Origin of the sequence: Variovorax sp. YR750 (genome assembly GCF_900109805.1) — a bacterium.
GTDB classification, from domain to species: domain Bacteria; phylum Pseudomonadota; class Gammaproteobacteria; order Burkholderiales; family Burkholderiaceae_C; genus Variovorax; species Variovorax gossypii.
Window position 1 is genome coordinate 1 of record NZ_FOBJ01000011.1, and the last position, 55902, is coordinate 55902.

A 55902-nucleotide genomic window follows, 5' to 3' on the forward strand; every position below is an offset into this window, starting at 1 on the left:
TCCAGCGCTTGAGGATCTGGGCGCGCTGCTTGGCGGGCACGGCGCGCCATGCGGGGAAGGCGGCGTGCGCCGCATCGGTGGCCGCGCGTGCGTCGCCGGCCGTGCCGTCCGGCACGCTCGCGAAGACGGCGTTGCTCGCGGGATCGCTGGCGTCGAGACGGCGCGCGTCGCTGGCTTCGCGCCATTCGGCGCCGATGAGTTGCAGGCCTGGCATCAGGTCCTTGCGTTCGAGTTCGAGAGTCATGGATTCAAGGTCTTTCTTCAGGATGCAGCCACCCGCTCGGCGATCGCGATGCCCACCTCGGTGGTGTTCGCCGAGCCGCCGAGGTCGCGCGTGCGCGGACCGTCGCGCAGCACCGCTTCTATCGCGCCCAGGATCGCGTCGTGCGCCGCACGGCCCGCGCCCTGGCCTTGCGTCAGGAAGTCCAGCATCAGCGCGCCGGACCAGATCATCGCGATGGGGTTGGCGATGTTCTGGCCGTAGATGTCGGGCGCCGAGCCGTGCACCGGCTCGAACAGCGACGGGAACCTGCGCTCCGGGTTGAGGTTGGCCGACGGCGCGAGACCGATGGTTCCGGTGGTCGCGGGCCCGAGGTCGGAGAGGATGTCGCCGAACAGGTTGCTCGCCACCACCACGTCGAAGCGCGTGGGCTGCAGCACGAAGCGCGCCGACAGGATGTCGATGTGCTGCTTGTCGACCGTCACCTCGGGGTAGTCGAGGCCGATCGCATCGGCGCGCCCGTCCCACCAGGGCATGCTGATCGCGATGCCGTTGCTCTTGGTCGCCACCGTCAGGTGCCTGCGCTCGCGCGCGCGGGCGGTCTCGTAGGCGAAGCGCAGCACGCGGTCGGTGCCGTGGCGCGAGAACACCGACTCCTGGATCACGATCTCGCGCTCGGTGCCCGCGTACATCACGCCGCCGAGCGAGGTGTATTCGCCCTCGGTGTTCTCGCGCACCACGAGGTAGTCGATGTCGCCGGGCTTGCGGCCGGCCAGCGGGCAGGGCACGCCCTCGAACAGGCGCACCGGGCGCAGGTTGATGTACTGGTCGAACTCGCGGCGGAACTTCAGCAGCGATCCCCACAGCGACACATGGTCGGGCACGGTCGCGGGCCAGCCGACGGCGCCGAAGTACAGCGCGTCGACGCCCTTGAGCTGCTCCTTCCAGTCGTCCGGCATCATCTGGCCGTGCGCCGCGTAGTAGTCGGCGCTGGCCCAGTCGAAGACGCGGCAGTCGAGCTCGAAGCCGAAGCGCGCCGCGGCGGCCTGCACCACGCGCAGGCCCTCGGGCATCACTTCCTTGCCGATGCCGTCGCCGGGAATCACGGCGATGCGGAAGGTCGGTGTCATTTCGGTCTTTCTCATGATGCGAGCGCCTTGGCGTGGTCCACGCGGTCCATCTCGTCGAGCCAGCCCTGGCGCAATTCGGGCACCGAGCGTGCAAGCAGCTCGTAGTAAGGGTGATGAGGGCCGCGGTCGTAGTCGGCGCGCGCCACCTGCGCGAGCTTGCGACCGTGCTGCATCACGACGATCTCGTCGCACACGGCGCGCACCGTGTGAAGGTCGTGGCTGATGAAGAGGTACGACACGCCCAGCTCGCGCCGCAGCTCCGCCATCAGGTCGAGCACCGCGGCGCCCACCACGGTGTCGAGCGCGGAGGTCACTTCGTCGCACAGGATCAGGTCGGGCTCGGCCGCGAGTGCGCGCGCGAGGTTCACGCGCTGCTTCTGTCCGCCCGAGAGTCCGCCCGGCAGGCGCCCTGCCACGGTCTGCGGCAGCTTCACCAGGTCGAGCAGCTCGCGGATGCGCCGCTGCAGCGGCTCGCCGCGCAGGCCCTTGTAGAACTCCAGCGGCCGCGCCAGGATGCGCTCGATGGTCTGCGAGGGGTTCAGCGCCGTGTCGGCCATCTGGAACACGATCTGGATGCGCCGCAGCTCCTCGCGATCGCGCTGCTGTAGCGTGGGCTTGAGCTCGCGGCCGTGGAACAGCACGCTGCCGCTGCTGGGCTTCAGCAGGCCCGCCACCGCGCGCGCCAGCGTGGTCTTGCCCGAGCCCGATTCGCCGATCACGCCGATGGCCTGGCCGCGATGCAGCTTCAGGTCGATGTCCTGCAGGATCGGCTTGGCAGGTCGTCCCTGCGCATCCACCGGGCCGTAGCCGGCCGAGAGCTGGCGCACCTCGAGCAGCAGCTCGCGGCCATCGTCCGTTGCTGCTGCCGATGCGCGCGGCGCCGGCCGCGCGGCGGCCAGCAGGCTCTTCGTGTAGTCGTCGGCCGGCGCGGCGAGGATTTGGCCGGTCGAGTTCAGCTCGCGCATGCCGCCGTTGCGCAGCACCAGGATGTGGTCGGCCATCTGCGCCACCACCGCTAGGTCGTGGCTCACGTACACCGCGGTGGCGCGGCGCTCGCGCACCACGCGGCGGAAGGCGCGCAGCACTTCGATCTGCGTGGTCACGTCGAGCGCGGTGGTCGGCTCGTCGAGGATCACCAGGTCGGGGTCGGCGATCAGCGCCATCGCCGCCATCAGCCGCTGCAGCTGGCCACCGGAGACCTGGTGCGGATAGCGCGAGCCGATGCCTTCCGGGTCGGGCAGCGCGAGCTCTCGGAAGAGCTGCACCGCCTTCGCCTCGGCCTCGGCGCGCTTGCACAGGCCGTGGATCACGGTCGGCTCCACCACCTGGTCCATGATCGTGCGCGAGGGGTTGAAGGAGGCCGCCGCGCTCTGCGCGATGTAGGCGACGGTGCGCCCGCGCAGCGCGCGCTGAGCGCGGGCATCGAGCGCCAGCACGTCGGTGTCGCCGATGCGCACCCGGCCGGCCGAGATGCTGCAGCCGTGGCGCGCATGGCCCATCAGCGCGAGCGCGGTGGTGGTCTTGCCCGAGCCCGATTCACCGATCAGCGCCAGCACCTCGCCGGGCTGCACCGAGAAGCTCAGGTTGTCGACCAGCGTGGTGGCGCCGGCGCAGATGCTCAGGCCTTCGACGGTAAGTGGTGCGCCCATCAGCGTGTCCCCCGTTCGCGCGCGGCACGGCCGGGCAGGTTGTCGATGACGAGGTTGACCGCGATGGTCAGGCTCGCGATGGCGAGCGCCGGCACGATCACCGAGGCGCCGCCCATGGCCAGCGCGCCGATGTTCTCGCGCACCAGCGATCCCCAGTCGGCGGCCGGCGGCTGGATGCCCAGGCCCAGGAAGCTCAGGCTCGCCAGCAGCAGCACGATGTAGACGAAGCGCAGCCCCAGGTCGGCCAGCATCGGGCCGAGGATGTTGGGCAGGATCTCGCGCAGCATGATGTAGAGCGTGCCCTCGCCGCGCGTGCGCGCCACTGTCACGTAGTCGAGCGCGTTGATGTTCACGGCCAGCGAGCGCGCGATGCGGAAGGCGCCCGGCACGTAGATGATGGCCGCCGTGACCACCAGCATCGGCACCGACGAGCCGAAGCCCGCCACCATGATGAGCGCGAACATCTTGCTCGGGATGGCCGTCAGCGTGTCGAGGCAGCGGCTGAGCGTGGCGTCGGTCCAGCGGCCGCTGGCGGCGGCCAGCAGCGCCAGCGTGGTGCCGGTGCCGCTGGCCAGCAGCGTCGCCAGCAGCGCCACGCCGACCGTGTAGCGAGCGCCCGTGATCACGAGCGCCAGCATGTCGCGGCCCAGGTAGTCGGTGCCGAGCCAGTGCGCCGCGCTGATCGGCGCGAAGACGTTCGAGGTGCCGGTGGCGGCCGTGCTGAACGAAAGCAGCCAGGGGCCGAACGCCGCCGCGAGCACCCAGAAGAGCAGCACCACGAGCCCGAGCAGTCCCGAGGGGCCGAAGCCGGCGAGCCAGCGAAGCGGGTTGCGCCGGGGCGCGGGTACCGGCGGCAGCGTCGGGGCGGCCGCGTTCAGGACAGGGGAAGAAGTGGACGATTCCATGATGGCTCCCCCTCGTCAGCGGTGCCGCAGCCGCGGGTTGGCGACGATGCCGCAGACGTCGGCCGCGGTCACCAGGATCAGGTAGGCGCCGCAGAAGATCATGGCGCAGGTCTGCACCAGTGGCATGTCGCGCTGCGAGACGCCGTCGACCATCAGCTTGGCGATGCCCGGGTAGTTGAAGATGGTCTCCACGATGATCACGCCGCCCAGCAGGTACGACAGGCTCAGCGCCACGGCGTTGGCGATCGGCCCCACCGCGTTGGGCAGCGCGTGCGCCAGCACCGTGCGCATCGGCGAAGCGCCCTTGAGCCGCACCATCTCGATGTAGGGGGCTTCCAGCTGGTCGATCACGGCGGCGCGCGTCATGCGCATCATCTGCGCGACGATCACGCAGCACAGCACCAGCACGGGCATGGCGAAGGCCTGCAGCATCTGGCCGAGCGAATCGATGTCGCTCACGAACGAAAGCGCCGGCAGCCATCGCAGCTTCACCGCGAACACCAGCACCGCCAGCGTCGCCACCAGGAACTCCGGCACCGACACCACCGCCACCGCCGAGGTCGAGGCCGCGCGGTCGAACCACGAGCCGCGCCACACCGCCGACGCGATGCCCAGCGCCAGCGCGATCGGCACCGAGAACAGGGCAGTGACGGCAGCCAGCAGCAGCGAGTTGGGCAGCCGGCTCGCGACCAGCTCCGACACCGGCATCTGCGTCGTGGCAGAGCGGCCCAGGTCGCCCTTCGTCATGCCCAGCAGCCACTGCGCATAGCGCTTGGGCGCGGGCACATCCAGCCCCATCTGCGCGCGCAGCGCGGCCAGCGCCTGCGGCGTGGCGTCCTGTCCGAGCTGTTCCTCGGCCGCGTCGCCGGGCAGCACCGCGGTGATCGAGAACACGATCACCGACACCGCCAGCAGAGACAGCAGCGCGAGCGCGATGCGCTGTGCAAGGAGCTTGAGGATCAGTCGATTCATCTCAGCAATCCCATTTCACCGAAGGCAGTGCACCGACGCGGCCGGCGGAGCCAGGCCCCTTCGGGAAACACCGCGGAACCGGCTTTGCCGGGCCGCAGGTGTTGCCCCCGGAAGGGGGTTGGCGAAGCGACACGAAGTGCGCGAAGCCTGGGGGAGAGTCATGATTCCAGCCACACGTTCTCAGCGAAGTTGTAGCCCATCAGGCCGCCCAGCGGAATCGGCGACAGCCCCTTGAGCTTCGAGCTGTGGCCGTCGATGCTCGCGAGGAACAGCGGAATGCCGATGCCCGCGTCCTGATGGATCATGGTCTGCATGTCGGCGTACATCTGCTTGCGCTTGGCCAGGTCGGTCTCGGCGCGCGAGGCCAGCAGCAGCTGGTCGAACTTCTCGCTCTTCCAGCGCGACTCGTTCCAGGCGGCGCCCGACTGGAAGAACTGCGTGAGCAGCACGTCGGCGCTCGGGCGCGGGTTGACGTTGCCGAAGCCCACCTGGCTGTTGAGCCAGTGGTTCGACCAGTAGCCGTCGGCCGGCATGCGCTTGATGTCGAGCTCCAGCCCGACGCGCTGCGCGGTCTGCTGCAGCATCAGCGCGATCTCCACCGAGTAGAGCGCCGCGGGCGAGGCCACCACCGGCACCTTGCCGGTGACGCCGGCCTTCTGCAGGTGGAACTTCGCCTTCTCCGGATCGAAGGGGCGCTGCGGCAGGCCGGCGAAGTGGAAGCGGTTGGTCGGGTCGATCGGCTGGTCGTTGGCGACCACCGCGTAGTCGAGCGCGATGGTCTTCTTCATCTGCTCGCGGTCGAACAGGTGCTTCATGCCGAGCACGAAGTCGGGATTGGCGCCGGGGCCCACGTCCTTGCGCATCACGAGGTCGGAATACTGGCCCGACTGCGTGACGAAGATGCCGAAGCCGGGCGTGCCCTTCACGCGCTCCACCGAGCGCGGATTGACCGAGCCCACCAGGTCCATGCCCCCCGACAGCAGCGCGTTGACGCGCGCGCTCTCGTCGCCGATGCCGACGAACTCGATCTCGTCGAGGTACGGCTTGCCGGGCTTCCAGTAGGCCTCGTTGCGCACCACCAGCGAGCGGATGCCGGGCTTGAACTCCTTGAGCTTGTAGGGGCCGGTGCCGATGCCGGCGTTGAAGTCGGTGGTGCCTTCCTTGACGATGTGGAAGTGGTAGGTGCCCAGGATCACCGGCAGGTCGGCGTTCGGCGCGCTCAGCACCATCGTCACCTCGTTGGGGCCGGTGGCCTTCACGCTCTCGATCTGGTCGGCGAGCACCTTGGCCTTGGAGGCGGTGGCCGGGTCCTTGTGGCGCATCACCGAGAACACCACGTCGGCCGGCGACAGCGCCTTGCCGTCGTGGAACACCACGCCCTTGCGCAGCGTGAACACCCAGGTCTTCGCGTCTTTCGTGGTGAACGACTCGGCCAGCGCGGGCTGCGGCGTGAGGCTGCCGTCCAGCGAGGTCAGGCTGTTGTAGATCATGTTGCCGCGGGAGTAGTCGGTCTGGTTCGACTGCTTGGCGGGGTCGAGCGTGTCGGTGGCGGCGGCGGTGGCACCGGCAACCCGGATGCGCCCGCCGCGCCGCGGCGCCTGCGCGTGGGCCGAGACGGCCACGCCCGCGAGGCTGCCGGCCAGCGTGGCCTGCATGCCGCCGGCCACCAGCATCGACAAAATGTCGCGCCGGGTGGCACCGCGTCGCAGCGATGCCATCACGCGAAGGCTTTCGTCGGGGCCGACGAGGTTCTGGAAGCTCTTGTAGTCGCTGCTGCTGTCGCTCATGGTGAGTGCTCCTGGGGGACCGTGGGGTGAAAGAAATCAGTCGGAAGAACGAACGCCGGACAGCCCGCCCTCAGGCCAGCCTGTCCTTGAGCCGGTAATAGAAGCCCACCGCCGGCAGGAACCACGGCGGGCCGAAGTGGCCGGGAATGGCGGGCCAGTCGCGGCCCTGCCAGGGGTTGGCGCCCGCGTCGCCGCCCATCACGGCGGCCATGCGCTGGCCCATGTGCACCGACATCTGCGTGCCGTGGCCGCTGTAGCCCATGGCGTAGTAGAGGCCGTCGCGTTCGCCCGCGTGGGGCAGGCGGTCCTGCGTCATGTCGACGAGTCCGCCCCAGCAATAGTCGAGCCGCACCTTGCCGAGCTGCGGGAACGTTTCGGCCAGCCCCGCGCGCAGGATCTCGCCGCTGGCTGCGTCCGACTGCGGGCTCGATATGGCGAAGCGCGCGCGCCCGCCGAACACCAGCCGGTGGTCGGCCGTGAGCCTGAAGTAGTGGTGGATGTTCGCGATGGTCGTGTAGGTGCGCCGGCCCGCGAGCAGCGCCAGCGCCCGCTGCTCGCCCAGCGGCTCGGTCACGACGATGAAGCTGCCGATGGGCACGATGCGCCTGCGCAGCCAGCCGAAGCTGCCGTAGCCGCCGTGGCGTGTCGCGCCGGTGGCCAGTAGCACCTGCTGCGCCGCGACCGTGCCGCGCGCGGTGTGCAGCCGGTGTGCATGGCCCTGCCCCACGCGCTCGATGCGGTTCACTTCGGTGCCGGTATGGACCTGCGCGCCGTTGCGCTGCGCCGCCGTTGCCAGCCCGTGCGCGAAGCGGCCCATGTGCATCTGGCCGCTGCGCTTGTAGAGCAGGCCGCCGTGGAAGCGATCGCTCTGCACCTCCGCGCGCACGCGTGCCGCGTCGAGGATCTCCACGTCGCAGTCCACGCCGTCGTCGACCAGGCGCCGCGCGCTGTTCTCGAGCGCGGCCATCTGGTTCGCCCGCGTGGCGAGCTTGAGCTTGCCGTGGCGCATGAAGTCGCAGTCGATGCCTTCCTCGCGCACCAGCCGGTCCACCGTGTCGACTGCCGCGTCGTACGCGTGATACCAGCCGCGCGCGCGCTCCACGCCGACCTTGGCCGCCACATCGGCATAGTCGACGGCCAGCCCGTTGTTGACGTGCCCGCCGTTGCGTCCCGAGGCCTCGGCAGCCACGCGCGAGCCGGCTTCCAGCACCGCGACGGTGGCACCGCGCCGGGCCAGCGCCAGCGCCGCCGACAGGCCGGTGAAGCCGCCGCCGACGATCGCGACGTCGACCTGCGCCGGAAGCTCGCACGCTTCGGGCACGAAGGCCGGGGCCGAATCGGTCCAGTAGGAGTCGAGCTTCATGGCTTGAGGCTGTTTCCGGAAAGATGAAAGATCAGAGTCCCACGACGCCCGGCAGGCCGCCGATGTCCTTGATTTCCGTGTAGCGGTAGGCCGGGTTGCCGGGGCCGTGGCCGCGGTTGACGAACACCTTGTTGACGATGCCCAGGTCGTCCGCCGACATCAGGTCGTAGCGCAGGCTGGACGATACGTGCAGCACGTCTTCCGGGTTGCAGCCCAGCGAGTCGAGCATGTACTCGAAGGCCGTCAGGCGCGGCTTGTAGGCCTGTGCCTGCTGCGCGGTGTAGACGCGATGGAAGGGCGCGCCCAGCATCGCGACGTTCTTCTGGATCTGGTCGTCCGACGCGTTCGACAAAATCACCAGCGGAATTTCCTTGGCCACCCTGGCCAGGCCCGCGGGCACGTCCTCGTGCGGGCCCCAGGTGGGCACGGCGTCGTAGATGCGCTGCGCGTCGATGTCGAAGTACTGGATCTTCCATTTGCGGCACAGGCGCCGCACGGCGTTCTTCAGCACCACTTCGTAGGGCTGCCAGGCACCGAGTACCTCGTCGAAGCGGTAGGCCGCGAAGTCGGCGATGAACTGCTCCATGCGGTCGGCCGGGATGCGGTCGGCGAAGAACTCGCGCGTCATCTCCTTCATGCGGAAGCGGGTCAGCGTTCCGTAGCAGTCGAAGGTCACGTACTTGGGCTTGAAGGTCATGGTCTCGGGTCCTGTGTTTCGTTGGTTCGCTCGTTGTCCAAACCGGCCGCCGGCCACTTCTTCAGATGGCAATTGCGACAAGCAAATTACGGATTGATTGCAGCACGCAGTCGCGCGGCAGTTGTAGGGAAATGCGTTGCCTGCCGCGACGAAGCTGCGGTTTGGAGGGCCGGCGACGGCATGCCATGCGGTCTGCCCTCCATGGGTGCGGCGCGCACCTCAGTGCGCCGCGGCAAAGTCGATCAGCACGCTTTTGAAGCGCAGGTTGGCCTCGACCGCCTGGCGTCCCAGGTCCTTGCCGATACCCGATTGGTGGTAACCCCCGGTAGGGATCACGAAGTCGGCGCTGCGCCCGTAGCGGTTGATCCAGACCGTGCCCGCGGAGATGCCGCGCATCGCCCGCAGCGCGCGGCCGATGTCGGCCGTGTGCACGCCGCTGGCCAGGCCGTAGTGCTCGTGCGCGGCGAGCGCCAGGCCTTCCTCCTCGTCGGCGAAGGTCTGCACCGTGAGCACCGGGCCGAAGATCTCCTCGCGAACCGCCGGGTTGGAAGAGTCCACGCCCTCGACCAGCGTAGGCTGGAAGAAGGCGCCACCCGGGCCGCCGTCGTACAGGCCGCCGCCGCAGCGCACGGTGGCGCCGGCGTCGCGCGCGCGATCGACGATCTCCAGGATGCGGCCTGCCTGCTGCGTCGAGATGATGGGCGGCAGCGTGGCGGAGTCGTCCCAGGTCGCACCGGGGCGCATGGCCGCGAAGCGCGTCGCGATGCGCTCCACCAGCTCGCCCGCGATGCCGCGCTGCACGATCAGCCGCGAGCCGGCCACGCACACCTGCCCGGCGTTTCCGGTGATGGCGCCGGCGATCATGCCGGCCAGGCGGTCGACGTCGGGAGCGTCGTCGAACACCAGCTGCGGGCTCTTGCCGCCGAGCTCCAGCGTCACCGGCTTGGGGCCGGTCATGGCGCAGGCGGCCATGATGGCGGCGCCGGTGCGGGTGGAGCCGGTGAAGGTCATCTTCGATATGAGCGGGTGGCGCGAGAGCGCATCGCCCGTGGTGCGGCCGTCGCCCTGCACCACGTTGAAGAGACCGGGCGGCACGCCGGCCTCGACGGCCAGCTCGGCCAGCCGCAGCGCCGACCACGGCGTGAGCTCCGAGGGTTTGAGCACCACCGCGTTGCCGGCCGCGAGCGCGGCACCGACCTTCCACGACACCATCACCAGCGGAAAATTCCACGGCGTGATCGCGCCGACGACGCCGTAGGGCTCGGCCACCACCATGCCGAGGTTGTCGTGGCGCGTGGCGGCGACCTCGCCGCCGAGCTTGTCGGCGTACTCGGCGAAGAAGCGCAGGCCCTCGGCGGTGAATGGAATGTCCCACGCGATCGCGTCGCGCACCGGCCGCGTGGAGCACACGGCTTCCAGCGGGCCGAGCCGTGCGGCGTCGGCCTCGACGAGCTCGGCCCAGCGGCGCAGCACGCGCGCGCGTTCGCGCGGTGCGCGGCGTGCCCAGTCGCTCGTGCGCCAGGCGCTCCATGCGTCGCGCACTGCGGCGTCCACCGTGTCGGCGTCGGCCAGCGGAAGCTCGGCATGCGCCTGGGCGTCGGAGGGGCGGTGCACGACGATGCGGCCGGCATCGGGCACGAGGCGCCCGCCGATGAAATGGCCCGAAGGCACGTGGATCTGTCGCGGGTCGAAGACTTGCATGGGCTTGGGATCGATGAGGCACCGCAAGAGCGGCGATCGATCCTAGGCAGGTTGGCACAGCATTTGTATGCGTACGCGGGCGCCTCACCGCAGCGAATTGCAAAACCCGGGCGCGCGGCAGCCGAAGCTTGCAAGTTGCGGCAAGGGCCCATTTCTGTCTGGCCTCGCGCGCCGATGTCGTCCAAGATGGAAGGGACTTTTCTTCGCCAAGAGACTCTCCGATGCCCGACCAGACCCCGAATGCACCCGCCGGCGACGGCGTGGTGCTCAGACCGATGACGTCCGCCGATCTGCCGTTCACCCACGCGCTGACGGACCTGCTGCGCTGGCCGCACCGGCGCGCGGACTGGGAGCAGGTGTTCGCGCATGCCGAGGGCATCGTGGCCGAGCGCGACGGCGAGATCGTCGGCTGCGCGCTGCGCTGGCTCTGGGGCGAGCACCACGCCACCGTCGGCCTCGTGATCGTGACGCCGGCCTGCCAGGGCCGCCGCATCGGCCATCGACTGATGAGCGCGGTGCTCGAAGGCCTGGAAGACCGCACGGTGCTGCTGCACGCCACCGCCGAGGGGCGCGGGCTCTACGAGCGGCTGGGCTTCGTGCGCACCGGCGAGCTGCGCCAGCACCAGGGCATCGCGCAGCCCGCGCCGCTGGTCGCACTGCAGCCGGGCTGGCGCCTCCGGCCCGCCGGCGTGCATGAGGCAGCGGCACTGCAGGCTCTCGACGCCGCCGCACGCGGCATGCCGCGCGACGCGCTCATCTCCGACCTGCTGGCCAGCGCCGATGCCTGCGTGGTGCTGGACCACGACAACGAACCGCGCGGCTTCGCGATGCTGCGGCGCTTCGGGCGTGGGCACTCGATCGGTCCTGTAGTGGCCCCGGACCTGGATGGGGCGAAGGCGCTGATTGCCCACCTTGCCAGCGTGAACGCAGGGCACTTCACGCGCATCGACATCGATTTCGACAGCGGACTTGCGGAGTGCCTGGAAAGCATCGGGCTGCTGCGCGTGGATGCGCCCACGACGATGGTGCGTGGTGCATCGCTTGCCTCTCCGGCGGGCGGGCCTTCGCTCTTTGCCATCGTCACTCAGGCTGTTGGGTGACCGTTTCTGTTCGGGGCGCGATCACGCCGACTGGGGCATTCGCGGAGGGGAGTACCCGGTGTCATTCGCGCGCACCCCGAATGTGTTCCGAGCCGAGTCCAGCCAAATCATGAAAACCACTTTCCTCTACAAATCCGACCCGGCAAGAGGCCGCCTGTGGGCCGAGGTGTTCCGCCGCCGCGCCCCCGACATCGACTTCCGTATCTGGCCCGACATCGGCGATCCCGCGCAGGTGCGCTTCCTCGCGGCGTGGGAGCCGCCGGACGACCTGGCGACGCGCTTTCCCAATCTGCAGGTGCTGTTCTCTTCCGGCGCGGGCGTCGACCAGTTCGACTTCGCGTCGCTGCCGCCCGCTCTGCCCGTGGTGCGCATGGTCGAGCCCGGCATCGTGCGCGGCATGGTCGAGTACGTGACGCATGCGGTGCTGGGCCTGCACCGCGACATGCCGCAATACCGGCGCCAGCAGCGGGAAGGCCTGTGGAAGCCGCTGCCCGTGCGAACGGCCCGCGAGCGGCGCGTGGGCGTGCTCGGACTGGGTTCCCTCGGGCAGGCGGTGCTGGAACAACTCGTCGCGCTGGGCTTCGACTGCGCGGGATGGAGCCGCTCGCGGCATGAAGTGGCAGGCGTTCAATGCCATGCCGGCGCCGACGAGCTGCCGGCCTTTCTCGCGCGCACGGGCATCCTCGTCTGCCTGCTGCCGCTGACCGATTCGACGCGCGGCTTTCTCGACGCGCGCCTGTTCTCGCAACTGCCCGAAGGCGCAGGCCTCGTGCACGTCGGGCGCGGACCGCAACTGGTCGACGCCGACCTGCTGGCCGCGCTCGAAAGCGGCCGCATCGGCGACGCCGTGCTCGACGTGACCGATCCCGAGCCGCTGCCGCCGGAGCATGCCTTCTGGCGCCATCCGCGCATCCAGCTCACGCCGCACATCGCGAGCATGACGCAGCCGCTGAGCGCGGCCGAAGTGGTGCTCGACAACCTCGAGTGCTTCGAGGCGGGCAAGCCGATGCTCGGGCTGGTCGACCGCGCGCGCGGCTACTGAGCGAAGGAGCGAAGGAGCGAAGCAAGAGCCACCGCACGATCTGCTGCGCGCCGCACGCACAACCGCAGCCTGCTTCGTGCGACACCCCCAAAGCAGCACCACCTCGTGCGGTGCGCCGCCTAAGCTGAAGGCATCGAAAGCTCCTTCCGCTCTCGCACCTTCACACCCCATGACGCACCCCACCGCATTGCCCCAGCAAGCCGCTCTCGACGCCATCGACCGCGCGCACCTCATCCACCCCGTCTCGCCCTGGCGCGTGCACGAGCAGCGCGGTCCCACCGTGCTGGCCTCGGGCAAGGGCGCATGGCTCACCGACGGCAACGGCCACCGGCTGCTCGATGCATTCGCCGGCCTGTGGTGCGTGAACGTGGGCTACGGGCAGGAAAGCGTGGTGCAGGCGGCCACCGAGCAGATGCGCCGGCTGCCGTACGCCACCGGCTACTTCCACTTCAGCAGCGAGCCGGCGATCCGCCTCGCCGAGAAGCTGGTGCAGATCACTCCGGCGTCGCTGACGCGCGTGTACCTCACGCTGGGCGGCTCCGAGGCGGTCGACGCGGCCGTGCGCTTCGTCGTGCAGTACTACAACGCCACCGGCCGTCCGTCGAAGAAGCAGTTCATCTCGCTGGAGCGCGGCTACCACGGCTCCTCGTCCACCGGCGCGGGGCTGACCGCGCTGCCGGCCTTCCATCGCGGCTTCGACCTGCCGCTGCCCACGCAGCACTACATCGCCTCGCCGTATGCCTATCGCCATGAGCACGGCGGCGATCCGCAGGCGCTGATCGCCTCCTCGGTCGCGGCGCTGCGCGCCAAGGTGGCCGAGCTGGGCGCCGACAACGTGGCGGCCTTCTTCTGCGAGCCGATCCAGGGTTCGGGCGGCGTCGTGGTGCCGCCCAAGGGCTGGCTCACGGCCATGCGCGACGCGGCACGCGAGCTCGACATCCTCTTCGTGGTCGATGAGGTCATCACCGGCTTCGGCCGCACCGGCCCCATGTTCGCCTGCGAGGCCGAAGGCGTGGAGCCCGACCTGATGACCATGGCCAAGGGCCTGACGGCGGGCTACGTGCCGATGGGCGCGACCATGATGTCCGAGAAGGTCTACGCCGGCATCGCTGACGGCGCGCCCGAGGGGGCCGCCATCGGCCACGGCGCGACCTATTCGGCGCACCCGGTCGGCGCAGCCGTCGCGCTCGAGGTGCTGCGGCTCTACGAGGAGGGCGGCATCCTCGCCAACGGCCAGCGCGGCGCGGCGCATTTCGCGGCCGGGCTCGATGGATTGCTCGACCATCCGCTGGTGGGCGACTCGCGCCACCGCGGCCTGCTGGGCGCGCTGGAGCTGGTGAGCGACAAGGCCAGCAAGCGACGCTTCGACGCGTCGCTCGGGCTGTCCGACCGCATCTTCGCGGCCGGCTACCGCAACGGACTGGTGTTCCGCTCCTTCGGCGACCACATCCTCGGCTTCGCGCCCGCGCTCACCTTCACCGAGGACGAGTTCGCGCAGCTGTTCGCGCGGCTGAGGAAGACGCTGGACGAGGTGCTCGAGGCGCCCGACGTTCGCGCCGCGCTGGCCGCCTGAAACCGCGTCGAACGACACCCGCAAGAGCCGGCCGCCGAAGCAGAATCGGGATCTCTCGTTTCGTTATCAGGCACCGCCATGTCAGAAGCTTTCAAGATCGACCGACTCGACCTGCGCATCCTGGCCCAGTTGCAGAAGAACGGGCGCATGACCAACGTCGACCTGGCGGATGCGGTGGGGCTTTCGCCCAGCCCCTGCCTGATCCGCGTGAAGCGCCTGGAGCAGGCCGGCTACATCGCGGGCTACGGCGCGCACCTGCGGCTCGAGAAGCTCGGCGACACGCTCACCGTGTTCACCGAGGTCACGCTGTCGGACCACCACCGCGAAGACTTCGTGCGCTTCGAGGCTGCGATCCGCGAGGTCGACGAGGTGCTCGAATGCCACCTCGTGAGCGGCGGCTACGACTACCTGCTGCGCTTTCTCACGCGCGGCGTGAACCACTACCAGGAAGTGATCGAGGGGCTGCTCGAACGCAACATCGGCATCTCGAAGTACTTCAGCTACATCGTCATCAAGTCGCCGTTCATCAAGACGCACTGTCCGATCGAGCGGCTCTTTCCCCACGAGCGCTGAGCGGCGCTCCCCGACTCTTCTCCATGCCCGAATCCACGCCTCGCTTCCACCCGCCGGCCCGCTTCGTGCGGCTCGCGGAAACCGACCGGCCCGCGCTGACCCTGCACATCGACGGCGAAGCCCGCACCGCGCTGGCCGGCGACACGCTGCTGGTGGCCCTGCTGAGCAACGGACGGCGCGTGCGAGACAGCGAGTTCGGCGACGGTTCGCGCGCCGGCTTCTGCCTGATGGGCGCCTGCCAGGACTGCTGGGTGTGGACGCCGGCCGGAGAGCGCCTGCGCGCCTGCTCCACGGCGGTGGAGGAGGGCATGTCCGTGCTGACCCGTCCGCCGGCGCAGCACTGGCCCGCCACGCCGGACCTGAGGCAGTCGCTCGCACGGCATGCCACGGAGGCAGGGGCATGAACGCCGAAGTCGTTCTCTCGCCGCGCATCGTCGTGGTCGGCACCGGCCCCGCCGGCGTGCGCGCCGCGCAGGCGCTGGTGCAGGCCGGCGTGCGGCCCGTCGTGGTCGACGAAGGCCGGCGCGACGGCGGCCAGATCTACCGGCGCCAGCCCGAAGGCTTCAAGCGCCCCTATGCCAAGCTCTACGGCACCGAGGCCGCGAAGGCGCAGGCGCTGCACGGCGACTTCGACGCGCTGCGCGAGCGCATCGACTACCGCGGCGACACGCTCGCCTGGAACGTGAGCGCGGGCGAGTTGCACGTGGTGCATGCCGGCGAGCCGCAGGCGCTGCCCTTCGACGCGCTGCTGGTGTGCAGCGGCGCCACCGACCGCCTGATGCCGGTGGCGGGCTGGCACCGCGCCGGCTGCTACAGCCTGGGTGCCTCGCAGATCGCGCTGAAGGCGCAGGCCTGCGCGATCGGCTCGCGCGTGGTCTTCATGGGCAGCGGACCGCTGCTGTACCTCGTGGCCTCGCAGTACGCGCAGGCCGGCGCCAAGGTGGCGGCGGTGCTCGACACCGCCCCGGCCTCCAAGCCCTGGGGAGCGGTGGCGGGATTGCTCGCGCGGCCGCGCCTCGCGCTGCGCGGGCTCGGGCTGATCCGCGGCCTGCGCCGCGCGGGCGTGCCGGTGCTGCAGGGGGTCGTGCCGCTGCGCATCGAGGGCGACGACAGCCTGGGCGTGCAGGCCGTGGCGGTGCGCGATGCCGACGGGGGCGAACGCCGCTTCGAGTGCGACGCCGTCGGGCTCGGCTGGCATCTGCGAGCGGAGACTCAGCTGGCCGACCTCGCGCGCTGCGAATTCGAATTCGAGCCGGCGAGCCGCCAGTGGCTGCCGCGCATCGATGCCGACGGCCGCAGCAGCACCCAAGGCGTGTACCTTGCCGGCGACGGCGTTCGCATCCTCGGTGCCGACGGCGCCGAGGCGGCAGGCCGGCTGGCCGCGCTCGCGGCGCTCTCGGACCTGGGCCATGCGCGGGGCCGCGCCCTCTACGACGCCGAATCAGCCGCGCTGCGCCGCACGCTGGCGCAGATGGACCGCTTCCGCCAGGGCCTGGCGCGCGCCTTTCCCTGGCCGCACGCGCAGGTCGCGTCGCTGCCCGACGACGCCATCGTGTGCCGCTGCGAGGCCGTGACGGCCGGTGAGCTGCGCCGCTGCGTCGACGAGATGGACAGCCGCGAAGTCAACCGCGCCAAGGCCTTCAGCCGCGTCGGCATGGGGCGCTGCCAGGGTCGCTTCTGCGGCCATGCGTCGGCCGAGATCGTGGCGCAGGCCAGCGGCGTGCCGGTCGAGCTCGTGGGGCGGTTGCGCTCGCAGGCTCCGGTCAAGCCGCTGATGATGGATACGCGCGAGGTGCAGGCATGAGCGACACGACGACAACCGACACCGACGTGCTGGTGCTGGGCGGCGGCCTCATGGGCACCACCGCCGCCTTCTTCCTGCGCCGCCAGCATGGCCTGTCGGTCACGCTGCTCGAGCGCGAGCTCGTGGGCCGCCAGGCCAGCGGCACCAACTTCGGCAACGTGCGCCGGCAGGGCCGCGCGCTGGCGCAGATGCCGCTGGCCAACCGCGCGCGCGCCGTCTGGGGACGCGTGAAGGAACTGCTGGGCGAAGACCTTGAGTTCGTGCCCTATGGCCACCTGCGCGTCTGCTACACCGAGAAGCAGGCGGCGGTGCTTGAACAGCACGCGAGGGACGTGAAGCCGCTGGGCCTCGATCTCGAACTGTTCGACGCGGCCGGCCTCGCCAGGCGCTGGGGCATCTTCGCGCCCGGCATCGTGGCGGGCTCGCTCTCGCCGAACGACGGCCATGCCAATCCGCGCCTGGCCGGGCCGGCCTTCGCGCGCGCGGCTCGGCGTGCCGGCGCGAACATCGTCGAGCACGCCGAGGTGATGCACGTGGAGCGCGACGGCGCGGGCTTCGTCGCCCACACGGCGGACGGCAGGCGCTATCGCGCGGCACAGCTTTTCGTGGCCTGCGGCGCATGGTCGAACCGCATGGCCGGGCAGTTCGGCGAAGGCGTACCGATGGAAGCGCGCGGGCCGCAGATGGGCGTGACCGAGCCGCTGCCCTATGCCATCGGGCCGTCCGTCGGCATCTCGTCGCCCATCGAGCACGAGGGGCTGTACTTCAGGCAGATCGCGCGCGGCAACATCGTCTTCGGCGGTGGGCTCAAGGGCCCGGCGCATGCGGAGCACATCCGCGCCTACGTGAAGCCCGACAACGTGCTGCGCCAGATGCGCGAGCTGCGCCGCTTCGTGCCGGCCTTCGCGCACGTGCAGCTGATCCGCGTGTGGAGCGGCATCGAGGGCTACACGGCGGACTGGCAGCCCGTGATGGGCCCGAGCGCGCGCGTGCCGGGCCTGCACTACGCCTTCGGCTTCAACGGCGAGGGCTTCGCGATCAGCCCCGGCGTGGGCGAGACGATGGCCGAGCTGATCGCCACCGGCCGGACCTCGACGCCGATCGAGAGCTTTTCCATCGGCCGGTTCGCGAGCGAACTGACGAAGCAGGCGGCCTGAGTTCGAGGGGCACCCTTCCAGGCATACCGTGGAACCGGCTTTGCCGGGCCGCCGGCATGGCCCCCTGCAAAAGGGCTGGCGGCTGCACGAAGCGAGCAGGCCTGGGCGTGAGCCCTATGCCATCACGACGAAGACCTTGCGCAGGGTTTCGTGCACATGCCACTCGCCGGTGGTGTGCGCAGGAAAGAACAGCGTGTCGCCCGCGCGGATCTGCAGCGCCTCGCCGCCGGTGGGCGTGAAGGTGCAGGCGCCCGCGATGATGTGCATGACCTCGGCGTTGGCGAGCTGGCGCTCGAAGCGGCCGGGCTCGCACTGCCAGATGCCGCTCTTGTTGTCGCCCGCGCCGGCGAGCTCGACGTCGATGCCGCTGAGCCTGCAGGGCGGCTGGCTCAGGGGGCGCGCGGGCGTGCCCTGGTCCTGCAGGCCGCCGATGGTGGCCGACTGGCGAAGGATGGTGATGCCCGTCATGCTCAGCGCTCCGCCTCTACCGCGTCGGCCAGTTCGGCCAGCGTGTGGAAGTGGTAGTCGGGTACGGTGTGCTTCGACTCGATGGTGCCGCCCGAGCCCTTCTGCGCATGCCGGCGCTCGATCCAGCAGGTGGTGATGCCCAGCTGCCTGGAGATGCCGATGTCGTGGTACTGGCTCTGCGCCACGTGCAGGTTGTCGGCCTGCTTGAAGCCCCAGGCGCCTTCGAAGCGGCCGCGTGCATAGGCGAAGTAGCGCGCGTCGGGCTTCTCGCACAGCGCGTCGTCGCAGCTCAGCAGCATGTCGAAGGGCGAGCCCAGGGTCTTGTCGAAGTGCGCGAGCGCCCAGGCCTGCGCGTTGGTCATCGTCACCAGCTTGAAGCGCTTGCCCAGGCGCTTGAGCGCTTCCACCGAATCGGGGAAGGCCGGCCATTGCGAGACCGAGTCGCGCAGCCCGCGAGCGACGGCGTCGGTGTCGGGCAGGCCCAGCGCGGGGGCCACGGCGTGCCAGCAGCGCTCGAGGTCGTCCGGATACCAGCCGGCATTGCCGTCGGCGCGTGCGCGCCGGTAGGCGGCGAGGAAGTCGTCGTCGCTCACCTTGGCATCGGGCGCCACGCTGCGCAGGTAGGCGAGCATGCCGCCCTCGAAGTCGATCAGCGTGCCGACGACGTCGAAGGTGAGGACCTTGAAATCTTGCAGGGACATGGAAACGCTCCAGGGATGAAGTGGAAATGGCTTCATCGAGCATAGGTGCGCTGTCCGGATGCGCGTCCCGAACTGGGGCCGCCTCGCGGCACAGGATGCGGTTGTCGGCCGCGGGCCGGCATCTTCTTGCGCGGCGCGCTCAGCTCCCGCCGGCGTGGCCCTCGTGCTGCGGCAGGTCGTCCGTGATCGTGAACCACGGCGCCTTCGAGCCCACGAAGATGTGCGCGCTCGGCCGGATGGAGGGGGCATCGACCAGGGTGCCCAGCGTGACATGCACGAACTGCCCGTCGCGCACCACGGAGCACAGCAGCGAGCCGCACTTCGCGCAGTGCAGGTCGCCCGCATCGGGCTTGCCGTAGATCGCGAGCCCGTCCTTTCCCTGCGTGATGGAGAACTTGCCGCGCTCGATGCCCGCGAAGGGCTTGAAGGCCGAGCCGGTCGCGCGCCGGCAGTCCTGGCAGTGGCAGTTCAGCGAGTAGACGAATTCATCCGCCACCTCGTAGTGAACGGCGCCGCACAGGCACCTGCCGGCGAGTGCGCGTGTGCCAGGTTCTTCGGCTGCTGCCACAGGTGCTTTCCTCTGCGCCGACGAACGGCTTACTTAAACCTCGCGCGCAGGAATGCACGACCGATGAAGCCGCCAATCCCGGCACCCACTGCCGCGGCGAGGTAGATCTCCCGATCATCGAGCGTCACGCCGGGCAGGATGAACTTCAGGAAGACCGCAACGAGGCAGAACCCGAAGAACGCGCCGACACCGCTGTACACGCGGGCATCCAGCTCCTGCGTCGTCTTCCTGTAGCCCTCGGAGTGACCCGCGGTTTCATGGATCAGTGTGGTGTTGCACTGAAAGCAGCGCACGTCGGTCGCCGCGTTGAGGTTGTTGCAGACAGGACATTGCACGACGGTACCTCAGCCCGCCAGTCCCACGAACACGTTCTGCACGTCGTCGTTCGCGTCGATGGCCGCGAGGAAGTTCTCGACTTCTTCCAGTGCCTCGGCGCTCAGGCTCGCCGGATCGACGGGGTTCTTCGGCTTGTAGCCCAGCTTGGCCGACAGCACGGTGAAGCCCTGGGCGGGCAGGGCGCGGCTCACGAGGTCGAGGTCGGTGGGGTCGGTGAGGAAGACGGCGGGGTGGTCTTCGCCGGCCGGCTCGAAGTCTTGCGCGCCGGCCTCGATGGCGGCCACTTCGGGGTCGGCGTCGGGCTTCGCGGGTTCGGCCTCGATCATGCCGACGTGGTCGAAGTCCCACGACACCGAGCCCGACGTGCCCAGTTGGCCCTTGCGGAACAGCACGCGCATTTCAGGCGCGGTGCGGTTCACGTTGTCGGTGAGGCATTCGACCATCACGGCCACGCGATGCGGCGCGAAGCCCTCGTAGATCACGTGCTCGTAGTGCACGGACTCGCCCGTGAGGCCGGCGCCCTTCTTGATGGCGCGGTCGAGCGTGTCCTTGGGCATCGAGACCTTGCGGGCCTGCTCCACCACCAGCCGCAGGCGCGCGTTGGAGGCCGGGTCGGCGCCGTTGCGCGCGGCCACCACGATTTCCTTGACGAGCTTGCCGAACAGCCGGCCCTTGGCGTTGGCCGCGATGTCCTTGTGTTTGGCTTTCCATTGGGCGCCCATGTGCGTTTCCTTGAATGAATATGTATTGCTTGCGGCCTTGTCTGGCTCTTTTGAAGAAAGAAGGGCTGGATGACCGGGAGGGGCGACTACTGTAGCCTTCTTCCCATGACCGCTCCACAAGACACTTCCTACGTCACGCCGTTCGAAGCCGGCAACGGCAACCAGACCGCTACCTGGGCCGAATGCATCGCCTTCTACGAGCGGCTGGCCAGAGACTTCCCCGGCGTGCTGCGCTGGGGCGAGATCGGTGTCTCGGACACCGGCGTTCCCCTTCATGCCGGCGTGGTCACCGCCGACGGCGTGTTCGACCGCGAAACGCTCGCGCGGCAGGGGCGTCCGGTGTTCTTCAACAACAACGGCATCCATCCCGGCGAGCCCGAGGGCATCGACACCTGCATGGCGCTGGTGCGCGACTTCTGCACGCAGCCCGAGAAGCTGGCCGCGCTGGGCCGCACGGTGTTCCTCTTCATCCCGGTCTACAACGTGGACGGCTGCATCGACCGGCAGAACACCTCGCGCGTGAACCAGCTCGGCCCCGAGTCCTTCGGCTTCCGCGGCAACGGGAGGCACCTGGACCTGAACCGCGACTTCATCAAGTGCGACAGCCTCGCGGCGCAGGTCTTCAACCGCTTCTTCACCGCGTGGGACCCGGACGTGATGGTCGACACCCACACCTCCAACGGCGCCGACTACAGCTACACCATGACGCTGATCCCGACCCAGCCCGACAAGCTGGGCGGCGGGCTCGGCGCCTTCCTGCGCGAGAGCATGCTGCCCGCGATCTACGGCGGCATGTCGCAACGCGGCTGGCCCACCTGCCCGTACATGAATCTGCTGGCCGAGACGCCCGACGACGGCATCGAGGACTTCCTCGACACGCCGCGCTTTTCCACCGGCTATGCCGCGCTGCACCACACCATCGGCTTCATGCCCGAGACCCACATGCTCAAGCCCTTCGCCGACCGCGTGGCTTCGATGCGGGCGCTGGTCGAGACGGTGCTCGACTTCAGCATCGCGAATGCGCAGCGCATCCAGCAGCTGCGCCGCGAGGCGAAGGCCGGGGCCGCACGGCAGGCCCGCTGGCCGCTGACCTGGCGCAACGACCGCAGCCGGCCCGCCGGCCTTCGCTTCAAGGGCTATCGCGCGGTCCGCAAGCCCAGCCTGCTGGGCAGCTACGAGCGCCTGGCCTATGACCGCAGCCAGCCGTGGGAGAAGGACATCGTGCATTTCGACCGCTGCATCGAGGGAGAGACGGCCGCGGCGCCAAGGGCCTACCTCGTGCCCCGGGCATGGAGAGAAGCGATCGAGCGGCTGGAGTGGAACGGAGTGGAGCTGAAGCGGCTCGACGAAGACAGGCTCTTCGAGGCGGCGCGCGTGTACCGCATCCGCAGCGTGACCTCCCGCGCGAACGCCTACGAAGGCCACATGTTCCACGACGAGGTGGCGCTTGCCGAAGGCACCGAGCCCTTCCAGGCGCGCGCGGGCGACGTGCTGGTTCCGCTGGACCAGCCCCGTGCCCGCTACGCGGTCGAGACGCTGGAGCCGCAGGCCCACGACAGCTTCTTCCGCTGGGGCTTCTTCAACAGCGTGCTCGAGAAGAAGGAGAACTTCTCGCCCTACGTCTTCGAGGACACGGCGCTGCGCATGCTGGAAGACGAACCCGAGCTGAAACGCCTGTTCGAGCAGTGGAAGGCGGAGAACCCGGAGAAGCTGGGCGACCAGAAGGCGGTGCTGGGCTTCATCTTCGCGCACGGCCGGCGCCACGCGGAGCCAGGGTGGCGGCGCTATCCGGTGGTCGCGCTGATGTAGTTGCGGCTCACGCCGCCGGCCTGAACCCCGGCAGCGCATGCATGCGCTGCCGCAGCGCCTCGACGAAGGCCGTGACCCGTGCCGGCCGGTACAGCCCCGGCGGCAGCGCGACGTGCACGCCGATGGGCTCCAGCCACCAGTTGGGAAGCACGCGCTTCAGGCGGCCGGCCTGCATGTCCTCGTGGCACATCCATGGCGCTGCGGCGCCGATGCCCGCGCCGTTGAGGATCGCGCGGTAGCTCGCGAGCAGGCTGTCGGTACGGATGGGCGTGTCCAGCGGCACGATGCGCGAGCGGCCCGCGCGGTTGATGAGCCGCACGTTGCCCGTCACGTACGGGATCAGGCCCACGCACGGCAGCTGCGGCAGCCGCGCCAGCGTGACGGGGCCGGTGCGCTTCAGCAGCTCGGGCGTGGCGATCAGCACGCGCTCCATGCGGCCCACCGTGCGGCAGACGAGGCCGGGGTCGCGCACCTCGCCCACGCACACCCAGCATTCGGCGCCGGAGGCCGCGAGATCGACCACGCGGTCGGTCAGCGTGAGCTCCACGCGCAGCTGCGGATGCGCAGCGCGCAGGTCGGTCACCGCGTCGGTGAGGAAGCCGGTGCCGTAGCCGGATGGGCCGATCACGCGCAGCGTGCCCTCGGGCCGGCTCTGCCCGCCCTGAAGCCGCTGCGACAGGCCCGACCAGCGGTCGGTGAGGTCGTGCGCCTCGGCCAGCAGCGAGCGGCCTTCGTCGGTGAGCGAGAAGTTCGCGGTGTTGCGGATCGCCAGCTTGCAGCCCAGCAGCCGTTCCAGTTCGAGCAGGCGGCGGCTCACGGTGGGCTGCGTGGTGTCGAGCAGGCGCGCCGCCTTGCTGAGCGATCCGCTCTCGCCGATGCGGATGAAGGTGTGCAGCAGGTCGAGCCGGTCGTGGGTGTTCTTCATGCGCCAGACGTATAGCACTTCATCGGCCCATACGTCTACCCGTGGCGGCGGGCTCTGCCTATCGTCGTGGCCGTTCAAGACCTGCGATGAATGGATATTTCCCGATGAGCGCCTCGATCGAAGACACCCCCCGCACCGTGGGAGACACGCCCAAGGGCGGCTCCGTGCTCGGCTTCTATGCCGCCAAGGGCACGCCACGGCCGCCGCGCATCGCGCACGGCGAGGGCATCTACCTCTGGGACACGGGCTGCCGCCGCTTCCTCGACGCGACCGCCGGCGCGGTGGTCGCCAACATCGGCCACGGCAATCCGCGCGTGTTGGCGGCCATGCAGGAGCAGGCGGCGCGCGTCACCTTCGCCTATCCGCGCTTCTTCGAGAGCGAGCAGAGCATCGGGCTGGCCGACCGCGTCTGCGCGCTGGCGGGCGAGGGCTTCGACCGTGCCTTCTTCGTCTCGGGCGGCTCGGAAGCCAACGAGTCGGCGATCAAGCTGGCGCGGCAATACGCGGTGGTCACGGGCCAGTCGCGGCGTGTGAAGGTGATCTCGCGCAACCCGAGCTACCACGGCTCCACGCTCGGCGCACTGGCGGTGACGGGCGATGCGCACACCCAGTCGATCTACGGGCCGATGGTGCGCGAGATGCCGAAGGTGAGCGCACCGCTGTCGTACCGCGTGCCCGCCGGCCACACCGCCGAGAGCCACGCGCTGGCCTGCGCCGACGAGCTGGAGACCACCATCGTGCGCGAGGGCGCCGACACGGTGCTGGCCTTCATCATGGAGCCGATCGGCGGGCTGTCGACCGGCGCGGCGGTGGCGCCCGCCGTGTATTTCGAGCGCGTGCGCCAGATCTGCGACCGCCACGGCGTGCTGCTGATCTACGACGAGATCATGAGCGGCGCGGGCCGCACCGGCGCCTTTCTCGCGGCGCACCACTGGGCCGGCGCGCGGCCCGACCTGGTCACGCTGGCCAAGGGGCTGGCGGCGGGCTACACGCCGCTGGGCGCGCTGCTGGCGCCCGACCGCATCGTCGACGCGGTCGCGGGCAGCGGCGGCTTCGTGCACGGCCACACCTACTTCACCAACCCGCTGTCGTGCGCGGTGGCGAACGCGGTGCTCGGCGAGGTGATCGCGCAAGACCTCGTGACCCGTGCGCGCGACATGGGCGAGCTGCTGATGGCGCGCCTGCGCGAAGTGGCGGCGCGCTCGCCCATCGTGGGCGACGTGCGCGGCAAGGGCCTCTTCACCGCCATCGAGATCGTGGCCGACAAGGCGACGAAGCGGCAGCTGCCGGCAAGCTTCAACGCGCCGGCGCGGCTCACCGAGCACGGGCTGAAGCACGGCATCGCGCTGTACAACCGGCGCGCCAACCTGGGCGCCTTCGGCGACTTCCAGATGATCACGCCGCCGCTGACCATCACGCCGGCCGAGATCGACGAACTGGCGGACCTGCTCGAACGCTCGCTGCACGACCTGGCCGACGAGATCGCGGCCAAGGGCCTGGCCACCGCGGCATGACGATGCAACAGCAGAAGATCCTTCCGCCCCACCGCAGCCTGCGCGTGCCCGGCGTGCACGGCTACACCGACCGCAAGAGCGTGGCCGCCGGCGAGGTGGTGCGCTTCCACCTCAGCAGCGACGTGCCCTACACGTTCTCCGTGTGCCGGCTCGGCCCCGACACCGAGGGCCGCGCGGCCGACACGGTGCTGCACGCCTTCGAGCCTTCGCCCGCGCGCGTGCATCCGATCCACCCGGGCTCCTATGTGCTGGTGGAGCGCGGCCTCGGTCATCCGTTGCGCGCGCTCACGCTGGAGTGCTGGGTGCAGGTATGGAGCGTGGGCGCGCGCCAGAGCGTGATCGGGCAGTTCGACCTGCCCGCCGCCTGCGGCTACGGCCTCTTCGTCGACGAGGCGGGCCGCGCGGTGTTCCATCTGGGCGACGGCGGCGCCTTCCGCCCGGAAGGCGAGCTCGCGGGCGGCTCGCTGGTGCCGAAGCGCTGGCATCACATCGTCGCCACCTGGGACGGGTGCGAGACGGTGCTGTGGATCGACGGCGAGGCAGTTGCGCGCGGCCGTTTCGACGGCGTGGTGCAGCCGGGCAGGGCGCCGCTGCGCCTGGGCGGCAGCGGCATCGACGGCCTGGCGGATGCATTCCTCGAGGGCGACATCGTCATGCCGGCGATCTACTCCCATGCGCTGGAGGCCGATGAGGTGAAGGCGCGCTTCTCCGACCGCGGCCTGCGTACGCCGCGCGGACGCACCGTGCTCGCCTGCTGGCCGCTGCGCGAGGAGCGCGGCGACGTGGTGGCCGATGCCAGCGGCCACCAGCGCACCGGCCGCATCGTCAACCACGGCACCTGGATGATCGTCGGCCCGGCCTTCGAACCGGCGCGCGTGAACGAGTTTTCCGACGACGGCTACGACCCGCTGGCCGACCCCACGCGCGGCCACGGCCTGCGCCTGGCGAGCGACGATCTCTACGACTGCCGCTGGCCCGAGAGCCACGCATGGCGCATTCCGGCGGACGCGAAATCCGGCGTGTACGTGGGGCGCGTGCGCTTCCTGCTCGACGGCAGGCCCGCCGAGTACGACATCGCGTTCATCGTGCGCCGCGCCGCGCAACGGGCTCCCGCGCCGGTGCTGGTGCTGTGTGCCACCAACAGCTGGCTGGCCTACGCCGCCACGCCCTTCGCGAAGAACACCGCGAGCGACCCGGTGTGGCCGCGCCGCTCGGCGGGCCTGGAGAACAGCCACCCCGAGGCGCCGGCCTTCTGCAGCTACACCTACCACCGCGGTGGCCAGCCCACCTACCAGGTGGGCCTGCGCATGCCCTGGCCCAACGCCAGCCCGAACGCGCTGTACGACCCCGCCGATGCAGGCTTCAGCCAGTGGACCCGGCTGGAGCGTCGCCTGCACGTGTGGCTGGAGCGCTGCGGTTACGACTACGACGTGGTGAGCGATCTCGACCTGCACCGCGACCCGGGCCTGTTGAAGGCCTACGAGACGGTGTTCATCAACGGCCACAGCGAATACTGGTCGCAGCCAGCCTGCGACGGGCTCGACGACTACCTGTCGGGCGGCGGCACCGCCATCGTGCTGTCGGGCAACACCATGTACCTGCGCGTGAGCTACGACGAGGAATGCACGGTGATGGAGCAGCGCAAGGTGCGCGGGCCGGGCGACGAGGACGGCGCGGAATCGGTGGAGCTGCGCCCGCCCGCCGGCCCCTACGGCGAGCAGTACCACTCGCAGGACTGGGCGCGCGGCGGCCAGTTCAGGCAGGCCGGGCGTTCCTGCGCGGAGCTCATCGGGCTGGAATCGGCGGGCTGGGCCTTCGCCGACGGCGACGACTTCGGCGTGTACCACGCGACGCAGCCGAAGCACTTCCTGTTCACGCAGCCGCACCCGCTGGGGCTCGAAGACGGCTCCACCTTCGGTCACGCGCCGGGCGGCGGCCTGCCGCGCGCCATCGGCCACGAGTGGGACCTGAGCGTCGCGACGCTGAACCGCATGACGCGCAGGCTGCCCGCCGGAGAGAGCCTGCCCGAGCCGCAGCGTGGCATCCAGGTCATCGCCGAGGGGCGCAGGCAGCGCCCCGGGCGGCTCGACGCGTACCTCGACTACTACTCGCAGCCGACCGATTCGCTGGGCGGGCTGTCGGCCGAGATGATCTATTGGGAGCGCCCGCAAGGCGGCCGCGTATTCAACGCAGGCGCCGTCGGCGCGAGCTGGGTGCTCGGCGCCGACCCCTGTTTCGAAGGGCTGCTGCGCAACGTGCTGCATCACTTCGGCGTCTGGCCCGCGACTGGCGCGGACCTTGCAGTTCAACCACCCCTGGAGCACGCAGCACCATGAGCACACTCGCCCCACGCACCGCCGACCTTTCAGAACCCGCCGAGCCGGCCTCCCGGCAGAGCACGCTGCGGGTCATCACGGCCATCTCTATCGGCAACGCGCTGGAGTGGTTCGAGATCGTGATCTACGGCTTTCTGGCCGTGACCATCTCCAAGCTGTTCTTCCCGGCCGAGAACGACACCGTGTCGCTGCTCATCACGCTGGGCACCTTCGGCGTGACCTTCGTGATGCGCCCGGTCGGCTCGCTGGTGCTGGGCGCGTATGCCGACGCGCGCGGGCGCAAGAACGCGCTGACGCTGTCGATGGCGCTGATGCTGTGCGGCACGCTGCTGATCGCGGTGGCTCCGACCTTCTCGCAGATCGGGCTGTGGGCGCCGGGGCTCGTGATCCTCGCGCGGCTGCTGCAGGGCTTCGCGGCGGGCGGCGAGTTCGGCAGTGCCACCGCGCTGCTGGCCGAGCAGGACCCGCGCCGGCGCGGCTTCTTCTCGAGCTGGCAGTTCGCGAGCCAGGGCATCACCACCTTCCTGGCGGCGGGCTTCGGCATGGGGCTCAACGCGCTGCTCACGCCCGAGCAGCTGCTGTCGTGGGGCTGGCGCATTCCGTTCTTCTTCGGCTTGTTGATCGGACCGGCAGGCCTGTACATCCGCCGCCACCTCGACGAAGGCGTGGAGTTCAAGCGCGCCGCGCAGGAAGCCACGCCGGTGCGCACCACGCTGGTGGACCAGCGCGGGCGCACGCTGGCGGCGATGGGGCTCATCATCCTCGCGACCATCGTGGCCTACACGGGGCTCTTCATGCCCACCTTCGCGGTGCGCCAGCTGGGCCTGCCGCCGTCGATGGCCTTCGCCGGCACCTTCTGGTTCGGCGTGCTGCAGTTCGCGCTGGTGCCGCTGTTCGGCAGCATGTCGGACCGCGTGGGGCGCATTCCCGTGATGCGTGCCGCGGCGCTGGTCATGCTGGTGATGATCGTGCCGCTGTTCTACCTGCTGGTGAACCATCCCTCGGTGCCGGCGCTGATGCTGGCGCTCACGGCGATGGGCGTGGTGGCTTCCGCCTACTGGGGTCCGATCTCGGCGGCGATGTCGGAGCTGTTCCCGGCGGCCACGCGCGGCACGGGGCTCTCGGTGAGCTACAGCTTCGGCGTGGCGATCTTCGGCGGCTTCGCGCCCTTCATCAGCGCCTGGCTCATTACGGCCACGGGCAGCAAGATCGCGCCGGCGTTCTACGTGGGCTTCGGCGTGGTGGTGAGCCTGATCGCGCTGCGGGCGGCGCGCGGCTACGGCGTGAAATGAAATAGCAGTTTTTTCCAAGCCGGGGCGGCGCGCCGCTCCTAAGCTGCGACCATTCCTCAACTCCCTTGGAACGGATGGCCATGCGATCCAGCGACGCGCAGCAGAAGACAGAAGATTTCCACCGGCTTCATGCCGGCCCCGGACCGCTGGTCCTGGTGAACGCATGGGACGCCGCCAGCGCCCGCATCGTCGAGCGCGCCGGCGCCACGGCCATCGGCACCACCAGCGCGGGCATGGCCTGGTCACTGGGCTACGCGGATGGCGAGCGAATGCCCGTCGCCGAGCTGGTCGCGGCCTGCGCGCGCATCTGCCGCGTGGCGAGCGTGCCGGTGAGCGTCGACATCGAGAGCGGCTTCGGCGAGAGCGCCGCAGCGGTGCGCGAGGTGGCGGGCGCGCTCGTCGACATGGGCGCGGCCGGCATCAACATCGAGGACGGCACGCGGCCTGGTACGCGCGAGCTGGCGTCGCCCGAGGTGCTGTGCGAGCGCATCGCGGCCATTCGCGAGCTGGACGCGCGCTTCTTCATCAACGCACGCACCGACGTGTACTTCGTGCCGTGGGACGACCCGGCCGCGCGCTTCGAGGAGGCGCTGCGCCGCGCGAAGCTCTACGCGGCGGCGGGCGCGGACGGCATCTTCGTGCCGGGCATGTCCAGCCCCGAAGAGATCGGGCGGCTGTCCGGCGCGCTCGACCTGCCGCTGAACGTGTACGCGGGCTACGCCGGCGCACCGCCGGCCGATGGCCTCGCGCGTGCCGGCGCGCGGCGCATCAGCCTGGGCTGCGGCCCGCTGCAGTCGGCGCTGGGGCTGGTGGCACGCATCGCGGGCGAAGCCTTCGGGCACGGCCGCTTCGGCACGATGGGCGAGGGCATGCTGTCCGTGGGCGAGCTCAACGCGCTGTTTCCAGCCACGGCCTGAGCCTCGCGGCAGCGAGGCGGCTTCGGGTACAGTGGGCGCCCCTTGCCGCAGCCCAGCCCGTCCGAAACCGTCTCTTCGCACAGCATCCGCCTCGAGGCGGTGACGCTGGTGCGCGGCAGCCAGCGCGTCTTCGAGGGGCTGACGCTCGACCTGCAGGAGATGCGCATCGGCCTGGTCGGCGACAACGGCGCGGGCAAGAGCAGCCTGTTCCGCCTCATCAGCGGGCTCGACCAGCCGCAGGAAGGGCGCGTGGTCGTGCATGGCTGCGACACGCAGGCCGACCGCAGGCAGCTGTCGAAGCACGTGGGGCTGATGTTCCAGAACCCCGACGACCAGATCATCTTTCCGACCGTGGCCGAGGAGCTGGCCTTCAGTCTTACGGCGCGCGGCGAGACGCGGCAGGCGGCCAGGCAGCAGGCGCGCGATTTCCTCGCGCAGCGCGGGCTCGAGGCCTGGGCCGGGCGCGCGGTGAGCGAGCTGAGCCAGGGCCAGCGCCAGCAGGTGTGCCTGCTGGCACTGCAGATCAGCGAACCCGCCACGCTGCTGCTCGACGAGCCCTTCGCCAGCCTCGACCTGCTGAGCCAGGCGCGGCTTGCCGCGCAACTGGAGGCGAGCGACCACCAGATCCTCGTGTCCACGCACCTGCTGGAGCACGTCTATGACTTCGAGCGCGTGCTGTGGCTCGAACAGGGCAGGGTGCGCGGCGACGGACCGGGCCGCGAGGTGTGCGAGGCCTATGCCGAGGACGTGCGCGAGCGCGCCGCGGCGGAGCGGGGGCGCCACCATGCGTAGCCTGTATTCGGAGCAGTCGACGTGGATGCACGCGATCGCGGCATGGATCAAGCTCGCGGTGCTGTCGGTGTGCGGCACGCTGCTGGTGCTGGTCGAGCGGCCGTCGTACCTGGGCGTCGCCTGCGCGGCGGTGCTGCTGATCTTCGTCTCGCTCGGGCCGCCCGCATGGCGCCGCGTGCGCATGCTGGTCGGCGTGGCGGTGGCCTGCGGGCTGATCGTCGGCTTCCACTGGGCGATGGGCACGACGCTGCTCGGCGTGGCCAGCGCGCTGCGCCTGGCGAGCGCAGCCACGCTCGCGCTGATGCTCACGCTGACCACTCGCTTCGAAGACCTGCTGGCGGTGCTCGAGGCCGTGCTGCATCCGCTGCAGCGCTTCGGCGTGCCCACCGAGCGGATCGCGCTGGGCCTTGGCCTCATGCTGCGCTTCGCCGAAAATTTCTACGTGCAGTGGCAGCGCCTCGACGATGCCTACCGCGTCCGCTCCGGCCACGGCGGCGGCCTGCGCCTGCTGGCGCCGCTGACCATCCGCACGCTGCAGACGGCGGAGCGCGTGGCGGACGCGCTGGCCGCGCGGCTCGGGCGCTGATCCTTCTTCCGTCTTTTCTCGATTGCGACTGCCATGACCACCACTTCAGGCTCCCTCACTTCGTCCCGTTCGCTGTCGTACATCGCGCTGTTCGCGGCGCTGATGGCGGTGTTCGGCCTGATCCCGAAGATCGACCTGCCGTTCGGCGTGCCGATCACGCTGCAGTCGCTGGGCGTGATGCTGGCGGGCTGCCTGCTGGGGCCGCGCCGGGGCTTTTTGGCCATCGCGCTGTTCCTGCTCGCGGTGGCGCTCGGGCTGCCGCTGCTGCCGGGCGGCCGTGGCGGGTTGAGCGTGTTCGTGGCGCCGGCGGGCGGCTTCCTGTTCGGCTGGATGTTCGGCGCCTTTGCCTGCGGCCTGCTGATGCGCCTGGCCGTGCGCCGCATCGGCGGCACGACGGGGCTTCCCCTGCTGGCGGCGGCGTTCCTGTCGGCGCTGGTCGGCGGGATCGGCGTGGTCTACGCCTTCGGCATCGTCGGGCTCTCGTGGATCGCCCACATGTCGCTGTCGAAGGCCGCGCTGGCCATGCTGGTGTTCATTCCGGGCGACCTCATCAAGTGCGGCATCTGCGCGGTGCTGGTGCAGACCGTGATGCGCGGCATGCCGGCGTGGCGCCTCGACCGCGACTGAGCGGCTTCCCTCAGCCTCGCCGGCTGAAGACGGTTTCCGAGAGGTAGTCCTTGCGCGGGCCGTGCACCACGTGGCGGATCGTGAAGGAGCCGTCGGGCAGGAAGCGGTAGCTGCTGTCGTAGGTGTCGGGCGTGCACAGGTGCGTGGCCGAGCCGGCGAGCACGTCACCGTCACCCTTGCCCTCGCGCACGACGGCGATGGCATGGAAGAGGCGCGGCGGCGTCTCGGCGAAATGCACCGCGAAACCGCCCGGAGCGCGTTCGAAGAGGTATTCGCGGTGCCCGTCGAATTCCTTGCCGTCGGCCAGGCGGATGCGGCCTTCCTCGCGGTACTTGAGCGTTCCGGCTCCCCGCGGCGTGAACGTGGCGACGCCGCTCATGGTGGCCTGCCCCTCGATGTTGCGCTGCAGGCTCCATTCGCCCGCCAGTCGGTCGAACACGGTGTCGGGGCTTCCCCAGAAGGACGTGGAAGGTGAAAGGGCGGGGGCCGGTTCGCTCATGCGGGGGACTCTACGACAGGCGGTGATCCGTCTTCCTGGCGGTTGATTGTTTCCATGGTGTGAACACCGTGGTTCCATTGTCTAAGGGTTTTTACTTAGACAACGGGCGCACAATTCTTCCCATGGACCAGCCCTTCAGCTGATCCAGACCAAGAAACAAGAACCGAACCAATTGAAGGACACATCCAAATGACCGCCTCGAAGCTCCTCTCCGCCGTTTCCCTCGCCCTGCTGGCCGCTGCCGGCGTTGCCCACGCCGAAACCTATGAAGGCGTGCACCAGCTGACCTCGGCCGCCAGCCGCGCCGACGTCGCCAGCCAGGCCGTGGTTGCCGCCCACAGCGCGAACCCCTACGCCACCGGTGCCAACGCCGGCCCGGCACAAGCGATCGTCTCGACCGCCAGCCGCTCGGCCGTTCGTGCCGAAGCCGTGGCAGCCGCCCGCAGCGGTGACCCGTATGCCGAAGGCGCTTCGTCGGGCGTGGCCCCGATCGTGGCCAGCTCGGTGGACCGCGCCGCGGTTCGTGCCGCAGCCCGCGCTGCCGCTCATGGCGACGCACTGCCGCTGTAATCGCCTGCGGGGCTGAAAGAAAGCCGGGCCATGGCCCGGCTTTTTTGCGTCCGGTCCGGCCTCAGCGCGGAGGGAGCGGCCGCAGCGCGGCGACGAGCAAGGGCTCGCTGGCACCGTCGGCCGCTTCGCGCAGCTCGACCGACCATTGCGCTGTTTCGTCGCCATTCAGGGGCTTCGCGCGGAGCTCGCAGGCATAGACAACCCGGCCGGCCCGCGCATCCTCGCGCGGCGCGATCGCTTCGTCGCAGCACTCCTCGACCAGCGATCGCGTTCCGTCGGCTGCATCGAGCATGAAGCGCCGCACCAGGCGCATCGCGATGTGTTCCGGCGCCACCGTGCGCTCACCCTCCCGTGCGACCGGCACCGTCGCGCGCAGGCGCAGCTCGAGCGGCTCGCTGACGCGAAAGCCTTCCCCGCGCTCCAGCGACATGTTCTCCAGCGTCACCCGCACCCGCCGGCGTTCGCGCAGCCTCGTGACGACGGCCAGCACCGACAGCACCGAGAAGACGCCGAAGAACGGCAATCCCACCAGCATCCAGAGCCATTGCCAGCCGCCGGCCAGCGACCAGCGCATCGCCTGGAAGCCGAAGACGGCCATGAACACCAGCACTGCCAGCGCGACCAGCCAGGCGATCCGGTCGGCGGCCGTCCTCTGCATGCGTTCCGTGGCCTGCGGCATGGCGGAGGTCCACGAGGCGGGCAGGCGTTCGTCGGCCCGCGGCAGGGCGGGGTCTGGAAGGCGATGTTGCTGCGGCATGGGGAGCCGCCGAGCATAGCCAGCAGCCCCGCGGCACCCCGGCCATGTGGCGGAGCCGGCTTCGCCATAAGGCGCATTGCCTTGCCATGGCGCATCCTTCATGATGGTGCGGTACGGAAGGGGTGGCCGTCGGACATCATGCTTTCGCATTACCGCGCCATCGTGGTGCGCTCGGGTAAAAATACGACCACGCTTCCGCCAGGAAAAAAGAAAGCATGACCCGTTGCCGCCGAGGCGGCAGCCCAACACGCATGGCCCTTACTCTCGACCCAGAAGACACGCGCGGACGCATCCACGACCTGGTGTGGAGCGGCTTCTATCCCGACGCCGATGTCGAGTGGATGATCACCGACGAGTACCTCGATCCCGACGAAATCACCAGCGAAGACCGTGCCTGGGTCAAGGCAGAGGCCGCGAGCGCATGCGCCGCCAAGCGCGAGGCCGAGGCCGGATGGCCCGCGCAGACCGAATACGACAGGCTCGAGGCCGTCTTCGCGCAGCTGCGAGGCGAGAAGATCATCGCGCTGCACCGCGCGGGCAACACGCTCTCCGACGGCCACGACGACGTGCGCGAGCAGTGGCGCGCGGCCGGTCGGGCGGAGTCCGGCATTCGCGGCTGCTGCTTCTATCACGCGCAGGACCTCGACACGGCCGTGCGCACCGGCCGCCTGCACCTGGCCTTCAGCGGCGGCATGATTCCCGAGATCGAGCAACGCGAGGCCAACACCGCGGCCGTGGGCCACCGCATCGTCGAACTGCTGCGCGCGGCCGGCTTCGGCGCGCACTGGAGCGGCAACATCAACGAGCGCATCGAAGCCGACCTCGGCCAATGGCGCAAGCGAGGCCCCTCCGCGTGAGCGTGCAGGCCTGGCAGCCGCCGCGCCGCATCGACGCGATCGATTTCTGGCTGCGTTCGCGGCTCCTGGCCACGGCCCACGCGCTGCGCGAGACCCTGCGGCCCTCGGCCCGCCGATGGCCCGTCGGCAGCCACGCACTGGCCGACGCGCCCGTGCTCGCCCAATACCGCACGCCGTTGTGGACCGACGGTCGCGCGGACGAATTCCCGCTCGTGGCCGGCAAGGTGCAGAACCTTCGCGTGGCGCGCCGCGCCTTCGATGCCGTCGAGGTGCCCGCCGGCGAAGTGCTGAGCTTCTGGCGCCAGCTGGGCCGGCCCGCTTCGTGGCGCGGTTTTGTGCAGGGCCGCGAACTGCGCGGCGGCTGCGTGGTGCCGACGCTGGCCGGCGGGCTGTGCCAGCTGTCGAACGCGCTCGCCACCGTGGCGGTGCGAGCGGGCTTCGAGCTGGTGGAGCGGCACGGGCACACGGCGCGCATCGAGCAGGCCGGCGAGCCGGGCGCGGATGCCGTCGACGCGACCGTGTTCTGGAACTACATCGACCTCAAGGTGCGCGCCAGGCAGGCATGGCGGCTCGAAGTGGAGCTGACCGGCACGGAGCTGGTGCTGCGCATCCGGGGCCGTGGCGCATCGGCCGCGCCTTTCGTGCCCGTCACGATGCGCCGCGCGAGCGAGGATGCGGGTGCGGCGTTGCCCGTGGCGCGCGGCTGCCTCAGCTGCGACCAGACCGCGTGCTTCCGTCATCGCCCGCAGGTCGACGTCGGCCCCGAAGGGCTCACCGCCGCATTGCTCGATGGCTGGACGCCCGAGTTCGCGCGCTACCTGCGCGAGGAGCATCCGGGTGCGCAGCGCATGCAGCCGGTGCCGCTGCGGCTCGCCTTCTGGCGTCGCCCCGCGACGGGCTGGCATCGCGAGCCGGTTGCCGCCGGCGTTGCGCCGGCACAGGCGCCGTGGGCCGCGAGCCTGCGCCGTGCGCTGTGGCAGCGGCTGTGGGCCCGGCAGGCAGGACGGCGCCAGGCCAGCCTGATCGACGGCCAGCGCTGGCTCGCGCAGGCTTTCGCGGCGCGCCTGAAGCCGGAGCACACGCAGCTGGTGGTCGAGCAGGCACTGCTGCCGCACCTGCAGCGCCTCGGCGCGCTCGACGGCCGCCGCGTGATCGTGCTGGCCGGCGCGCTGCCGATGGCCGACATCGAAAAGCGGCTCGACGAAGCCTCGCGGCGCTGGCCCGGCGATGTCACGCTGCGCGACTTCAGGGCCGATGCGTCGCTGGTGCGAGCCGAGTCGCTGGCGCTTGCGCGAGCGTCGATCGTGGTCACGCCGCATGCCGAAGTCGCGCGACAGCTTGCCGCGTCGCGGCGACTCGATTGGGTGCTGCCCGAGATCAGGGCAACCGGCCGCGCAAAGGCCAGGGGCCAGGAGCTTCCGCTCGTCGTCTTCGCCGCGAGCGCACTGGCACGCAAGGGCGCACGCGAACTCGCGGCCGCGCTGCAGGGCTGGCCGTGCAGGCTGCGCGTGCTGGGCTCGCCTTCGGACGATGCGCGGCTCTGGCAGGGCATCGGGCATGTCGAACACATGAACTGGCAGGGCGACTGGCTGGCAGGCGCCGACGTCGTCGTGCTGCCCGCGCACATCGAGCACGCGCCGCGCGCGGTGTTGCGCGCCGTGGCGGCCGGCGTGCCGGTTGTCGCATCGACCGCATGCGGCCTCGGCGCACTGCCGGGCATGCGCGAGATCGCGCCCGGCGACGTGGATGCGCTTCGCGCCGCATTGCGAACGGCCTGCTCTCGCTGAACGGAGGACACACTTGGCATCGACAGAACAGGCTCGTGCAGCCCTGGCCCCGCATGGCACGCTGGAGCCGCAACTCGCCGCCGACCACTGGCGCGGCGAGATCCCGCTGCCCGAAGCCGTCGCGGCCTTCTACGAGCAGGTCGGCCCGCTCGGCAACTGGATCAACGAGCGCGTGGGCCATGCGGGCCTCACCGTTCCCACCGCCGGCAACCCCTTCAGCATTCCTCCGCTGGCGCGCCTGTGGTCGGCGCAGGCCGGCTACCGCTGGCACGGCATCACGGGCGAGCGCCTCGCCGCGTGGCCCGACCACTGGCTGGTGGTGGCCGACCAGGGCGCCGATCCCTTCATCCTCGACCTGAACACCGGCGCGATACAGTTCGCCCGGCACGGGGCGGGCGCGTGGGATGACGATGAACCGCTCTTCGCCGACATCCTCGAGATGGCCGCCTGCCTCGGCACCGTCGGGCGGGTCTGGGACGAGGCGGGCGAGGACATCTTCGCGGACGACTATTCGGTCAACCCGGTGCACCGCGCGCGCCTGGTCGAGCGGCTCGCGCCGCTGATCGGCGCGGACCGGGCCGAAGATCTCGCGGATGTCTTCGGCTGGTAGAGGGCCGCGACGGGAGCATCAGCAAGAGCAGAAGCAGAAGAAGAAAACGGGAGCAGCATTTCAGACATGACCATCGATCTCCAGACGCTCAAGTGCGGCGAGTGCGGCAGCAGCGTGCTCAAGCGCACGGGCCTCAACGAATACACCTGCGAGCACTGCGGCTCCGTCACGCTGGTGGAGGACAACGTCTCCGACCGGCTGGAGCGTGTGCTCAATCAGGTGAAGAACGAAGCCGGCCGCCGGCTCGCGGCCGAGGAAGCGCGCAGGCAGGCGCTCATGATGCGCAAGGTCGGCATCGGGGTGGCCATTGCGGTGGGGGCGGTGCTGCTCTTCAGCGTGGTGGGCGTGTTCCTCGGCAACCGCAATGCCGACACGCGGGGCGCGTCCGCCTCGCAGCGTGTGGTGGCCGCGGTCGACCGCACCATTCCCGTCGACGGCCTCAAGCTCGACGAACCGCGGCAGGTGCTCGTGGGCAGCGGGAGCTCGGCCATGCCCAAGTTGCTGGTGGTGGCGCGCAACGAGACCGGCAAGCCGCTGTCTCGCGCCGGCATTCGCGCCGTGTACTTCGACGGCGAAAGCAAGCTCGACGAGCGCAGCGAGATGCTGCCCGTGTCCGTGCTGGAGCCCGGAGAGAGCGCGCCCGCGCTGATCGACATGCCCAGCGGCAAGAACGTCACTCGGCAGGAGCTGCGCGTGCAGAAGCTGGCCGAGCCCTACAGCTCGGTGAAGGGGCCGCGCATGGTGTTCTCGCGCGTGCGGCTGGTGCAGCAGGGCGACCGCGTGCGGCTGGTGGGCCGCATCGTCAACGACCGCAAGGACTCCACCGTGCTCGGCGGCTTCGAGGTGCTGGCCACGCTGTACGACGACGCGGGGCAGGTGATCGGCTTCGGCCACGGCTACGGGCAAGCCAACGAGATACAGCCCGGCGGGCGGACCTCGGTGGACGTGAGCATCGCGCGCTTCGGTCGCGGCGCGGCCATCGCGGCGTGGGACTACCGCATCGGCTACAGCACGGTCGAGGCCTCGGGCTCGCGCACGCCGGTGCTGGGCAGCGGCGACCGCGTGATCCGCGCGGCGGGCGGCCCGGAGTCCTTCAATTCAGAACTGCGCCTGGGCACCGACGACCTGCTGGCCGAAGACAGCGAGCGCTTCGACGCCAGGCTGCTCGAGCTGCTGCCGCTGGTGGACGGGCGCAACAACATCCAGCAGCGGCTGTTCCTGGGCGAGCTCGTCAATCGCAGCACCGACGCCGTCGTGCTCGCGCCGGGCGGCGTGATCTCGCGCTTCAGCGGCAGCAAGGCGCACGGCACGACCACCATCGCGGGGCTGGCGTACCTGTACCCCGGCGAGCGCTTTCCCATCTACCTGGAGCCGCAGGACATGGAGCGCATCACCGACACGCGCATCGAGTGGAAGCCGATGCGACGTGCCGCCTTGCCGGGCCCGCGCAAGCCGCTGGAAGTGAAGGTGACGGGCACCAAGGCCGAGATCGGCAGCGTGCTGCTCAACTTCAGCCAGCGCTTTTCGTACAAGTACGTTGTGGTCAGCGGCAGCGTGAAGAACCCCGGGACGGGCATCGTCGGCAAGGTGCGGCTGTGGGTGAGCCTGCGCGACCGCAACGGGCAGCTCACGGGCTTCAAGCTGGTGGACAACCTGCCGGCCATCGCGCCGGGCGAGAGCGTGCCCTTCCAGGCGAGCGTGGAGCAGAACGGGCGCGACTTCGCGAGCGTGACCACGCTATACCAAACCGAATAGCCCCTGGGGCAGCGGCGTTGGGCGGTTCGCGCCATGATCGCGCCCATGATTCCGTTCTCCATCCTCGACCTTTCCCCGATCACCGAGGGCAGCGACGCCGCGCAGTCGTTCCGCAACTCGCTCTCGCTGGCGCAGCATGGCGAGAAGCTGGGCTACACGCGCTACTGGCTGGCCGAGCATCACGGCATGCCGGGCATTGCGAGCGCTGCCACCGCAGTGCTGCTGTCGTACGTGGGGGCGGGTACGTCCACCATCCGCATCGGCGCCGGCGGCGTGATGCTGCCGAACCATTCGCCGCTGGTGATCGCCGAGCAGTTCGGCACGCTCGAGTCGCTGTACCCGGGGCGCATCGACCTCGGCCTGGGCCGCGCGCCCGGCTCCGACCAGCGCACCGCGCGTGCCCTGAGGCGCAACCTGGAGTCGGACGCCGACCAGTTCCCGCAGGACGTGATCGAACTCATGGACTTCATGTCGAAGGCGCCGCAGCAGCCCGTTCGGGCCGTGCCAGGCGCGGGGCTCGAGGTGCCGGTGTGGATCCTCGGATCGAGCACCTTCGGCGCGCAGCTCGCGGCGCACCTGGGCCTGCCCTATGCCTTCGCCTCGCACTTCGCGCCGCAGCAGATCATGCAGGCCATCCAGATCTATCGCGAGACCTTCAAGCCCTCGGCGCAGCTGCAGAAGCCGTACGTGATGCTGGGCTTCAATGTGTTCGCGGCCGACACCGATGAGGAGGCCGAGTTCCGCGCCACCTCGTGGCAGCAGGCCTTCGTGAACCTGCGCAGCGGACGGCCCGGGCGCCTGCCGCCGCCGGTGGAGAACTATCGCCAGAAGGTCGGGCCGTCGGAGAACGCGCTGCTCGACTCGGTGCTGTCGTGCTCGGCGGTGGGTTCGGTCGAGACGGTGAAGAAGGGCGTGGAAGCTTTCGTCGCGCGTACCGGCGCGGACGAACTGATGATCACCTCGCAGGTGTTCGACCACGTGGCCCGGCTGCGCTCCTACGAGCTGCTCGCCGAGGCCTTTCGCTAGGCTCGCCCCCAGGCTGCGCGCACTTCGTGTCGCTTCGCCAACCCCCTACCCGGGGGCAACACCTGAGGCCCGGCAAAGCCGGTTCCTCGGTGTTCCACGAAAAAGCGGCGTGCGGCTCCGCTGCTACGCCGCCCGCTTGCGGGCTTCCTCATCGACAAGATCCTTTTTCGAGAGCTTGCCCACCGGCGTCTTGGGCAGCTCGGCGCGGATCTCCAGCGCGCCGATCATCTCGTGCTTGCCGAGGCGGTTCTTCAGGAATGACTTGAGCTCGTCGAGCGTCAGTCCGGGCGCGCCGTCCTTCAGCTTCACGAAGGCCTTGGGCGACTGGCCGCGGTACTCGTCGGGAATGCCGATCACGCAGACTTCGGCCACCGAAGGGTGCTCGTACACCGCCTCTTCCAGCACGCGCGGGTAGACGTTGTAGCCGCCGCACAGCAGCATGTCCTTGGTGCGGTCGACGATGTAGAGGTAGCCGTCGGCGTCCATCTTCGCGACGTCGCCGCTGCGGAAGTAGCCGTCGGTCGTCATCGACTCGGCCGTGGCCTTGGGGTTGTTCCAGTAGCCCTTCATCACGTTCGGGCCCTTGATGCAGAGCTCGCCCGCTTCGCCGAAGGCGGTGATGTCCTGCGTCGGATCGTCCAGGCTCACGAGCTTGATGCGCACCCGCGGCAGCGGCATGCCGCACGAGCCCGCCTTGCGCAGGCCGCGCGCGGGCGTGAAGGTGCCCACGGGCGAGGTCTCGGTCATGCCCCAGCCCTCGTTGAGGTGGCAGCCTGTGAGCTCGAAGAAGCGCTGCTCCACTTCCACCGGCAGCGGCGCGCCGCCGGAGCCGCAGAACTTGAGCGAGCGCAGGTCCATCTCCTTCGCCTTGGGGTGCGAGAGGATCGCGGTGTACATCGTCGGCACGCCGGGGAACACACTGATCCGGCTGGCGGCGAGCTCGTTCATCACCGCATCGACGTCGAAGCGCGTGTGCAGCACCAGTGCCGCGCCCAGGCGTACGCCGAGCAGCATCGCCGCGCTGAGCGCGAAGATGTGGAAGAGCGGCAGCACCACCAGGAAGCGTTCCGTTCCTTCGTCCAGGATGGGCGGATCGCCCTTGGTCGACTCGTAGTACTGCGCCGAGGCCGATGTGAGGTTGGCGTGCGTGAGCATCGCGCCCTTGGGCAGGCCGGTGGTGCCGCCGGTGTACTGCAGCACCACGATCTCTTCGGCGAGATCGCCCAGCGGATGGGTCTTGTGCGTGCCTTCGCTCTTGAGCAGATCGGTGAAGCGCACGTGCCGTTCATCGACGGGCACCGGGGCGATCTGGCCGGCGCCCTGCAGCTGGGCCTGCACCTTGTCGCCCATGGCGCCGTAGTCGCCGAGGCTGCCGACCACCAGCGTCTTCAGGCGCGAGTTGTCGAGCAGGCGCGCCATCTGCGGGTACAGGTTGACGAGGTCGAGCGTGACCAGGATGTCGGTGCGGCTGTCCTCGATCTTGTGGGCCAGCACGCGCTCGGCGTCCAGCGGGGAATAGTTCACCACCGTGCCGCCGGCCTTCAGCACCGCGAAGAAGGCGATGGGGTAGTGCGGCGTGTTCGGCAGGTAGAGGCCGACGTGCACGCCGGGCTTCACGCCCAGGTCCTGCAGGCCCTTGGCGGCACGTTCGACCGCGGCACCGAGCTCGCGGTAGGTGATGGCCTGGCCCATGAACTCGACGGCCGACCGGTCGGGCCAGCGTTCGACGGCCTCGTCGAGCATCTGCTGCACCGGCTTCACGGGAAGCTCCGCGTCCCAGCGCATGCCGGGCGGGTAGGCGCGTGTCCAGGGAGTGCTGTCGCCGAAGGATGCGGCGGGGGAAGCTGGGGAAGGGGTGGCCATGCGTCTTGTCTCCGCTGGTTGTTGTCCGTTGCAAATCGCCTGGCGGATCTGTGCCGCCTTCATCCGGAGTCACTGTAGCGCCGGCCTTCGCGCCGCGAACCCGCAGGCTGACAAACCGGCGACACGGGTTTTCCCGATTTCCCACACGCCGGAAGCCCCTTCCGCGGGGCTGGGACAATAGGGGGCTTATGGCAAAGCATCGGATCGTTGTGGGACTGAGCGGCGGAGTGGACTCCGCGGTGACGGCGCACCTGCTCAAGCAGCAGGGGCACGAGGTGGTCGGCATCTTCATGAAGAACTGGGAAGACGACGACGACAGCGAGTACTGCTCGTCGAACATCGACTTCGTGGACGCCGCCAGCGTGGCCGACGTGCTGGGCATCGAGATCGAGCACGTCAACTTCGCGGCCGACTACAAGGACCGCGTGTTCGCCGAGTTCCTGCGCGAGTACAAGGCCGGCCGCACGCCCAACCCCGACGTGCTGTGCAATGCCGAGATCAAGTTCAAGGCCTTTCTCGACCACGCCATGCGGCTGGGGGCAGAGAAGATCGCCACCGGCCACTACGCCCGCGTGCGACTGAACGAGGCGACCGGCAGGCACGAGCTGCTCAAGGGGCTCGATCCCTCGAAGGACCAGAGCTACTTCCTGCACCGCCTGAACCAGGCGCAGCTGTCGAAGACGATGTTCCCGGTCGGCGAGCTGCACAAGACCGAAGTGCGCCGCATCGCCGAGGAAATCGGCCTGCCCAACGCGAAGAAGAAGGACTCGACCGGCATCTGCTTCATCGGCGAGCGGCCGTTCCGCGAATTCCTGAACCGCTACATCTCCAAGGAGCCGGGTCCGATCAAGGACGACCGGGGCCGCAAGCTGGGCGAGCACCAGGGGCTGAGCTTCTACACGCTGGGGCAGCGGCAGGGGCTGGGCATCGGCGGCGTGAAGGAAAAGGGCGCGCAGCGCGGTTCGGGCGACCACTCGCCGTGGTTCGTGGCGCGCAAGGACATCGAGAAGAACACGCTGTGGGTGGTGCAGGGGCACGACCATCCGTGGCTGCTGTCGTCTGAACTGAAGGCGGACGACGCGAGCTGGATTTCCGGCGAACCGCCGGTGCCGGGCGGCTACGGCTCCAAGGCGCGCTACCGGCAGGCGGATGCTGCCTGCGAGATGGATGCGGGAGATGCCGGCACCTTCGGCCTGCGCTTCGGCGAAGCGCAGTGGGCAGTGACCCCGGGGCAGTCGGCCGTGCTCTACGACGGCGAGCGCTGCCTTGGCGGCGGCGTCATCGTCTGAGCCTCTTCAGCCGGTCAGGGCGCGGACCGCACCGATTCGTCGACGTAAACGAGGTCCATCGGGTGGCGCTTGCCGGCCAGGTGGTCCTCGACACATTGCAGCAGCAGCGGGCTGCGGTGCCGGGCGACGCTGGTGCGGATTTCGTCGGGAGTCATCCACACGGTGCGCAAGATGCCTTCGTCGAGCGGGCGGCCTGCCTCGAACGCGCCCAGCGTGCCTGAGAACGCGAAACGCATGTAGGTGGTGTCTTCGCCGCGTTCCGCCAGCGGCCGGGAACGCGCCATGTAGATGCCGATGAGCGCCGTTGGCGTGAAATGATGGGCTGTTTCTTCCAGCGTTTCGCGCGCGCAGCCTTCGGCGGGCGACTCGCCGGGGTCCAGGTGCCCGGCCGGCGTGTTGAGCCGAAGGCCGTCGCTGGTCTGCTCCTCGACGAGCAGGAAGCGCCCGTCGCGCTCGATCACCGCGGCCACGGTGACATTGGGTTTCCAGCGCGGACCTGCCATGTTCTCGGCTCCTTTCCTTATTTCAGTGCGTAGCCGCTGAAGCGCCAGACGCGGTCCTGGTCGAGATGGAAGCTCACGAGTTCGCGCACCGTGCCGTCGGACTTGCTCGCGAACCGGGTCTCGTATTCGATGCTGACGTACTGGCCGGCCGTGTCGCCGTCTTGCGCGGCAACGACCTGGCGGTTGACCGAGACCCAGGTGCGCATCTGCGGCACGCCGATCTGTGCCCGGCTCCGGGCGACCTGGCCGACGAAGTCGGCGCGCGTCACCCGCTTGCGCGTGGCCGGGGCGGCGCCGTCCCACAGTTCGCCGGCCTTGCCTTGGTCGATCATCTCGATCGCCTGCATGCCGCCTCGCACCATGTCGCTGGCCTCCACCACTTCCTGTGCTGCGGCCGGCCCGAGCCAGCTCCAGAGCAATGTGGCGGCGAGCAGCAGCCGGATCATCGGATTCATTCGTCTCGTTCCTCGTGGCGGCGGGCACATCGCCCGTTCTTGCGGCGGCCGTGTCGGTTGCCGCGCTAGCCGCTGGAGGCTACTTTAGCCCGCTGAGATTTCCGGGGTCAGCGTACGTTGACTCCGGGCAACGCATCGGCTTCGATGGTTTCGAGCCGGTAGCCCAGGCCGTAGATGGCCAGCAGCAGGAAGCCGTTTGCGGGGCGCAGGTCGAGCTTGGTCCGCAGGCGCGAGATATGAGTGTCGAGCGAGCGCGAGAGCGCCTCGATGCCGAGGCCCCAGACGGCTTCGTGCAGATGCTCCCGCGAGAGCAGCCGGCCGAGGTTCTGGAACAGGAACAGCGCGAGCTCGTATTCGCGGTTCTTCAGCTCGACCTGCACGCCGCGGACCTTGAGCACGCGCGACGGCGGATAGAAGTGATAGGGGCCGAAGACCAGTTCGGCCTCGTGCTGGGCCGGGTAGGAGCGGCGCAGCAGCGCGTTCACGCGGGCTTCGAGCTCGCCGGCGCGGGCGGGCTTGGCCATGAAGTCGTCCGCGCCGGCGTTGAGGCCCTCGACCATGTCGGCCTCGCCGGGCTTGTCGGACACGAAAAGAATGGGAAGCCGGCTGTTGAGATCCCGGCGGATGGTCGCTACCACCTCGGGACCCTTCATATCAGGGAGATTCCAGCCGAGTATCAGCAGGTCGAAGGTCTGGCGGCGCATTGCCTGCAGCAGGGCCTTGCCTTCCGTATAGGGATGGCACTCGTGCTCGAGTGCCGCCATGGTCTGATTGATCCGCTTGAAGTGATCTACACCTTCATCGAGTACCGCGATTCGCATTCCTACCCCTTCTTCCTCCCTTCGTCAGCTTCCGTGAACTGGCGATTGTTAGTAGAAGTGTATCTATCTGCGACTAAGGTAAAGTTTTTGGATTTGCAAATAATGCACGCAAATCGCCGATTTCTGATTGCTTGTTAACGAAGTTGGCAGCAGTTGGATACAAATGGAGATTTTGATTGACGGGCTTCCGTCAGGCATTGGAAGTACTTTTGCCGGGCAATCAGGCGGAAATCCGTCCGACATGCCGAGGAAACACGCGCCGGCCTTCTCGCAAACCGCTATCGAATACCCGAATTCGCTATCAATTGAATAGCGAAAGTTATAGTAACCATAAGCTCCTCGACGCTTTGGGATGAAAACGACAGAGCACTCCGGCGACAGCGATCGGCTGTAATCTTGCTGTAAGCTGCCGGCATTCCCCCTGTGCCCCTTGCTCTGAGGAGATCTCTATGCTGATAGGCGTGCCCGCCGAGACACTGGCAGGCGAAACCCGCGTGGCTGTTACACCTGAGACGGTGAAGAAACTTGTCGCCTCAGGGCACACCGTACGGGTGCAGTCGGGGGCAGGCGTCGCGGCCAGCGTCACCGACAGCGCCTATCAGGCCGCAGGTGCAGAGATCACCGATCAACCGGGTGCCTTCTCCGCCGACATGGTGCTCAAGGTGCGCACCCCGACCGAATCGGAAACCTCGCTGCTGAAGTCCGGCGCCGTGGTCATCGGCATGCTCAATCCCTTCGACGCGGCCGGCCTGCAGCGCCTGGCCGCCGCCGGCGTCACCGGCTTCGCGCTCGAAGCCGCGCCGCGCACCACGCGCGCCCAGAGCATGGACGTGCTCAGCTCCCAGGCCAACATCGCCGGCTACAAGGCCGTGATGATCGCGGCCGACAAGTACCAGCGCTTCTTCCCCATGCTCATGACCGCTGCCGGCACCGTGAAGGCCGCGCGCGTCGTCATCCTGGGCGTGGGCGTGGCGGGCCTGCAGGCCATCGCCACCGCCAAGCGACTGGGCGCCGTCATCGAGGCGTCCGACGTGCGCCCCAGCGTCAAGGAGCAGATCGAGTCGCTGGGCGGCAAGTTCATCGACGTTCCCTACGAGACGCAGGAAGAAAAGGACGCGGCCGAAGGCGTCGGCGGCTACGCGCGGCCCATGCCCGCGAGCTGGCTCACCCGCCAGCAGGCCGAGGTCGCCAAGCGCGTGGCGCTGGCCGACGTGGTCATCAGCACCGCGCTCATTCCGGGCCGCGCCGCACCGACGCTCATCACCGAGGACATGGTCAAGTCGATGAAGCCGGGCTCCGTCATCGTCGACATCGCGGCCGGCAAGGGCCCCGACGGCGTGGGCGGCAACTGCCCGCTGTCGGAAGCCGACAGGACGGTCGTGAAGCACGGCGTGACCATCGTGGGCGAGACCAACCTCGCCGCGCTCGTGGCGGCCGACGCATCGGCGCTCTACGCGCGCAACGTGCTCGACTTTCTCAAGCTCATCGTCACCAAGGAGGGCGCGCTGAAGATCGACCTCGAGGACGACATCGTCGCCGCCTGCCGCGTCACGCAGGACGGCCAGGTCACGAAGAAGTAACCCAGCCCGCCGAGGAGAAGAACATGGACATCGTCTCTCACACAGTCATCAACCTGATCATCTTCGTGCTGGCCATCTACGTCGGCTACCACGTCGTGTGGACCGTCACGCCAGCGCTGCACACGCCGCTGATGGCCGTGACCAACGCCATCTCGGCCATCGTGATCGTGGGCGCCATGCTGGCGGCCGCGCTCACCGACACGCCGCTGGGCAAGACCATGGGCGTGCTCGCCGTGGCGCTCGCCGCGGTGAACGTCTTCGGCGGCTTCCTCGTCACGCGGCGGATGCTGGAGATGTTCAAGAAGAAGGACAAGAAGGCCGCCCCCGCGGCCAACGCCGAGGGAGCCGCCAAGTGAGCATGAATCTCGTCACGCTGCTGTACCTCGTCGCCAGCATCTGCTTCATCCAGGCCCTGAAGGGCCTGAGCCATCCCACCACTTCGATCCGCGGCAACATCTTCGGCATGACCGGCATGGCGATCGCCGTGCTGACCACCGGCGCGCTGATCTACAAGCTCGCCAGCGGCAACCTCAACGGACTGGCCTACGTGCTGGTCGCGCTGGTCGCCGGCGGCGGCCTGGGCGCCTACATGGCCAACAAGGTCGAGATGACCAAGATGCCCGAGCTGGTCGCCTTCATGCACAGCATGATCGGCCTGGCCGCGGTGTTCATCGCCGTGGCCGCCGTGGCCGAGCCGCATGCCTTCGGCATCGCGCTCAAGGGTGATCCGATCCCGAGCGGCAACCGGCTCGAGCTGTTCCTGGGGGCGGCCATCGGCGCCATCACCTTCAGCGGCTCGGTCATCGCCTTCGGCAAGCTCTCGGGCAAGTACAAGTTCCGCCTGTTCCAGGGCGCGCCGGTGCAGTTCGCGGGCCAGCACATGCTCAACCTCGTGCTGGGCCTGGCGACCATAGGCCTGGGGCTGGTGTTCGTGTTCACCGAAAGCTGGCCGGCCTTCTTCGCGATGCTGGCGCTGGCCTTCGTGATGGGCGTGCTCATCATCATCCCGATCGGCGGCGCCGACATGCCGGTGGTGGTGTCGATGCTCAACAGCTACTCGGGCTGGGCGGCGGCCGGCATCGGCTTCAGCCTGAACAACGCGATGCTGATCGTGGCCGGTTCGCTGGTGGGCTCTTCGGGCGCGATCCTGAGCTACATCATGTGCAAGGCCATGAACCGCTCGTTCTTCAACGTGATCCTGGGCGGCTTCGGCGGCGACGCGGCTGCGGCCACCGGTGGTGCGAAGGAGCAGCGCCCCGTGAAGAGCGGCAGCGCCGACGACGCGGCCTTCGTGCTCGGCAACGCCGAGACGGTGGTGATCGTGCCCGGCTACGGCCTGGCGGTCGCCCGTGCCCAGCACGCGGTGAAGGAGCTCGCGCAGAAGCTCGTCGAGAAGGGCATCACCGTGAAGTACGCCATCCACCCGGTGGCGGGCCGCATGCCCGGCCACATGAACGTGCTGCTGGCCGAGGCCGAAGTGCCCTACGACCAGGTGTTCGAAATGGAAGACATCAACGGCGAGTTCGGCCAGGCCGACGTGGCGATCATCCTGGGCGCCAACGACGTCGTGAACCCTGCCGCGCACACCAAGGGCAGCCCGATCTACGGCATGCCGATCCTGGAGGCCTACAAGGCCAAGACCGTCATCGTCAACAAGCGCTCCATGGCCGCTGGTTATGCCGGCCTGGACAACGAGCTCTTCTACATGGACAAGACCATGATGGTCTTTGGCGATGCCAAAAAAGTAGTGGAAGATATGGGCAAGGCCATCGAATAGGCCGAAGGTCCCCGTCCGCGCAGCGGACGAGTTCTTCGCGGCGCCACTTCGTGCGCCGTTTTCGTTTTCAACAGTCCGACTCCCGGAGGAGACAAAACAATGACCGATCGTCCCTGGCTCAGCAGCTATCCGCAGGGCGTGCCTGCCGATATCGACGCCTCGCAGTACCCCTCGCTGGTCGCGCTCATGGAAGAGAGCTTCACGAAGTACGCGGACCGCACGGCCTACAGCTTCATGGGCAAGGACATCAGCTATGCCGAGACCGACAGGCAGAGCAAGTCGTTCGCGGGCTACCTGCAGGGCCTGGGCCTGGCCAAGGGAGACCGCGTCGCGGTCATGATGCCGAACTGCCCGCAGTACCCGGTCGCGGTCGCCGGCATCCTGCGCGCCGGCCTGATCCTGGTCAACGTGAACCCGCTGTACACGCCGCGCGAGCTCGAGCACCAGCTCAAGGACTCGGGCGCGAAGGCCATCGTCATCATGGAGAACTTCGGCACCACGCTGCAGCAATGCATCGCGAGCACGCCGGTCAAGCACATCGTGCTGGCCTCCATGGGCGACCGCCTCGGCTTCCTGAAGGGCGCGCTCGTCAACTACGTGGTGCGCAACGTCAAGAAGCTGGTGCCTCCCTTCAGCCTGCCGGGCGCGGTGCGCTTCAACGACGCGCTCGACAAGGGCGCGAGTGCCTCGCCGAAGCCCGTGGCCATCGGCCCCGACGACGTGGCGGTGCTGCAGTACACCGGCGGCACCACCGGCGTGTCGAAGGGCGCGGTGCTCCTGCATCGCAACGTGATCGCCAACGTGCTGCAGTCCGAGGCATGGAACGAGCCGGTCATGAACAAGGTGCCGGCCAACGAGCAGCCCACGGGCGTGTGCGCGCTGCCGCTGTATCACATCTTCGCGTTCACGGTCGGCATGATGCTGAGCATGCGCACGGGCGGCAAGCTGATCCTGATCCCGAATCCGCGCGACATTCCCGGCGTGCTGAAGGAACTGTCCAAGCACACCATCCACAGTTTCCCGGCCGTCAACACGCTGTTCAACGGCCTCGCGAACCATCCCGACTTCAACACCGTCAACTGGAAGAACCTCAAGGTCTCGGTCGGCGGCGGCATGGCGGTGCAGGCCGCTGTCGCGAAGCTCTGGCTCGAGAAGACCGGCTGCCCGATCTGCGAGGGCTACGGCCTCTCCGAAACCTCGCCCTCGGCCACCTGCAACCCGACCAACAGCACGGCCTACACCGGCACCATCGGCCTGCCGCTGCCGAGCACTTGGCTCAAGCTGCTCGACGACGACGGCAACGAAGTGCCCGTCGGCGAGCGCGGCGAAATCGCGATCAAGGGCCCGCAGGTGATGGCCGGCTACTGGCAGCGTCCCGACGAGACCGCCAAGGTCATGACGGCCGATGGCTACTTCAAGAGCGGCGACATCGGCGTGGTCGACGAGCGCGGCTACTTCAAGGTGGTCGACCGCAAGAAGGACATGATCCTGGTGTCGGGCTTCAACGTGTACCCGAACGAGATCGAGGATGTGGTCGCACTGATTCCGGGCGTGCTCGAGTGCGCCGCGGTCGGCGTGCCCGACGACAAGACCGGCGAGGCCGTGAAGCTCGTGATCGTGAAGAAAGACCCTTCGCTCACCGAAGCGCAGGTGCGCGAATACTGCAGAGCAAACCTTACGGGTTACAAGCAGCCGCGCATCGTAGAGTTTCGTACCGACATGCCGAAGACGCCGGTCGGCAAGATCCTTCGCCGCGAGCTGCGCGACGCCAAGAAGTAAGTGCTGGAATAAGGGTTCGGCCCGGGTGGGGCCGAGGCATCGATCTTGCATATTCGCGGGTCGATGCTCAGGTTTGTCTTTACCCGTTTGAGTCTGTTGGTGCCGACCTTCTTCGGCATGACATTGCTCGCCTTCTTCCTCATCCGGCTCGTGCCGGGTGACCCTATCGAAACAATGGCCGGCGAGCGCGGAATCGACCCCGCGCGCCATGCCGAACTGCGCACCGCCTACGGCTTCGACAAGCCGGTGATCGTGCAGTACGGCATCTACATCGCCCGCGTGCTGCACGGCGACCTCGGCAAGTCGCTCATCACGCAGGACACGGTGATGAGCGAGTTCCTCTCGCTCTTTCCGGCCACGGTCGAACTCGCGGTGTGCGCAATTCTCTTCGCGCTGCTGCTCGGCCTGCCGGCAGGCATCCTCGCGGCGGTGCGGCGCAATTCCATCTTCGACCACGGCGTGATGGCCACCTCGCTCACCGGCTACTCGATGCCGATCTTCTGGTGGGGGCTGCTGCTGATCCTGTTCTTCTCGGTGCAGCTCGGATGGACGCCCGTGTCGGGCCGCATCGCGGTGCAGTACTACGTCGAGCCCGACACCGGCTTCCTGCTGATCGACGCATTGCGCGCCGGCGACACCGGCGCCTTCTGGTCGGCGCTGCATCACCTCGTGCTGCCGGCCGTGGTGCTCGGCACCGTGCCGCTCGCGGTCATCGCTCGCATGACGCGCTCGGCCATGCTCGAGGTGCTGGGCGAGGACTACATCCGCACCGCGCGCGCCAAGGGCCTGTCGCGCTTTCGCGTGGTGGGGCTGCATGCGCTGCGCAACGCGCTCATCCCGGTCGTGACCGTCATCGGCCTGCAGGTGGGCGTGCTCTTCACGGGCGCGATCCTCACCGAGACCATCTTCTCCTGGCCCGGCGTCGGCAAGTGGCTCATCGAGGCCATCGGCCGGCGCGACTACCCGGTGCTGCAGGGCGGCATGCTGCTGCTCGGCGGCATCGTGATGCTCGTGAATCTTCTCGTCGACGTGGCTTACGGCGTCATCAATCCCCGCATCCGGCGCTGAGCTCATGGCCTCGACACAGATCATTTCGAACGGCGTGAAAAGCGCCGCCCCTCCCGGCCCCTGGCGCGAGTTCTGGACGGCCTTCTCGGCCAACCGCGGCGCGGTCATCGGGCTCGCCACCATCGTCGTGCTGCTGCTGGTCGCGCTGTTCGCACCGTGGATCGCGCCGCACGCACCCAACGAGACCAACAGCGCCGCCTTCCTGCAGCCGCCGGCGTGGCAGCAGGGCGGCTCCATGAGCTACCTGCTGGGCACCGACGCCATCGGCCGCGACATTCTTTCGCGGCTCATGTACGGCGCGCGCCTGTCGCTGTCGATCGGCGTCGCGGTGGTGGCGCTGTCGGTGGTCGTCGGCATCGTGCTCGGGCTGATCGCGGGCTTCTTCCGCGGCGTGCTCGAGATCGCGATCATGCGGCTGATGGACATCGTGCTCACGCTGCCCAGCCTGCTGCTGGCCATCGTGATCGTCGCGATCCTCGGGCCGGGGCTCATCAACGCGATGCTCGCGGTGGCCATCGTGGTGCTGCCGCACTACGTGCGCATCACGCGCGCCGCCGTCATCGCCGAGGTCTCGCGCGACTACGTGACCGCCGCGCGCGTGAGCGGCGCCGGCACGCTGCGGCTGATGTTCAGCGAGGTGCTGCCCAACTGCGCCGCGCCGCTGATCGTGCAGGCTTCGCTCGGCATCTCCACCGCCATCCTCGACGCGGCGGCGCTCGGCTTCCTCGGCCTCGGCGCGCAGCCGCCTTCGCCCGAGTGGGGAACGATGCTGGCCGACGCGCGCGAATTCGTGCTGCGCGCATGGTGGGTGGTCACCTTCCCCGGCATGGCGATCCTCGCGGCCGTGCTGGCTTTCAATCTTCTGGGCGATGGCCTGCGCGATGCGCTGGACCCGAAGCTCAAGCGCTGAAGCAAAGGAGAGAAAAGATGCCTTTGCTTGACATCAAGGATCTGCACGTCGAGTTCCCCACGCAGGGCGGCGTGCTGCACGCTGTGGACGGCGTGAGCCTCTCACTCGAAGAAGGCGAGGTGCTCGGTATCGTCGGTGAATCGGGCTCGGGCAAGAGCGTCACGATGATGGCGCTGATGGGCCTCGTCGGCTTTCCGGGCCGCGTGCGCGCGGACCACATGCGCTTCGCGGGCAACGACCTGCTCGGCATTTCCGACAAGGCGCGCCGTTCGCTGGTCGGCAAGGAAGTCGCGATGATCTTCCAGGAGCCGACCACCAGCCTCAACCCCTGCTTCACCATCGGCTTCCAGCTGATGGAGACGCTGCGGCTGCACCTGAAGCTCGACAAGCGCGAAGCGAAGAAACGCGCCACCGAGCTGCTCGAGCAGGTCGGCATTCCGGCCGCCTCGTCGCGCCTGGGCAGCTTTCCGCACCAGCTCTCGGGCGGCATGAACCAGCGCGTGATGATCGCGATGGCCATTGCCTGCAACCCGCGCCTGCTGATCGCCGACGAGCCGACCACCGCGCTCGACGTGACCATCCAGGCGCAGATCCTCGACCTGCTGCGCGACCTGCAGAAGGAGCGCGGCATGGCGCTGGTGCTCATCACGCACAACATGGGCGTGGTCAGCGAGATGGCGCAGCGCATCGCCGTGATGTACGCGGGCCAGGTGATGGAGCACCAGCGCGTCGATAGGCTCTTCGCCTCGCCGCAGCATCCCTACACCGAGGCGCTGCTCGCGGCGCTGCCCGAACGCGCCGCTCCCGAGGGGCGGCTCGCCACCATCAGCGGCGTGGTGCCCGGCGTGCACGACCGGCCTGCCGGCTGCCTGTTCGCGCCGCGCTGCGGTTACGTCACCGAGCGCGCCTGCCAGGTGCGGCCGGCGCTGAGGGAATCGCATGGCGCCGAGGTGCGCTGCCACTTTCCGCTCGGCGATCCTGGGCGCAGGGAGGCGATCGCGAGCGATCCGCCGAAGCGGCAGGCCGCGGAGGTGGCGGCATGAGCGCGGCTTCCAGCAACGAAGTGGTCGTCGAGGCGAAGAACCTCCAGCGCACCTACGACGTCCGCCGCGGGCTGTTCCGCGCGCCTTCGCACCTGCGTGCCGTGGGCGACATTTCCTTTCGCATCGAGCGCGGCCGCACGCTGGCCGTGGTCGGCGAATCGGGCTGCGGCAAGTCGACGCTGGCGCGCATGGTCTCGCTGATCGAGAAGCCGACGGCAGGCCAGCTCACGCTGGTCGGCGCCGATGCGGTCGACACGCCCGCCGAGCGCAAGCGGGAGCTGCGCCAGGCGGTGCAGCTGGTGTTCCAGAACCCGTACGGCTCGCTCAATCCGCGCAAGAAGATCTCGACCGTGCTCGAGGATCCGCTGGCCATCAACACGAGCATGGGCAAGCCCGAGCGCGCCGCGAAGGCCCGCGACATGCTCGCGCGCGTGGGCCTGCGGCCCGAGTACGCCAATCGCTATCCGCACATGTTCTCGGGCGGGCAGCGCCAGCGCATCGCCATCGCGCGCGCGCTGATGCTGAACCCGCGCCTGCTGGTGGCCGACGAGCCGGTGTCGGCGCTCGACGTGTCGATCCAGGCGCAGGTGCTGAATCTGCTGGCCGACCTGCAGGCCGAGCTGGGCCTCGCGTACCTCTTCATATCGCACGACCTCGGCGTGGTGCGGCACATCGCGCACGACGTGCTCGTGATGTACCTCGGCCACGCGGTGGAGCAGGGCCCGAAGTCGCGCATCTTCGCGCGGCCGCTGCATCCCTACACGCAGGCGCTGCTGGCCTCGACGCCGGGCCTGAGCAGCCAGCGCATCGTGCTCAAGGGCGAGCTGCCGTCGCCGCTGAATCCGCCGTCGGGCTGCGTGTTCAGCACGCGCTGTCCGCATGTGGAGCAGCGCTGCCGCGAGGAAAGGCCGCTGCCGCGCATGCTCGACGAGCGGCTGGTGGCCTGCCACTTCTCGGAGAAGTTCCTCGAAGGCGCGCCATTGGTGCGTGCCGATGTTCCCTCCGCCGCCATCGCGATGGCGACGAATTCCTAGTGTCCTTTCCGTTTCAGTTTCCGCTTTCGTTTCCGTTCTCGCAGTTTTTTCAACCGTGTATCAAGGAGTCCACATGAAGACCCAGCCCACCGTTTCGCGCCGCTCACGAAGCCTGGCGCTCCTGGCACCGACAGCGCTTGCAGCCCTTACCCTGGCCTGCGGCGCGGTGTCCGCCAAGACGCTGGTGTATTGCTCGGAAGGCAGCCCGGAGAATTTCTATCCGGGGATGAACACCACCGGCACCTCGTTCGACGTGACCACGCAGGTCTACAACACCATCGTCGAGTTCGAGCGCGGCGGCACCAAGGTCGTGCCCGGCCTCGCCGAGAAATGGGACATCTCGGCCGACGGCACGGTCTACACCTTCCACCTGCGCAAGGGCGTGAAGTGGCACACCACGAGCAAGAGCTTCAAGCCTACGCGCGACTTCAACGCCGACGACTTCATCTTCATGCTGGAGCGGCAGTGGAAGGAGAGCGACCCCTTCTTCAAGGTGACGAGCCAGAACCACTCGTACTTCAACGACATGGGCATGCCCAAGCTGCTGAAGACGGTGGACCGCATCGACGACTACACCGTGAAGATCGTGCTGAACCAGCCCGAGGCGCCGTTCCTCGCGAACCTGGCGATGCAGTACGCGGGCATCCAGTCGAAGGAATACGCCATCGCGATGCTGAAGGCCGGCACGCCCGAGAAGGTCGACCAGGACCCGATCGGCACCGGCCCCTTCTACCTGGTGCAGTACCAGAAGGACGCGATCATCCGCTTCAAGGCCTTCCCGCAGTACTGGGGCGGCAAGGCCAAGATCGACGACCTCGTGTTCGCGATCACGCCCGACGCGTCGGTGCGCTGGGCCAAGCTGCAGAAGGGCGAGTGCCACGTCATGCCGTACCCGAACCCGGCCGACCTCGACGCGATCCGCAAGGACCCGAACGTGCAGCTGCTGGAGCAGCCCGGCCTGAACGTGGGCTACCTCTCGTACAACACGACGAAGAAGCCCTTCGACGACGTGCGCGTGCGCAAGGCCATCAACATGGCGATCAACAAGAAGGCCATCATCGACGGCGTGTACCTGTCGACCGGCGTGGCGGCGAAGAACCCGATCCCGCCGACCATGTGGTCCTACAACGACGCGGTGAAGGACGATCCGTACGATCCCGAAGCCGCGAAGAAGCTGCTGGCGCAGGCCGGCTTCCCCGACGGCTTCTCGACCGACCTGTGGGCCATGCCTGTACAGCGCCCGTACAACCCGAACGCCAAGCGCATCGCCGAGCTGATGCAGGCCGACCTGGCCAAGATCAACGTCAAGGCCGAGATCAAGAGCTTCGAGTGGGGCGAGTACCGCAAGCGCCTGCAGGCCGGCGAGCACCAGATGGGCATGCTGGGCTGGACCGGCGACAACGGCGACCCCGACAACTTCCTCTACACGCTGCTGGGCTGCTCGTCGGCCAAGTCGGCCAGCGGCAGCAACATCTCGAAGTTCTGCTACCAGCCGTACGAAGACCTCGTGGTGAAGGCCAAGAGCGCGACCAAGCAGGCCGACCGCGACGCGCTCTACAAGAAGGCCCAGCTGATCTTCAAGGAGCAGGCGCCGTGGTTCACCATCGCGCACGCGGTGCAGCTGAAGCCGGTGCGCAAGGAAGTGATCGACTTCAAGCTGAGCCCCTTCGGCCGCCACACCTTCTACGGTGTGGACATCAAGTAAACCTCCAGGCTTCGCGCACTTCGTGTCGCTACGCCAACCCCCTTGCAGGGGGCAACACCTGCGGCCCGGCAAAGCCGGTTCCGCGGTGTTCCTGGAAAGAGAAGTAGCTTGAGCTCTCTGTCACGCGCGCCCATCGCCATCGTCGCGGCGATGCACGAGGAGTTGGGCGCGCTCCTCGCGCTGATGCCCGACGAGCAGCGCGTTCGCGTCGCGGGCCGCGACTTCTGGGTGGGCCATCTGCATGGCCAGCCGGTGGTCGCGGTGCTGTCGCGCATCGGCAAGGTCGCCGCGGCAATCACGGCCACTGTGCTGCTGGAGCGCTTCGGCGTGCGGGCCATCGTGTTCACCGGCGTCGCGGGCGGGCTGGCGCCGGGCGTGAACGTAGGTGACGTGGTGGTCGCGACGCAGCTGCTGCAGCACGACCTCGATGCCTCGCCGATCTTCCCGAAGTACGAGGTGCCGTTGATGGGCCTGTCGCGCTTCGCGGCCGATGCGGCCATGGCCGATGCACTGGCGGCCGTTGCCGAAACGACGCTGCGCGATCCGGTGGCATTGCTGGGGCAGGAGGCCGTCGACGAGTTCGGCCTTCGTTCGCCGAGGGTGCATCGGGGCCTGCTGGTGAGCGGCGACAGGTTCGTCTCGACTACTGCCGAGAGCGCGGCGCTGCAGCGCGCCTTGCCCGATGCGCTCGCGGTCGAGATGGAAGGAGCGTCGGTGGCGCAGGTGTGCCATGACTACGGCGTGCCCTTCGCAGCGATGCGGACGATCTCCGACCGGGCCGACGATGCCGCGCACGGCGACTTCTCACGCTTCGTCGTCGCGGTGGCGAGCCGCTACAGCCTCGCGCTCGTCGATGCGTGGCTGGCTTCGTTGTCGCCGCGGGAGCTCAGCTGAGCGAGGGCGTGCGACGGCGCGGAATGTCGCGCAGCAGCGGCGGGATCGACAGCG

Annotated in this window: 54 protein-coding genes (1 of these 54 only partly in view); 32 read left to right on the forward strand and 22 right to left on the reverse strand. The window is 69.0% G+C overall.

What is annotated here, in order from left to right:
* The 9 genes from BMY35_RS21830 to BMY35_RS21870 form a co-directional block, all read right to left on the reverse strand.
* A partial coding sequence (locus BMY35_RS21830) for an aldehyde dehydrogenase family protein (protein ID WP_143080712.1) occupies nt 1-244 on the reverse strand: 244 nt, incomplete at its 3' end.
* 17 nt (nt 245-261) lie between these two features.
* Nucleotides 262-1350, reverse strand: a complete 1089-nt coding sequence (locus BMY35_RS21835; RefSeq protein WP_093204254.1) for a tartrate dehydrogenase — start codon at nt 1348-1350, stop codon at nt 262-264.
* Nucleotides 1351-1361: 11 nt separating this feature from the next.
* Complete coding sequence (locus BMY35_RS21840) at nt 1362-2999, reverse strand: ABC transporter ATP-binding protein (protein ID WP_093203627.1); 1638 nt, start codon at nt 2997-2999, stop codon at nt 1362-1364.
* Entirely contained in the window at nt 2999-3904 is a 906-nt protein-coding gene (locus tag BMY35_RS21845) for an ABC transporter permease (protein ID WP_093203630.1), read from the reverse strand. The genes BMY35_RS21840 and BMY35_RS21845 overlap by 1 nt, the downstream gene beginning before the upstream one ends.
* 15 nt (nt 3905-3919) lie before the next feature.
* Complete coding sequence (locus tag BMY35_RS21850; protein ID WP_093203632.1) at nt 3920-4876, reverse strand: ABC transporter permease; 957 nt, start codon at nt 4874-4876, stop codon at nt 3920-3922.
* 158 nt (nt 4877-5034) lie between these two features.
* On the reverse strand, nt 5035-6663 hold the full coding sequence (locus BMY35_RS21855) for an ABC transporter substrate-binding protein (protein ID WP_093203635.1): 1629 nt from the start codon (nt 6661-6663) through the stop codon (nt 5035-5037).
* 70 nt (nt 6664-6733) lie between these two features.
* Nucleotides 6734-8026, reverse strand: coding sequence for an NAD(P)/FAD-dependent oxidoreductase (locus BMY35_RS21860; protein ID WP_093203637.1), 1293 nt, complete (start codon nt 8024-8026; stop codon nt 6734-6736).
* A 31-nt stretch (nt 8027-8057) separates the two neighbouring features.
* Nucleotides 8058-8723: a haloacid dehalogenase type II gene (locus BMY35_RS21865; protein WP_093203640.1), complete on the reverse strand. Its 666-nt coding sequence runs from the start codon at nt 8721-8723 to the stop codon at nt 8058-8060.
* A gap of 219 nt (nt 8724-8942) precedes the next feature.
* Entirely contained in the window at nt 8943-10424 is a 1482-nt protein-coding gene (locus tag BMY35_RS21870) for an aldehyde dehydrogenase family protein (protein ID WP_093204257.1), read from the reverse strand.
* Nucleotides 10425-10645: 221 nt separating this feature from the next.
* Between BMY35_RS21870 and BMY35_RS21875 the strand changes: the two genes are divergently transcribed.
* From BMY35_RS21875 to BMY35_RS21905, 7 genes are all read left to right on the forward strand, one after another.
* Complete coding sequence (locus tag BMY35_RS21875) at nt 10646-11524, forward strand: GNAT family N-acetyltransferase (RefSeq protein WP_093203642.1); 879 nt, start codon at nt 10646-10648, stop codon at nt 11522-11524.
* Between the two features lie 109 nt (nt 11525-11633).
* Nucleotides 11634-12566: a 2-hydroxyacid dehydrogenase gene (locus tag BMY35_RS21880; protein ID WP_093203645.1), complete on the forward strand. Its 933-nt coding sequence runs from the start codon at nt 11634-11636 to the stop codon at nt 12564-12566.
* A 169-nt stretch (nt 12567-12735) separates the two neighbouring features.
* Complete coding sequence (locus tag BMY35_RS21885; RefSeq protein WP_093203648.1) at nt 12736-14139, forward strand: aspartate aminotransferase family protein; 1404 nt, start codon at nt 12736-12738, stop codon at nt 14137-14139.
* Nucleotides 14140-14217: 78 nt separating this feature from the next.
* Nucleotides 14218-14712 (forward strand): Lrp/AsnC family transcriptional regulator, encoded by a 495-nt coding sequence (locus tag BMY35_RS21890; protein ID WP_093203650.1) that lies wholly within the window; start codon nt 14218-14220, stop codon nt 14710-14712.
* 23 nt (nt 14713-14735) lie between these two features.
* Nucleotides 14736-15116, forward strand: coding sequence for a (2Fe-2S)-binding protein (locus BMY35_RS21895; RefSeq protein ID WP_093203653.1), 381 nt, complete (start codon nt 14736-14738; stop codon nt 15114-15116).
* On the forward strand, nt 15113-16516 hold the full coding sequence (locus BMY35_RS21900; RefSeq protein WP_093203656.1) for an FAD/NAD(P)-dependent oxidoreductase: 1404 nt from the start codon (nt 15113-15115) through the stop codon (nt 16514-16516). Before BMY35_RS21895 ends, BMY35_RS21900 begins: the two co-directional genes overlap by 4 nt.
* Entirely contained in the window at nt 16513-17673 is a 1161-nt protein-coding gene (locus BMY35_RS21905; RefSeq protein WP_093203658.1) for an NAD(P)/FAD-dependent oxidoreductase, read from the forward strand. Before BMY35_RS21900 ends, BMY35_RS21905 begins: the two co-directional genes overlap by 4 nt.
* A gap of 114 nt (nt 17674-17787) precedes the next feature.
* Here the strand turns inward: BMY35_RS21905 and BMY35_RS21910 are convergent, their stop codons facing one another.
* The 5 genes from BMY35_RS21910 to BMY35_RS21930 all read right to left on the reverse strand — a co-directional run bounded on the left by BMY35_RS21910 (nt 17788) and on the right by BMY35_RS21930 (nt 20468).
* Nucleotides 17788-18141: a cupin domain-containing protein gene (locus BMY35_RS21910; protein WP_093203661.1), complete on the reverse strand. Its 354-nt coding sequence runs from the start codon at nt 18139-18141 to the stop codon at nt 17788-17790.
* A 2-nt stretch (nt 18142-18143) separates the two neighbouring features.
* The gene (locus tag BMY35_RS21915) at nt 18144-18842 is read right to left on the reverse strand and encodes an HAD-IA family hydrolase (protein WP_093203664.1); all 699 of its coding nucleotides are present in this window, start codon (nt 18840-18842) and stop codon (nt 18144-18146) included.
* A 139-nt stretch (nt 18843-18981) separates the two neighbouring features.
* The gene (locus BMY35_RS21920; protein WP_093203667.1) at nt 18982-19410 is read right to left on the reverse strand and encodes a GFA family protein; all 429 of its coding nucleotides are present in this window, start codon (nt 19408-19410) and stop codon (nt 18982-18984) included.
* A 29-nt stretch (nt 19411-19439) separates the two neighbouring features.
* Entirely contained in the window at nt 19440-19745 is a 306-nt protein-coding gene (locus BMY35_RS21925) for a zinc finger Ran-binding domain-containing protein (RefSeq protein ID WP_143080713.1), read from the reverse strand.
* 9 nt (nt 19746-19754) lie between these two features.
* Nucleotides 19755-20468, reverse strand: a complete 714-nt coding sequence (locus BMY35_RS21930; protein ID WP_093203673.1) for a YebC/PmpR family DNA-binding transcriptional regulator — start codon at nt 20466-20468, stop codon at nt 19755-19757.
* Between the two features lie 105 nt (nt 20469-20573).
* Here BMY35_RS21930 and BMY35_RS21935 point away from each other — a divergent pair, with 105 nt between their 5' ends.
* Nucleotides 20574-22277 carry a M14 family zinc carboxypeptidase gene (locus tag BMY35_RS21935; RefSeq protein ID WP_093203676.1) on the forward strand — a complete coding sequence of 568 codons (1704 nt, stop codon included), beginning with the start codon at nt 20574-20576 and terminating at the stop codon, nt 22275-22277.
* A gap of 7 nt (nt 22278-22284) precedes the next feature.
* Here BMY35_RS21935 and BMY35_RS21940 read toward each other — a convergent pair whose 3' ends face one another.
* Complete coding sequence (locus BMY35_RS21940; protein ID WP_093203678.1) at nt 22285-23202, reverse strand: LysR family transcriptional regulator; 918 nt, start codon at nt 23200-23202, stop codon at nt 22285-22287.
* 104 nt (nt 23203-23306) lie between these two features.
* Between BMY35_RS21940 and BMY35_RS21945 the strand changes: the two genes are divergently transcribed.
* The 7 genes from BMY35_RS21945 to BMY35_RS21975 all read left to right on the forward strand — a co-directional run bounded on the left by BMY35_RS21945 (nt 23307) and on the right by BMY35_RS21975 (nt 31266).
* A complete protein-coding gene (locus BMY35_RS21945; protein ID WP_093203681.1) occupies nt 23307-24716 on the forward strand; it encodes an aminotransferase family protein in 1410 nt (469 codons plus the stop codon).
* Nucleotides 24713-27052 carry a LamG domain-containing protein gene (locus BMY35_RS21950; protein ID WP_093203683.1) on the forward strand — a complete coding sequence of 780 codons (2340 nt, stop codon included), beginning with the start codon at nt 24713-24715 and terminating at the stop codon, nt 27050-27052. The genes BMY35_RS21945 and BMY35_RS21950 overlap by 4 nt, the downstream gene beginning before the upstream one ends.
* Nucleotides 27049-28344, forward strand: coding sequence for an MFS transporter (locus BMY35_RS21955; protein ID WP_093203686.1), 1296 nt, complete (start codon nt 27049-27051; stop codon nt 28342-28344). The genes BMY35_RS21950 and BMY35_RS21955 overlap by 4 nt, the downstream gene beginning before the upstream one ends.
* An 80-nt stretch (nt 28345-28424) precedes the next feature.
* On the forward strand, nt 28425-29261 hold the full coding sequence (locus tag BMY35_RS21960; protein WP_256229199.1) for an isocitrate lyase/PEP mutase family protein: 837 nt from the start codon (nt 28425-28427) through the stop codon (nt 29259-29261).
* Nucleotides 29262-29303: 42 nt separating this feature from the next.
* On the forward strand, nt 29304-30053 hold the full coding sequence (locus BMY35_RS21965) for an energy-coupling factor ABC transporter ATP-binding protein (RefSeq protein WP_093203691.1): 750 nt from the start codon (nt 29304-29306) through the stop codon (nt 30051-30053).
* Entirely contained in the window at nt 30046-30639 is a 594-nt protein-coding gene (locus BMY35_RS21970; protein WP_093203694.1) for a CbiQ family ECF transporter T component, read from the forward strand. The genes BMY35_RS21965 and BMY35_RS21970 overlap by 8 nt, the downstream gene beginning before the upstream one ends.
* Nucleotides 30640-30672: 33 nt before the next feature.
* A complete protein-coding gene (locus tag BMY35_RS21975) occupies nt 30673-31266 on the forward strand; it encodes a biotin transporter BioY (RefSeq protein ID WP_093203696.1) in 594 nt (197 codons plus the stop codon).
* A 10-nt stretch (nt 31267-31276) separates the two neighbouring features.
* Here the strand turns inward: BMY35_RS21975 and BMY35_RS21980 are convergent, their stop codons facing one another.
* Nucleotides 31277-31765, reverse strand: coding sequence for a DUF6314 family protein (locus tag BMY35_RS21980; protein ID WP_093203699.1), 489 nt, complete (start codon nt 31763-31765; stop codon nt 31277-31279).
* A 189-nt stretch (nt 31766-31954) separates the two neighbouring features.
* Here BMY35_RS21980 and BMY35_RS21985 point away from each other — a divergent pair, with 189 nt between their 5' ends.
* On the forward strand, nt 31955-32335 hold the full coding sequence (locus BMY35_RS21985; protein ID WP_093203701.1) for a helicase SNF2: 381 nt from the start codon (nt 31955-31957) through the stop codon (nt 32333-32335).
* A 61-nt stretch (nt 32336-32396) separates the two neighbouring features.
* On the opposite strand, the gene BMY35_RS21990 is transcribed toward BMY35_RS21985, so the two are convergent.
* Nucleotides 32397-33092 (reverse strand): hypothetical protein, encoded by a 696-nt coding sequence (locus BMY35_RS21990; protein WP_256229203.1) that lies wholly within the window; start codon nt 33090-33092, stop codon nt 32397-32399.
* A gap of 251 nt (nt 33093-33343) precedes the next feature.
* Between BMY35_RS21990 and BMY35_RS21995 the strand changes: the two genes are divergently transcribed.
* The 5 genes from BMY35_RS21995 (at nt 33344) to BMY35_RS22015 (ending at nt 39127) form a co-directional block, all read left to right on the forward strand.
* Nucleotides 33344-33949, forward strand: a complete 606-nt coding sequence (locus BMY35_RS21995; RefSeq protein WP_093203707.1) for a DUF6891 domain-containing protein — start codon at nt 33344-33346, stop codon at nt 33947-33949.
* Complete coding sequence (locus BMY35_RS22000) at nt 33946-35736, forward strand: VanW family protein (RefSeq protein ID WP_256229206.1); 1791 nt, start codon at nt 33946-33948, stop codon at nt 35734-35736. The genes BMY35_RS21995 and BMY35_RS22000 overlap by 4 nt, the downstream gene beginning before the upstream one ends.
* A gap of 13 nt (nt 35737-35749) precedes the next feature.
* Entirely contained in the window at nt 35750-36346 is a 597-nt protein-coding gene (locus BMY35_RS22005) for a hypothetical protein (RefSeq protein ID WP_093203712.1), read from the forward strand.
* Nucleotides 36347-36412: 66 nt separating this feature from the next.
* Nucleotides 36413-38101, forward strand: coding sequence for an FxLYD domain-containing protein (locus BMY35_RS22010; RefSeq protein ID WP_093203714.1), 1689 nt, complete (start codon nt 36413-36415; stop codon nt 38099-38101).
* Nucleotides 38102-38146: 45 nt separating this feature from the next.
* Nucleotides 38147-39127, forward strand: coding sequence for an LLM class flavin-dependent oxidoreductase (locus BMY35_RS22015; protein WP_093204259.1), 981 nt, complete (start codon nt 38147-38149; stop codon nt 39125-39127).
* 123 nt (nt 39128-39250) lie between these two features.
* Here the strand turns inward: BMY35_RS22015 and BMY35_RS22020 are convergent, their stop codons facing one another.
* The gene (locus BMY35_RS22020; RefSeq protein WP_093203717.1) at nt 39251-40990 is read right to left on the reverse strand and encodes a long-chain-fatty-acid--CoA ligase; all 1740 of its coding nucleotides are present in this window, start codon (nt 40988-40990) and stop codon (nt 39251-39253) included.
* Between the two features lie 188 nt (nt 40991-41178).
* Here BMY35_RS22020 and mnmA point away from each other — a divergent pair, with 188 nt between their 5' ends.
* Nucleotides 41179-42279, forward strand: a complete 1101-nt coding sequence (gene mnmA, locus BMY35_RS22025) for a tRNA 2-thiouridine(34) synthase MnmA (protein ID WP_093203719.1) — start codon at nt 41179-41181, stop codon at nt 42277-42279.
* A gap of 14 nt (nt 42280-42293) precedes the next feature.
* Here the strand turns inward: mnmA and BMY35_RS22030 are convergent, their stop codons facing one another.
* From BMY35_RS22030 to BMY35_RS22040, 3 genes are all read right to left on the reverse strand, one after another.
* The gene (locus tag BMY35_RS22030; RefSeq protein ID WP_093203722.1) at nt 42294-42782 is read right to left on the reverse strand and encodes an NUDIX hydrolase; all 489 of its coding nucleotides are present in this window, start codon (nt 42780-42782) and stop codon (nt 42294-42296) included.
* A 17-nt stretch (nt 42783-42799) separates the two neighbouring features.
* Nucleotides 42800-43237: a DUF4019 domain-containing protein gene (locus BMY35_RS22035; RefSeq protein ID WP_093203724.1), complete on the reverse strand. Its 438-nt coding sequence runs from the start codon at nt 43235-43237 to the stop codon at nt 42800-42802.
* 107 nt (nt 43238-43344) lie between these two features.
* Entirely contained in the window at nt 43345-44058 is a 714-nt protein-coding gene (locus BMY35_RS22040) for a response regulator transcription factor (RefSeq protein ID WP_093203727.1), read from the reverse strand.
* 449 nt (nt 44059-44507) lie between these two features.
* Here BMY35_RS22040 and BMY35_RS22045 point away from each other — a divergent pair, with 449 nt between their 5' ends.
* The 10 genes from BMY35_RS22045 (at nt 44508) to BMY35_RS22090 (ending at nt 55848) form a co-directional block, all read left to right on the forward strand.
* Nucleotides 44508-45638 carry a Re/Si-specific NAD(P)(+) transhydrogenase subunit alpha gene (locus BMY35_RS22045; RefSeq protein WP_093203729.1) on the forward strand — a complete coding sequence of 377 codons (1131 nt, stop codon included), beginning with the start codon at nt 44508-44510 and terminating at the stop codon, nt 45636-45638.
* Between the two features lie 23 nt (nt 45639-45661).
* Complete coding sequence (locus BMY35_RS22050; protein ID WP_093203732.1) at nt 45662-45994, forward strand: NAD(P) transhydrogenase subunit alpha part 2; 333 nt, start codon at nt 45662-45664, stop codon at nt 45992-45994.
* Nucleotides 45991-47415, forward strand: a complete 1425-nt coding sequence (locus BMY35_RS22055; RefSeq protein WP_093203735.1) for an NAD(P)(+) transhydrogenase (Re/Si-specific) subunit beta — start codon at nt 45991-45993, stop codon at nt 47413-47415. Before BMY35_RS22050 ends, BMY35_RS22055 begins: the two co-directional genes overlap by 4 nt.
* Before the next feature lie 99 nt (nt 47416-47514).
* The gene (locus BMY35_RS22060; protein ID WP_093203737.1) at nt 47515-49194 is read left to right on the forward strand and encodes a long-chain-fatty-acid--CoA ligase; all 1680 of its coding nucleotides are present in this window, start codon (nt 47515-47517) and stop codon (nt 49192-49194) included.
* Between the two features lie 63 nt (nt 49195-49257).
* Entirely contained in the window at nt 49258-50262 is a 1005-nt protein-coding gene (locus BMY35_RS22065) for an ABC transporter permease subunit (RefSeq protein WP_093203740.1), read from the forward strand.
* Between the two features lie 4 nt (nt 50263-50266).
* The gene (locus BMY35_RS22070) at nt 50267-51172 is read left to right on the forward strand and encodes an ABC transporter permease subunit (protein WP_093203742.1); all 906 of its coding nucleotides are present in this window, start codon (nt 50267-50269) and stop codon (nt 51170-51172) included.
* A gap of 17 nt (nt 51173-51189) precedes the next feature.
* Entirely contained in the window at nt 51190-52215 is a 1026-nt protein-coding gene (locus BMY35_RS22075) for an ABC transporter ATP-binding protein (RefSeq protein WP_093203745.1), read from the forward strand.
* Entirely contained in the window at nt 52212-53249 is a 1038-nt protein-coding gene (locus tag BMY35_RS22080; RefSeq protein ID WP_093203747.1) for a dipeptide ABC transporter ATP-binding protein, read from the forward strand. Before BMY35_RS22075 ends, BMY35_RS22080 begins: the two co-directional genes overlap by 4 nt.
* 73 nt (nt 53250-53322) lie before the next feature.
* Complete coding sequence (locus BMY35_RS22085) at nt 53323-54954, forward strand: ABC transporter substrate-binding protein (RefSeq protein WP_093203750.1); 1632 nt, start codon at nt 53323-53325, stop codon at nt 54952-54954.
* 150 nt (nt 54955-55104) lie between these two features.
* Nucleotides 55105-55848, forward strand: a complete 744-nt coding sequence (locus BMY35_RS22090; protein WP_371287187.1) for a 5'-methylthioadenosine/adenosylhomocysteine nucleosidase — start codon at nt 55105-55107, stop codon at nt 55846-55848.
* Here the strand turns inward: BMY35_RS22090 and BMY35_RS22095 are convergent.
* Nucleotides 55841-55902, reverse strand: the 3' end of a protein-coding gene (locus BMY35_RS22095; RefSeq protein WP_093203755.1) for a YoaK family protein. Its footprint extends 703 nt past the window's final position; only the last 62 of its 765 coding nucleotides appear in the window; its start codon lies beyond the right edge, outside the window; its stop codon occupies nt 55841-55843. The genes BMY35_RS22090 and BMY35_RS22095 overlap by 8 nt on opposite strands.

Bases quoted from the DNA above. Each gene is read 5' to 3' on its own strand.
- BMY35_RS21835 (WP_093204254.1), bottom strand. From the start codon at position 1,350: ATGACACCGACCTTCCGCATCGCCGTGATTCCCGGCGACGGCATCGGC.
- BMY35_RS21840 (WP_093203627.1), bottom strand. From the start codon at position 2,999: ATGGGCGCACCACTTACCGTCGAAGGCCTGAGCATCTGCGCCGGCGCC.
- BMY35_RS21845 (WP_093203630.1), bottom strand. From the start codon at position 3,904: ATGGAATCGTCCACTTCTTCCCCTGTCCTGAACGCGGCCGCCCCGACG.
- BMY35_RS21850 (WP_093203632.1), bottom strand. From the start codon at position 4,876: ATGAATCGACTGATCCTCAAGCTCCTTGCACAGCGCATCGCGCTCGCG.
- BMY35_RS21855 (WP_093203635.1), bottom strand. From the start codon at position 6,663: ATGAGCGACAGCAGCAGCGACTACAAGAGCTTCCAGAACCTCGTCGGC.
- BMY35_RS21860 (WP_093203637.1), bottom strand. From the start codon at position 8,026: ATGAAGCTCGACTCCTACTGGACCGATTCGGCCCCGGCCTTCGTGCCC.
- BMY35_RS21865 (WP_093203640.1), bottom strand. From the start codon at position 8,723: ATGACCTTCAAGCCCAAGTACGTGACCTTCGACTGCTACGGAACGCTG.
- BMY35_RS21870 (WP_093204257.1), bottom strand. From the start codon at position 10,424: ATGCAAGTCTTCGACCCGCGACAGATCCACGTGCCTTCGGGCCATTTC.
- BMY35_RS21875 (WP_093203642.1), top strand. From the start codon at position 10,646: ATGCCCGACCAGACCCCGAATGCACCCGCCGGCGACGGCGTGGTGCTC.
- BMY35_RS21880 (WP_093203645.1), top strand. From the start codon at position 11,634: ATGAAAACCACTTTCCTCTACAAATCCGACCCGGCAAGAGGCCGCCTG.
- BMY35_RS21885 (WP_093203648.1), top strand. From the start codon at position 12,736: ATGACGCACCCCACCGCATTGCCCCAGCAAGCCGCTCTCGACGCCATC.
- BMY35_RS21890 (WP_093203650.1), top strand. From the start codon at position 14,218: ATGTCAGAAGCTTTCAAGATCGACCGACTCGACCTGCGCATCCTGGCC.
- BMY35_RS21895 (WP_093203653.1), top strand. From the start codon at position 14,736: ATGCCCGAATCCACGCCTCGCTTCCACCCGCCGGCCCGCTTCGTGCGG.
- BMY35_RS21900 (WP_093203656.1), top strand. From the start codon at position 15,113: ATGAACGCCGAAGTCGTTCTCTCGCCGCGCATCGTCGTGGTCGGCACC.
- BMY35_RS21905 (WP_093203658.1), top strand. From the start codon at position 16,513: ATGAGCGACACGACGACAACCGACACCGACGTGCTGGTGCTGGGCGGC.
- BMY35_RS21910 (WP_093203661.1), bottom strand. From the start codon at position 18,141: ATGACGGGCATCACCATCCTTCGCCAGTCGGCCACCATCGGCGGCCTG.
- BMY35_RS21915 (WP_093203664.1), bottom strand. From the start codon at position 18,842: ATGTCCCTGCAAGATTTCAAGGTCCTCACCTTCGACGTCGTCGGCACG.
- BMY35_RS21930 (WP_093203673.1), bottom strand. From the start codon at position 20,468: ATGGGCGCCCAATGGAAAGCCAAACACAAGGACATCGCGGCCAACGCC.
- BMY35_RS21935 (WP_093203676.1), top strand. From the start codon at position 20,574: ATGACCGCTCCACAAGACACTTCCTACGTCACGCCGTTCGAAGCCGGC.
- BMY35_RS21940 (WP_093203678.1), bottom strand. From the start codon at position 23,202: ATGAAGAACACCCACGACCGGCTCGACCTGCTGCACACCTTCATCCGC.
- BMY35_RS21945 (WP_093203681.1), top strand. From the start codon at position 23,307: ATGAGCGCCTCGATCGAAGACACCCCCCGCACCGTGGGAGACACGCCC.
- BMY35_RS21950 (WP_093203683.1), top strand. From the start codon at position 24,713: ATGACGATGCAACAGCAGAAGATCCTTCCGCCCCACCGCAGCCTGCGC.
- BMY35_RS21955 (WP_093203686.1), top strand. From the start codon at position 27,049: ATGAGCACACTCGCCCCACGCACCGCCGACCTTTCAGAACCCGCCGAG.
- BMY35_RS21960 (WP_256229199.1), top strand. From the start codon at position 28,425: ATGCGATCCAGCGACGCGCAGCAGAAGACAGAAGATTTCCACCGGCTT.
- BMY35_RS21970 (WP_093203694.1), top strand. From the start codon at position 30,046: ATGCGTAGCCTGTATTCGGAGCAGTCGACGTGGATGCACGCGATCGCG.
- BMY35_RS21975 (WP_093203696.1), top strand. From the start codon at position 30,673: ATGACCACCACTTCAGGCTCCCTCACTTCGTCCCGTTCGCTGTCGTAC.
- BMY35_RS21980 (WP_093203699.1), bottom strand. From the start codon at position 31,765: ATGAGCGAACCGGCCCCCGCCCTTTCACCTTCCACGTCCTTCTGGGGA.
- BMY35_RS21985 (WP_093203701.1), top strand. From the start codon at position 31,955: ATGACCGCCTCGAAGCTCCTCTCCGCCGTTTCCCTCGCCCTGCTGGCC.
- BMY35_RS21990 (WP_256229203.1), bottom strand. From the start codon at position 33,092: ATGCCGCAGCAACATCGCCTTCCAGACCCCGCCCTGCCGCGGGCCGAC.
- BMY35_RS21995 (WP_093203707.1), top strand. From the start codon at position 33,344: ATGGCCCTTACTCTCGACCCAGAAGACACGCGCGGACGCATCCACGAC.
- BMY35_RS22010 (WP_093203714.1), top strand. From the start codon at position 36,413: ATGACCATCGATCTCCAGACGCTCAAGTGCGGCGAGTGCGGCAGCAGC.
- BMY35_RS22015 (WP_093204259.1), top strand. From the start codon at position 38,147: ATGATTCCGTTCTCCATCCTCGACCTTTCCCCGATCACCGAGGGCAGC.
- BMY35_RS22020 (WP_093203717.1), bottom strand. From the start codon at position 40,990: ATGGCCACCCCTTCCCCAGCTTCCCCCGCCGCATCCTTCGGCGACAGC.
- mnmA (WP_093203719.1), top strand. From the start codon at position 41,179: ATGGCAAAGCATCGGATCGTTGTGGGACTGAGCGGCGGAGTGGACTCC.
- BMY35_RS22030 (WP_093203722.1), bottom strand. From the start codon at position 42,782: ATGGCAGGTCCGCGCTGGAAACCCAATGTCACCGTGGCCGCGGTGATC.
- BMY35_RS22035 (WP_093203724.1), bottom strand. From the start codon at position 43,237: ATGAATCCGATGATCCGGCTGCTGCTCGCCGCCACATTGCTCTGGAGC.
- BMY35_RS22040 (WP_093203727.1), bottom strand. From the start codon at position 44,058: ATGCGAATCGCGGTACTCGATGAAGGTGTAGATCACTTCAAGCGGATC.
- BMY35_RS22045 (WP_093203729.1), top strand. From the start codon at position 44,508: ATGCTGATAGGCGTGCCCGCCGAGACACTGGCAGGCGAAACCCGCGTG.
- BMY35_RS22050 (WP_093203732.1), top strand. From the start codon at position 45,662: ATGGACATCGTCTCTCACACAGTCATCAACCTGATCATCTTCGTGCTG.
- BMY35_RS22060 (WP_093203737.1), top strand. From the start codon at position 47,515: ATGACCGATCGTCCCTGGCTCAGCAGCTATCCGCAGGGCGTGCCTGCC.
- BMY35_RS22065 (WP_093203740.1), top strand. From the start codon at position 49,258: ATGCTCAGGTTTGTCTTTACCCGTTTGAGTCTGTTGGTGCCGACCTTC.
- BMY35_RS22070 (WP_093203742.1), top strand. From the start codon at position 50,267: ATGGCCTCGACACAGATCATTTCGAACGGCGTGAAAAGCGCCGCCCCT.
- BMY35_RS22075 (WP_093203745.1), top strand. From the start codon at position 51,190: ATGCCTTTGCTTGACATCAAGGATCTGCACGTCGAGTTCCCCACGCAG.
- BMY35_RS22080 (WP_093203747.1), top strand. From the start codon at position 52,212: ATGAGCGCGGCTTCCAGCAACGAAGTGGTCGTCGAGGCGAAGAACCTC.
- BMY35_RS22085 (WP_093203750.1), top strand. From the start codon at position 53,323: ATGAAGACCCAGCCCACCGTTTCGCGCCGCTCACGAAGCCTGGCGCTC.
- BMY35_RS22090 (WP_371287187.1), top strand. From the start codon at position 55,105: ATGCACGAGGAGTTGGGCGCGCTCCTCGCGCTGATGCCCGACGAGCAG.